This window comes from Geothrix sp. PMB-07 (assembly GCF_030758935.1).
GTDB lineage: Bacteria > Acidobacteriota > Holophagae > Holophagales > Holophagaceae > Geothrix.
In genome coordinates, this window is sequence record NZ_CP132333.1 from 4,167,141 (window position 1) to 4,222,359 (window position 55,219).

The following is a 55,219-nucleotide window of genomic DNA, read 5'->3' on the forward strand; positions in this document are numbered from 1 at the left end:
CTGGCTGAAGGCGATCTGGGCGTGGGACTCGCCACCCTGGGCTGGGGCGAAGGCGGCCGCTTCCTCGACTACCCCAGTCCCGGCGACACACGCCTTCACCGGGAGGCCGCCACCACGTGGCTGCAGCGCCGCGGCTTGACGGCCGAAGCCGAACACCTGCTGATCTGCGCGGGGGCCCAGCACGCCATGGACACGGCCCTGAGCCTGCTGGGCGAGCACCGGGATCTGGCCTGCGAATCCCTCGTCTACCCCGGGCTGAAGGCCCTGGCCCGCCAGAACCGGCGGCGCCTGCATCCCATGGCCATGGACCGGGAGGGCGTGCTGCCCACGGCCCTGCAGGCCGCCGCCAAGGCGGGCCTGCGCGTGGCGGTGCTCTCCCCCACCTTGAACAATCCCACCACCGCCACCATGAGCCTGGCCCGACGGGAGCGCCTCGTGGCCATCGCCCGGAAACACGACCTGCTTCTGGTGGAAGAGGATGTCTACGGCCTGCTGCCGGAGGATGCGCCACCACCGCTGGCAGCCCTGGCACCCGAGCGGGTGCTCTACGTGACGGGCCTCTCCAAGACCGTGGCCGCCGGCCTGCGCCTGGGCTACTTGCTGCTGCCGCCTTCTCTGCGCACCCGCGCCCGGGACGCGGAGCACCACACGACCTGGTACGTCTCGCCCCTGAGCATGGCCCTGGGCGCCGCCTGGATCGAGGATGGCACCGCCTGGCGCCGCCTCCTCACCCAGCGCAAGGAGCTCGCCGCCCGCCATCGGCTTTGCTCCCAGGGCCTGCGCAGCCTCGCCTGGCGCGGCGAAGCCCACTGCCCGCACCTCTGGCTGCCCACGCCGCCCGGTGGCCAGGAGCGCTTCAAACGGCGCGCCCTGGAAGCGGGCGTGGTGGTGGTCTCCGCGGATGTCTTCGCCGCCACCCGCGCCGTGCAACAGCCCGGCATCCGCGTCTCCATCGGCGCCGCGCCAGACCGAGCCACCCTCGCCCAAGGGTTGGCGCGCCTGGAGGGCCTGGTCGAGGGACTGTCCAACGCCTCTGACCGCTGATCAGTCCGTCTTGGCGATGAGTCCGTACAGATCGGGCCTTCGGTCCCGGAAGAACCCGAAGGAGGCGCGGTTGCGGCGGATCTCGTCGAGGTCGAAGGCGGCATGGATCACGCCGCTGTCCGTGCGGCCCAATTCCGCCACCTTCTCGCCGCGATGGTCCGAGATGAAGGAGTGGCCGTAGAAGGTTTGATCCCCTTCGGTGCCGATGCGGTTCGAGGCAATCACGGGCACCACGTTGGACACGGCGTGCCCGATCATGGCCCGCTGCCAAAGGTCCTTGGTGTCCAGCTCCGGGTTTTCCGGCTCGGTGCCGATGGCCGTGGGGTAGAGCAGGATCTCGGCCCCCATGAGCATCATGGCCCGGGCGCATTCCGGGTACCACTGGTCCCAGCAGATACCCACGCCGATCCGGCCGAAGCGCGTGTCCCAGACCTTGAAGCCCGTGTTGCCGGGCCGGAAGTAGAACTTCTCCTCGTAGCCGGGCCCATCGGGAATGTGGCTCTTGCGGTAGACGCCCATCAGGGAACCGTCGGCATCCACCATGGCCAGGCTGTTGTAGTGGTGGTGCCCGTCCCGCTCATAGAAGGAGACCGGGATCACCACGCCCAGTTCCTTCGCCAGCTTCTGGAAGCGCGCGATCGTGGGATGCCCCTCGACGGGCCGCGCCCAATCGAAGAAGGCATCCTTTTCTTCACGGCAGAAGTAGTAACCCTCGAACAACTCCGAAGGCAGGATCACCTGGGCGCCCTGGGCCGCGGCCTCGCGGACGAGGGCCTCCACGCGGGCCACGTTTTCCTCGAGGCTGGCCGTGAAGGCGCACTGGGTCGCGGCGACTCGGATGGTGCGGGATTCGGCGCTCACAGAACCTCCGGCTGCTGTTGGGTGATGCAGTGGAAGGCGCCACCCCCGCTGAGGATGGCGCGGGCCGAGCGGCCCACCACGCGGCGGCCAGGGAAAAGCGGCGTCAGGGCAGCCACAGCGGCTTCATCGTATTCGGTGCCGTAGGTGGGAACGACCACCGTCTGGTTGCCGATGTAGAAGTTCACGTAGCTGGCGGGCATGGCTTCGCCGTCCTCATTCTCCAGCCGGCCGGGCGAGGGGATGCGCACCACCTGGAGCTTCCGTCCCCGGGCATCGGTCATGGCGGCCAGATCCACGGCCAAGCGCTCCAGGGTGGCGGCGTTGGGATCCTGCGGGTCCTTTGCCTCCATGCACACCACCACACCTGGAGCCACGAAGCGGGCCAGGGTGTCGATGTGGCCGTCGGTGTGATCGTTGAGGAGGCCCTCGTCGAGCCAGAGCACCTTCTCGGCGCCCAGGCCTTCCCCAAGCGCGGCCTCGATCTGGGCCTGGTCCATGTCCGCATTGCGGTTGGGGTTCAGCAGGCACTGGCGGGTGGTGAGCACGGTGCCCTCGCCATCCACCTCCACCGAGCCGCCTTCCAAAATCCAATCGTGGTCGATGAGGTGTGCGCCGCTGCGGCCCGCCACACGGGTGGCCACATGGTCATCGCCTGGCAGTTCATACTTGCCGCCCCAGCCGTTGAAGCGGAAGCAGGCCGCGTGCAGGCGGCCCGCCTCATCCTTCACAAAAATGGGCGCCGTATCCCGCAGCCAGATGTCGCCCACGGGCACCGGATGGAAACGCACCTGGGCCAGCACCGGCGCCAGGGCCGCCCGGGCCTGGGCTTCGGCGGCCTCGTCTGCCACAAGCAGCTCCAGGTGTTCTCCGCCGCCTTCGGCGATGGCCAGGCACAGGGCGGCGAACTCCGCCTGGGCCGGTGCCAGGTTCTCCTGCCAGAGGTGACCGTGGCTGGGCCAAGCCAGCCAGCAGGCGCTGTGGCGGTCCCACTCGGCGGGTTGATGGATGGCGGGATGACTCATATCGGCACAGGTTCCAGCAAGGAGAACCCCGGCATGGGGCCCACCCTCCAGTTCATCAAAACCCAGTGCCCCCGTCGAGGGGAATGGCTGCTCCCACAGGAAGTCGCCGGGAATTTCGGCACCATACCACGTATGATGGGGTATCCATCCGGAGCCACCATGCCCACCTCCCGTTTTCTGCGGGCCTCTGCCTTCATCGTCGCGGCCCTGGTGGCGGCGCCCACTGCCCTTGAGGCCCAGCTCAGCCCGGCCATGGAGAAGGCGGTCGCGGCCGTCCGCAGCCACTACACCAAGCGCGAAGTGCTCATCCCCATGCGCGACGGTGTGAAGCTCTTCACGGCCATCTACACCCCGAAGGACACCAGCAAGACCTACCCCTTCCTTTTGAACCGGACGCCCTACAGCGTCTGGCCCTACGGCGAGGATGCCTACCCCCCGGAGTTGGGCCCTTCGGCGCGCTTCCAGGAAGTGGGCTTCATTTTTGTTTTCCAGGATGTGCGGGGCAAGATGATGTCCGAGGGCGAGTTCGTGAACATGCGGCCCCAGCGCGCCGTGAGCGGCGCCGTCATCGACGAGAGCACGGACACATACGACACCCTGGAATGGCTGGTCAAACATGTGCCCGGGAACAACGGCCGCGCGGGGCAGATGGGCATCAGCTATCCCGGCTTCTACTCCGCCGTGGGCATGCTCTCGGGCCATCCGGCTCTGAAGGCTGTGTCACCTCAGGCGCCCATTGTGGATTGGTTCCAGGGGGACGACTTCCACCGCAACGGCGCCCTCTGGCTGCCCCACGCCTTCAACTTCATGACCTCCTTCGGTCAGCCCAGGCCCAAGCCCACCCAAGCCTGGCCCGAAGGCTTGAACCACGGAACCTCCGACGGGTACGAATGGTTCATGCGCCTGGGCTCCACCGGCGCCACCCGCCAGTACACGAAGAACGTGCCCTTCTGGAACGAGATGCTGGATCATCCCAACTACGATGCCTTCTGGCAGGCCCGGAACCTGCGGCCCCAGATTAAGGATGTGAAACCCGCCGTGCTCACCGTGGGGGGCTGGTTCGATGCCGAAAACCTCTATGGCGCCCTGCAGGTGCATCAAACCGTGAACCGCCAGAGCCCCGGCACAGACAACCGGCTGGTCATGGGCCCCTGGTTCCACGGCGGCTGGGAACGCAGCAAGGGCGACCATCTCGGCCCCGTGCAATTCGGCGCCAACACCTCCGACTGGTTCCAGACCGACGTGCTGCTGCCCTTCTTCAACCACCACCTGAAAGATGCCAAGGCCCCCGACCTCGCCAAGGCCACGGTCTTCGAGACTGGCGCCAACCGCTGGCACAAGCTGGATGCCTGGCCGCCCCGGCAGGCCCGGGAGAAGAAGCTCTACCTCCTGCCCGCAGGCAAACTCGGCTTCGAGCCGCCCGCGGCAGCAGCCGAGCCTGACATGTTCATCTCCGACCCCGCCAAAGCCGTGCCCTTCATCGAGAACGTGGCCATCGGCATGACCCGCGAGTACATGAGCGCCGATCAGCGCTTCGCCGGGCGCCGCCCCGACGTGCTCGTCTACCAGACGGAAGCCCTCGCGGAAGATCTCACCTTCGCGGGTCCGCTTCATCCCGAATTGTTCGTGGCCACCACGGGCACCGATGCGGATTGGGTGGTGAAGCTGGTCGATGTCTATCCCGACGACTTCAAGAATTCCGATTTCAAGGCGGGCAACTCACCCTGGGACCGCCAGCCCAACCCCATGGGGGGCTACCAGCAGCTGGTGCGGGGCGAGGTCATGCGCGGCAAGTTCCGCAACAGCCTCGAGAAACCCGAACCCTTCACGCCCGGCCAGCCCGCCCGCGTCGCGTGGTCCATGAATGACGTCTTCCACACCTTCAAGAAGGGCCACCGCGTCATGGTGCAGCTCCAGAGCACCTGGTTCCCGCTGATGGACCGCAATCCCCAGACCTTCATGGACATCAACCAGGCCAAGCCCGAGGACTACCACAAGGCCACACACAGCGTCTTCCACGACGCCGAGCGGCCGAGCAACCTGGGCGTGGGCGTGGTTTCGGAAAAGCTGTAGGATTCACAACCCTGGATAAACGGATGCCAAAACAGGTTTCCCGAGCATTGTTCATGGCCCCGTGCTTTTATCTGCCTTCATCCTGTGCTGAAGACCAGTCGACGATCCAACTGCGCGCCGAAGTAGAGGAGGGATACCGCATAGCCCACAGCACAGGGCAGGATTACCCAGGGAGCCGCCCGGAAAACCGCAGTGCCAGCCCCGAACATGACCAGAACCTGAAGGAATCCTGACCATCCGCGCGCGCCACTCAGGAAGCGCCAGGGAGGTTGGGCCTGGGGATCCAGCACACTCGGTGCGTGACCGAAACCCAAGAGCACCAGACCCGCTGCTAGCCCTGACAGCAGATTGAGCGGCAGCGTCAACAGGAGCAGAAGCATCAGAAATGCCACATCCTTGGCCGCGAGTATCTGCCAGCCCTTTATTGGGAGCAACGCGTAACGCTTCCAACCAGCCCCAGCATCAAAGCCGAAGAGACGCTGGGCATAGGTGCTGAAAGAGAGCGCCACAAGCAACGACATCCCATGCAAGGCCGCAGGATCCGGTCGGGAGGCCAGAAGCCGGTACAGGGCGCCACTGAGGCCTAGCGCCACTCCCAGGTAGAGATCGAGCGTTTGGAGCATCTCGCGAAGGTTCTTCTGCACCAGTTCACCCAAGGGGCCGGGAAGATTCGGGATCCAATCCGGCATAACCCGCCATCGACTCAAACCAAGATGGCGAGGCCAGAAGATGGCGATTCCGTTGGATAGAACCATAACCAAAAGGAGGGTTGCCGAGACACGCCCGTAGCGCCAGCCACCCCACAGAGGCAGCAGCAGGATGACCCAAACCACCGGGCTCATCAGGATGGGGAGCACCCTGAGCCGCATTGTCTCCGACCTTTTGAGAGGCAACAAAAGAAGGCGCTCCCGGGGAAGACTCCAGAGCGGGTTGAGGCTCAGCGGAAAAACAATCACCATCCCCACCAGCAAGAGCAGGAACACCGAGCTGCGCGGGTTCGTCCCGAGGAGGAGCATGGTGAAGAGGAAGAAATGATTCCCCGTGACCGAGGCTGTCCGCCTCAGCTCCCGTCCAACAATGGTAGCCATTGGCCCTAGGAGGACCGCGATCCGAGCCACGGCAGGTCCTCCAGCGGCGGGGTCTCCACGAGGCTGAAATACATCTCCCCAAGGGTTGAAGGGAGTTCCTCTTTGGGTGAGTTCCAGGCGATCTGTCCATTCCGAATCAGGATGCAGTGCGTGGCCAGCCGCTCAGCCATGGAGAGAATGTGGGAGGTGAAGAGGATCGTCACCCCCCGCTGGGACAGCATGAGGAATAGCTCTCGGATCACCTCGGCCGCCACCGGCTCTACCCCTTCAAAAGGCTCATCGAGCAACAGAATCCGAGGATTGTGGAGAAGTGCCAAGGCCAGTGCGGTTTTCTTTCTCATGCCGTGGGAACAATGGCTCGCGTAGGTGGTTCGGCCCGCTTCCAGGCCCAGAAGGTGCACCAGTTGATCTGCCCGAGTCTGGGTTTCCTCACGGCTGAGACCGTAAATGGGACCACAGAGCTGGAGATGTTCTTCCACCGTCAGCTGATCGAAGAGGCCCAACCCCTCAGGTAGGACGCCGATCTGCTGCTTCAGCGGCGAGAAATCCTCCTCATAGCGAACAGTGACACCCGCCAAGGTCACCGTACCGGAGTTGGGCCGCAGCAGCCCGGAGAGCATGTTGAGCGTGGTGGATTTCCCCGCGCCATTGGGCCCCAGAAGGGCACAGATGCTCCCAGTGGGAAGGGAGAAGCTGATGCCATCCACCACGGTTCTTGAGCCAAACCGGCGGCTGAGGCCCGAAGAAGCGATCATGCGCCTGCCGCCTTCCATCCCTCCAGCACCCGAAACCGGCTGCCCATCATGTTGGGGAGGGTGAGCTGCAGCAGGTTTTCGGTGCGCGCTTTTCGCTCGGCTTCGGGCAGGCCCATCCACTCGCCGCCCCAGCGGTCCAGGGGCGCGTGGGTGCGGATCCATTTGCTCAGCGCCACGTGGCCCAGCTCCGACAGGCCCTCGGCTTCGAGCAGCCGGGAGAGGCGGGTGAAATCGACATCGGCTGTCAGATCGGCCTCACCCAGGTCCTCGTGCCATTTCCCATCCACGCCGTGGGCCTTGAAGCGGCGCAGATCGGCCCCCTTGGCCAGCAGCCGGTCTGCAGATTCGCCATAGTCCACGGCCAAGAAGAGACCCGCTTGCAGCGGCGTGGTCAGCGCTTGAACCAGGCTGGGCAGGCCTTCGCACCACACGCTGCCGTCTCGGAGTTCCAACCCATCGGTCTGGCTGGCGAACCAGGCCCCGGCCTCACCAGGGTCAGCGACCTGCCATTCCGGTCCGGTCACCGTCAGCACTTCACGGGTCCAGCACTCGCCGTCCCAGCGCCAGGGTTGGGCGGGCAGGGCATCGAAGAGCTCATTGCTGAAGATGGCGCCGGTGAAGGGTTCCAGCACTTCCGATTCGGCGGCGAACCGCGCGCGATGGGCCGAGAGGAAGGGGGCCAGGGCCCTTTCCGCAGCCTCTCTCGCCGCCGGGTTGTCGTCGCGATGCACATAGACCAGGGCTTCGGCAAAGGGCCCCGATACGGCGCTCAGCACATCGCGGCCCAGCCAACCGCGACCTGCTCCGGGCTCCAGCGCCGTGAACTGGGCGGGCCGGTCCAGCCGCTCCCAGGCCGCTTCCAGACGCAGCGCCAGCGTCTGGCCCAACAGGGGGCCAAGATCCAGGGCCGTGTAGTAGTCCTTGCCCTCGAAGCCCCAGGGGCCCTCTTGGCGCCGATAATAGCCGTGCTCCGGATGATAGAGGCCCAGGGCCATCACCTCCGAAGCGGGAACAGGCCCCTGGGCCAGGCGGGATTGCAGCAGATCGTTGAGCGGATTCACTTCTTCTCCAAGGGCCACTTCTCCAGCAACACCGGCAGCAACCACTGGGTGAGCAGCAGGGCCAGGGCCACACCGCCCAGGCAAGCCAGGCCCAGGCCCCGCAGGCCGCGGTAGCCACTGAAGACCATGCCGCCGAATCCAGCGAGGGTGGTACCTGCGCATACGGCGTTCACACGGGCCACCCGCTGCGGAGCATCCTTCTCGCCGCGGGCGCGGTGCAGCAGATTGAAGGCCGTATCCACGCTCACCCCCAAGGCGATGGGGATGGCCATGAGGGAGAGGAAGGTGAGGGGTTCCCCTCCCCACCCCAGGGCACCAAAGACACCGGCCTGACTGGCCAGCAGCGGGACCAAGGCCAGCACCGCGAATCGCAGACTGCGACCGAAGGCTGCGATCACCAGAAAGATACCCGCCAGCGCCAGAAGCACCGCCTGTTGCACCGCCTCCTTGGCGATGCCCTTCACCACCCGGAAGAGGGGCTGGGTCCCCACGAAGCGCCCACCTGCGGCCTCTACCACGGGGGTGAGACGGTTGAGCGACGCCTCGTCCAAGCGCAGAGGAACACTGAGCGCCGGGGCCAGCGGTGGCGGTTTCCGATGCTGATGGAACCCATCCCAAAGATTCCATGGATGCCGCTCTTCTCTGGGCGCCGCCCGCGGCAGCATGGCCTGCAGGGCCGCCACGGGTTGCGTCGGGTCTGAGGCCGCCTCCGCCAAAGCCGTGAGGGGGCCTTCAAGCCCGGCAGGGTCCAGTCCGGCCTTGGAGGCGGCCTCCAGCACCTGACGCCGCCAGGTTTCCGAACCCAGGGCATGGCGCAGCTCGGGATCGAGGCTCTTCCAGTCGGGCACGGGCAGTCCCGCCTCCCGCAGAATGGGGCTCAGCTTGTTCCAGCGGGCCGGCAGGCGGTCCGGGTCTTCCAGCGGAATTTGCAGGGCCAGGGGCTGCAGGCTGGCGCCCAGGGTGCGCGTCAGACGCTCCTGCAGGGTGAGGGCTGGATTGCCCTGGGCCCGGAAGCGGCGCAGATCCTCTTCCCAGCGGGTGCGAGGCGCTCCCACCAGGGCAACCATCAGCACGGCCAGCGCAGCCCAGGGCGCCCAGCGCCTGCGGGGTTTTCCTGGCAGCGATGGGCCCGGGGCGAAGGTGCCCCGGCCGCGGTCCAGGGTGAGCAGAAGGGGCGGCAGCACCAGGAAGGTTGCCGCCAGGCAGGCCAGCAGTCCCAGCCCCGTGGTGAGCCCCAGGTCGCGGATGCCGGGGAAGGGCGCGAAAGCCAGTGCGAGGAAGGCCATGGAGGTGGCCAGGGCGCCTGCCACCACGCCTGGGCCTGTGCCCAGCATGGCCGCTCTCAGAGCCCGGGGCTTGGTGTGGCCAGCCCGGCGGTCATCCCGGTAGCGGCTGAAGAGGAGGATGCCCACATCGTCGCCCACGCCCAGGAGCACCGCGCCGAAACCCGCGGCCATGAGGTTCACCCGGCCCAGCACCCAGCCGGTGAGGCCCAGGGCCCAGACCATGCCCACCAGCAGCGGCACCATGACGAAGCCGTAGCCCGCCAGGGTGCGGAAGCCCAACCAGTAGACGAGGCCGATGAGGAGGAAGCTCAGGGCGAGGCTCAGTACCACTTCCACCGTGAGGCGATGGGATTCCCAAGCCGTGATGGCGTGGGCGCCCGTCACTTGCAGTGGGAAGGCCCGACCTTCCTTGAGATCTTCGATGGGCGCGAGCGCGGCTTCCGTGTCGCGGAGGCTGGCGCTTACCGGCAGAGGACCCTTCGCCCCCCGGCCCAACCAGGTCAAGACGCGGGTGGTGGCCTTGGCATCGGTGGCCGGAAAGCCTGCCACCAGGGGCAGCATCACGAAGCGACCATCCTTGGTCTCGAAGTATCCGGTGCGCACCTTCAGGGTGAAGGCCCTGCCGAGGGCCGTGGCCTTGGCCATGCCCTCGCCATCCTGGGGCGCCAGGTCGCGCAGGCCCAGGGGATCCAACCGCGCGAGGGCCGCGGGCAGCGGCTCTGGCGAGGACAGGGCCTTGGCGGTGGCCTGGAGGCGGCGCTGCAGCGCCGCGAGATCCGTGAGGGGCGCGAGACGGTCCCCCAGCCAGGCAGGCGCCATGGTGTAGAGGGTCTCCGTGGTGAGGCGGCTCACGGCGGCATCGCCTTCCGCGATGGCGCCCACCGCCAGCAAGGCGGGCCAGGGACTCACGCCGCCCGGGCCCGGCACGGGAATGGGATCGGACAACCGTCCTTCCGCAGCGAGGCCATTGAGGGGGAGGTTGCCCTCCGTGAGGAGGCGGTCCACCAGACCCTCGGCCCAGGCGCGACGAACTTCCAAATCGGCTTCGCCGCCTTCCGCCACCAGCCAGATCAGCTCCTGCTGGCCCACGCCCGCCTCCAGATTCGCGCGGACGGCGGGATGTTCCGAGGGCAGCAGGCTCATGAGGTCCAGAGCCCGCTCCACACGCAGGGTGCCCCAGCCCAGCAGCAGCGTGAGGCCTGCCACGCATAGCCACAACCCCCTCGACCGGCTGAGGTGAAGACGCAGCAGGACGCGCAGCAGGGCTTTCATCGCCTCTGGGGATCCAGGCGGTCGATCCAGAACTGGAGGGCCGGCACCATCTCTACGCGCTCGGCGCCTCGCAGGCGCTCGAAGAGGCTGGCATCCTCTAGCCGCACCAGGGGATGGTTCTCGCGCCGATCCATGGCCTCAGGCGGATGCGAGGCCGTAAGAATCGTCGGCAACTCCTCGCTGTAGCGATGATCCAGCAGCTGGGCCAGGGCCGCGGCGATGCGGATGTCGGAATCCATGCGGTCCCAGTCATCCAGCACGAGCAAGGGAAGCTCCTGCAGAGGCTCAACCAGATCGCGCACGCTTTGGAAGGCGGCGTTCTGGAAGCTGCGCACGTCGTAGTAGGTGTCCTTGATGGCTTGGCTGAGGCTGCGGACGGACACGAAGCGGCCGCGCTTGCCCGTTTGTTCGGACCAGGCCCGCAGCGCTGCGGCGGCCAGGGTGCTGCGGCCGCTCTGGGCAGGGCCATGGATCCACCACAGCTCCCAGCCGTGCCGGAATTTGTGTTTGCCCGCGGTGGCCCACTGCGAAAGGCCCTCGGCTCCGAGCGGGCGGATGCCATGCTCAGGCCGCTTGCGCAGGGCCTGCAGCAGCTTCACCAGCTGATCGCGGCCCTCCAATTCGCCCACTTCTTCCGGGGGGCGGGTGAGCAGCTCCTCGAGATCCGGCACGCGATCCAGCAGGGCGCGCACGCCGCTGGCCTGGGCGTTGTTCCACCATTTCCAGAAGCGGGTGAAATCCGCCTCGCGGTAGCGCGTGGGCAGGCCCAAGGTCTCAGCATCCGGCGCCACATCGGCGGTGCAGCCGCAGACGAGCACGGGCTTCTGAGGATCCGGGTCAAAGACCAGGCCCTTGCCGTGGCAACGCGGGCAATCGGGGCGACCCTTCATGGCCCATCGCCTCCACGCAGGAAGCCTCCCAGCACTTCACGGCGGCGCTCACGGATGCGCGCGAAGGCCCGCTCCTCGAGTTGGCGCACGCGCTCGCGGGAGATGGGCGGGTCGAAGCGCTTACCGATTTGCTCCAGCGTCAGCGGATCTTCACCGCCAATGCCGAAGTGCAGCGTGATGATGGTGCGCTCCTTCTCGCTGAGCGAGGCCAGGCTGGCGTCGATCTGCTCGAGGAAGGCCTCCTGGTCCAGCGTGTGCATGGCGGAGGGCTCCACCTCCTGCTCGAGGCTGTCGCCCACGGTGAGATCGGAATCGCCCAGGCCCTGCTCGGTGGAGACGGTGGATGTGGTCTGCTGCAGCAGCTGATAGCGCTCCACATCCTCGATGCTCAGACCAGCGGCCTCTGCGATCTCCTGCAGCAGCGGCACTCGGCCCAGGGATTGGCTGAGCTTCTGCGTGACCCGGTTGAGGTGCACCAGGTGGCCTGCGACCTTCTGGGGCAGACGGATCTTGTTTCCGTGCTCAGCCAGCGCATGGAAGATGGCCTGCCGCACCCACCAGGAGGCGTAAGTGAGAAACTTGTTGAGGCGCTCGGGATCAAAGCGCTTGGCCGCTTCGATGAGGCCGAGGTTGCCCTCGCTGATGAGATCCAGCAGATCCAGGCCCATGCCTTCGAACTTGCGAGCCTCCTTCACCACGAAGCGGAGGTTCCCCTCCACAAGACGGCGCAGCCCCTCGGGGTTGCGATCGTTCTGCCACATGCGGCCATAGAACCGCTCTTCATCGGCCGTCAGCAGGGGCAGATGGCGGATGGAGTCGAAGTACTTGTCGAGCGAGCGCTCTTCGAGATGCCGGAGGGGCACGGTTCACCTAATGGGAGACACCAGCATAGCAAGCGATTCCGCCTGCTTGCGAAGCCTCACGTCAGGAGCGCTTCCGCAGCCCATGGGGTGTCAGTTTCACCAGGCCCGTGGCCGACGTGGGCCTTGGTATGTCCTTCACACCCGCCGCCTCCAGGGCATGGGCCAGACGCTCCAGATCCTCCTGCAGGTGGTTGAGGCGGTCGCGCATGCCCAGCACCACTTCCACCCCGGCCAGGTTCACGCCCAGGTCCCGGGTGAGGTTGAGAATGAACTCCAGGCGCTCCAGGTCCTCATCGCTGTAAAGGCGGGTCTTGCCTTCGGTGCGGCTGGGAGTCAGCAGGCCCTCCCGCTCATACAGACGCAGGGTCTGGGGATGCACGCCATAGCGCATCGACACCACGCCGATCATGTAGGCACCCAGGCGAGGATCTTTAGCCATGGCTCGCACTCCGCTGCTTGCGCACATCCGCGTCGTTCAGTTCCGCCAGTTCCCGCAGCAGCTCCTTGCTGCGCTCGTCCTGGATGGTGGGGGTGACCACGGCCACCTCCGCGATGAGATCTCCCCGCTGGGTGCTGCGGGGTACGGGCATGCCCTGGCCTTTCAGCCGCAACCGCGCCCCGGTCTGGGTGCCCGGAGGCACCTTGATGGTCTGCTGGCCTTCGGGCGTCGGCACGTCCACCTTGGCCCCGAGGGCCGCCTCCGAAAAGCTGATGGGCAGTCGCACGTAGAGATTGGGTCCCTTGCGCTCGAAGCGGCCATCCGGCTCCATGCTGATCTGCAGGAAGAGATCCCCGGGCCCACCGCCTCGCCGGCCCGCCTCGCCCTTGCCCGCCACGCGCAGTTTGGCGCCATCCTCCACGCCCGCGGGGATGGAGATGGTCACCGTTTCCTGGCGCGAGTGGCGACCGGCGCCCCCGCAATCGGGACAGGCCGGAGCCTTGGAGCCTCGGCCCTGACAGTCGGGGCAGGTGCGACCGAAGGAAAGAAATCCCGATCCGCCGCCGATCTTGCCCTTGCCCTGGCAGGTTCGGCACAGCTCCTGTTTGCGGTTGGACTCCCCCGTGCCGTGACAGGTGAGACAGGGCTCAGAGCGGTTCACACGGAGGTTGAGGCGCGTACCCTCAAAGGCCTCCCTGAAGCCCAGCCGCACGGAGTGAAGCAGGTCTTCGCCACGCATGGGGCCGGTGCGGGCCTGTCGACCCCCGAAGCCCGCGAAGATGTCCTCGAAGGAAAAGGCCCCTTCCTGGTGGAAGCCAGGAGGCACCTGGGCGCCCGGGCCATTGGGATCGCCGTAGGTGTCGTAGTTCTTCCGCTTTTCGGGATCCGACAGCACATCATTGGCTTCGGCCAGCTTCTTGAACTCGGCCTCCGCCTTCGCGTCGCCCGGGTTCAGGTCGGGGTGATGCTTGCGCGCCAGCTTGCGATACGCCTTCTTGATGTCCTCTTCCGAGGCCGATTTGGGCACGCCCAGGATCTTGTAATAGTCGGGGTGGGACATGGCTTTAGTGTAGGACACTCAGATTTCATACAGGTAGAAAAATGGGGAGCCTCTTGGCTCCCCATTTTTTGACGGGACCTAGCTCACCACTTCGGCGTCGATCACGGTGTCGTCGGCCTTCTTCTCGCCACCGGGGTGGGCGCCGGGCGCGCCAGGCGTGCCGCCATCCGCTGGGGGCTCCTGCTTGTAGAGGCTTTCGGCGAGCTTGTGGCTCTTGGCCGTGAGGGTCTCCAGCGCCTTCTTGATGCGCTCCTTCTCCAGGCTTGCGAGCGCGGCCTTGGCTTCGACCACGGCCTCCTCGGCCTCCTTCTTGTCGGCCTCGGGCAGTTTGTCGCCGTTGTCCTTCAGGAGCTTCTCCACCTGGTAGACCATCTGATCGAGGTGGTTCTTCTCTTCCAGCATGGCCTTCCGGTCTTCGTCCTCGGCCTTGTGCGCCTCGGCGTCACGCACCTTGGCTTCGATCTCCTCCTTGGAGAGGCCCGTGCTGCCCGTCAGCGTGATGCTGGCGTCCTTGCCGGTGCCCTTGTCCTTGGCGGTGACGTGCACGATGCCGTTGGCGTCGATGTCGAAGGTCACTTCGATCTGGGGCATGCCGCGCGGCGCGGGCGCGATGTTGCCGAGGTGGAACTGGCCCAGCAGCTTGTTGCCCTCCACCACGGGGCGCTCGCCCTGGAACACCTCGATGTCCACGCCGGGCTGGTTGTCCACGGCCGTGGTGTAGATCTCACTGCGCTTGGTGGGAATGGTGGTGTTGCGGGGGATGATGACGCTCATCTGGCCGCCATTGGCGTTGATGCCGAGGCTCAGCGGAGTGACGTCGAGAAGCAGCACGCCCTTGACGTCACCGGCCAGCACGCCCGCCTGAACGGCGGCGCCGATGGCCACGACTTCATCGGGGTTGACGCTGTGGTTGGGCTCCTTGCCGAAGATCTGCTTCACCATCTCCAGCACCTTGGGGATGCGCGTGGAGCCGCCGACCATCACCACTTCATCGATTTCATGGTGAGCGATCTTGGCGTCCTTCACCGCGTTCTCGCAGGGCACCTTGAGCTTCTGCAGCACGGGTTCGATCATCAGCTCGAACTTGGCGCGGCTCAGGGACTGGTTGATGTGCTTGGGGCCGCTGGCATCCGCCGTGATGTAGGGCAGGCTGATGTCCGTCTGGGTGGTGCTGGACAGCTCGATCTTGGCTTTCTCGGCGGCTTCCTTCAGACGCTGCATGGCATCGGCCTGCTTGCGCAGATCGATGCCTTCGGCCTTCTGGAATTCATCGGCCAGCCAATCGATGATGGCCTGGTCCACGTTGTCGCCGCCCAGGTGGGTGTCGCCATTGGTGGACTTCACTTCGACCACGCCTTCGCTCACTTCGAGGATGGAGATGTCGAAGGTGCCGCCGCCGAAGTCGAAGACGGCGATGGTGCCATCCTTCTTCTTGTCGAGGCCGTAGGCCAGGGCCGCCGCCGTGGGCTCGTTGACGATGCGTTTCACGTCGAGGCCTGCGATGGCACCCGCGTCCTTGGTGGCCTGGCGCTGGGCGTCGTTGAAGTAGGCGGGCACGGTGATGACGGCCTCGGTGACTTTCTCGCCCAAGTAGGCCTCGGCGGCCTCCTTCATCTTGGATAACACGACGGCGCTGATCTCCTCGGGGCTCAGCTTCTTGCCGATAACATCCACCACGCAGCCGCCCTTGTCGGCGCGCTCCACGGTGTAGGGCACCAGCTTCTGCTCCCGGTCGGAATCCGCGAAGGGCAGGCCCATGAAACGTTTGATGGAGTAGATGGTGCTCTTGGGCTGGGCCACGGCCTGACGCTTGGCCGGGGCGCCCACGAGACGTTCGGTGGTCTTGGGGTTGAAGCCCACCACGGACGGGGTGGTGTTCGCGCCCTCGGGATTGGGGATCACCTTGGGGACGCCGCCTTCCATCACGGCAACGCAGCTGTTGGTGGTACCGAGGTCGATGCCAATGATCTTGCCCATGTCGTTCCTCCTTGAAGCCAGGTGGGTTCAAATCCTTCTCTGGAACTCCCAGCATAGAGGGTATGGAAGCATTGTCAATAAGATCTTCAAAATTAGACTCATATTTTCTTCTTCGTTGACCATCCAGCGCTCTTGGATATCCTGGCACCCATGACGCTTCGCCCCTGCCCCCTCTGCCGGAAGCCCACCCCCTGGGAGGGCAATCCCTACAAGCCCTTCTGCTCCGAACGCTGCCAAACCCACGACCTGGGCGCCTGGTCCAGCGAGAGCTACCGCGTTCCCGAGAAACCCCAGGAAGAGGATGGCGAAGGCTGGAGCGGCGAAGGCGAAGAGGGCTGATCAGCCCGGATTCGAGGTCGAACCAAGGGCCCTTTCGCGAATGGCCTCCAGGCTCCCCGGGATGGGGTGCAGGTCCTGGGCCCGGCCCGCGTGCATGACCTGGCCAGGCACATCATGGCCCAGCAGCTCCGGCAGCGACCGGGCCGCGGCCAGCAATCGGGGAAGGTCCACGTCCATGGGGTGGCCGAGCGCCTGCAGCATGTGCACCAGATCCTCGGTGCAGACATTCCCGGTGGCCCCAGGGGCATAGGGGCAACCGCCGATGCCCCCCAGTGAGGCATCAAACCGGTCGACACCCGCCTCGATACCCGCGAGCGCGTTCACCAGGCCCATGCCTCGGGTGTTGTGCAGGTGCAAAGTCAGTTGCGCCTGCGGAAAGCGCGCACGGAAAGCGCCGCAGAGCTGCCTCACGCGGTCGGGATGGGCCATGCCGGTGGTGTCGCAAAGGGAAATCCCCTCCACGCCCCGGTTCAAGAAGCGCTCGGCGAAGCCGAGGACCACGGCTTCGGGAATGGGGCCTTCCATGGGACAGCCGAAACAGGTGGAGAGGGAGACATTCAGCGTCACGCCCGTGGCTTTGGCCAGATCCACCACCTCGAAGAGCCGCGCCACGGACTGTTCGCGGGTCATGCGCAGATTCAGCAGGTTGTGGGTTTCGCTGGTGGAGATGGTGAGGTTGAGCTCATCCGTCCCCGCAGCAATGGCGCGCTCCGCGCCCTTCAGGTTGGGCACCAGCGAAGTGTAGACCACGCCCGGCTGACGCTTGATGCCGCGCAGCACTTCGTCCGCATCGGCCAGGGCCAGGATGGCCTTGGGCGAGGTGAAGGAAGTCACCTCGATCTTCGAGAGACCGCAAAGGCTCAGGGCATCGATGAGCCGGATCTTGTCCGCGGTGGGAATGAAGCGCGGCTCGCTCTGGAAGCCATCCCGCGTGCCCACCTCCTGGATGTGGATCCGGGGTTTCACGTTGGATGACTGGGCCATGAACCCTCCTCACTTCCCCTGATGGACCTTCTTCACCATGTAGCGGGGACGGTCCCGCACTTCCTGGTAGATGCGGCCGATGTACTCGCCCAGCAGGCCGAAGGCGATGAACTGGCAGCCTACGAAGAAAAAGAGGATGGCAAAGAGCGTGAACACGCCCTGAGCCGTGCCCTCGGGGTGCATGAAGCGGTAGACCACCAGGCCCAGGAACAGCAGAAAGCCGAAGGCCGCGGTGATCACGCCGAACACACTGAGGGCCTGCAGGGGCAGAAGGCTGAAGCTGGTGAGCAGGTCGAACTGGAGGTTGATGAGCTTCCAGAGGCCGTACTTGCTCTCCCCGGCGGCGCGCTCGGCGTGGGCCACAGGCACTTCGGCAATGCGCTTGGCGAAGCTGTTGGCCAGGGCCGGAATGAAGCTCGAGCGCTCCTTGCACAGCAGCATGGCGTTTACCACGTCGCGGCTGTAGGCGCGCAGCATGCAGCCGTAGTCGTGCATCTGCACGCCCGTGGTGCGCCGGGTGATGGCGTTCACGATCTTGCTGGGCATGGTGCGGAAGAAGCTGTCGTTGTTCTGGCGGCCCTGGCGCCAGCCCCCCACAGCGTCGTAGCCCTCCTCCACCTTGGCGACCAGCTTGGGGATCTCCTCGGGCGGGTTCTGCAGATCGGCGTCCATGGTGACCACGATCTGTCCCCGGGCCTCGGCAAAAGCCCCGAAAATGGCGCTGTGCTGACCATAGTTCCGGTTGAACTCCACCACCTTCACCCGGGGTTCGGCCTTGGCGATCTCGACGAGCATGGCCAGGCTCCGGTCCCGACTGCCGTCATCGGTGAAGACGATCTCCCAGGACTTGTCCGGATCCGTGAAGGACTCAGCCATCACCTTGGACAGACGTTCCCACAGCGAAGGAATGTTCTCCTGCTCGTTGTAAATGGGGATGACGATGCTGAGGTAGGGATTGGAATGGACGTCCATGAGCGCTCCGGAGGGTCCATTCTAGTAGGATCAAAGCCTGCGCATTGGAGTCAGTCATGGCCGAGCCCAAGATCCTGCTGGTGGAAGACGAGCTCAGTCTGGCCGAAGGCATCAAGCTCAACCTCGAGTTGGAAGGCCTTTCCTGCACCTGGATTCCCCGCGGCGATCAGGCTTTGAAGCAGATCCTGGCCGAAACCTACGACCTGGTCATCCTCGACGTCATGCTGCCCGGCATGGACGGGTTTACGATCTGCGAAAAGGTGCGCGAGGCCAAAAACTTCACGCCCATCCTCTTCCTCACCGCCAAGAACACGGATGATGACCGCGTTCACGGCTTCGAGACCGGCGCCGACGATTACCTGGGCAAGCCCTTCCAGGTGCGCGAACTCCTGCTTCGGGTGCGCGCCATCCTGCGGCGCGAATCCTGGTACAAGAGCCGCGAGATCAGTAGCCGCCAGGTCTATGGCGCCTACTGGGTGGACTTCGACAACTTCTGCGGTGAGGGCCCCAGCGGCCCCTTCCAGCTGGGCGTCAAGGAATCCATGATCCTCAAGCTGCTCATGGAGCGGCCCGGCCAGGTGGTGAGCCGCACCGACATCCTGGACAAGGTGTGGGGCGAGGACGCCTATCCCACCAGCCGCACGGTGGACAATTTCATCGTCCGCATTCGCCGCGTCATGGAGGATGATCCCCACCATCCGCGGTGGGTCCACACCATCCGCAGCGTGGGCTACCAGTTCGATCCCGAAGGCAAGCAGCGTAAGGGTGAAGAATGAAAAAGGGGGCGCCAAGGCGCCCCCTTTTTTGCAGAATTTCCTCTACTTGACGTCGTAGTCCCTACTGCGACCGAGCTTCTGGAAGAGGGCCGCCTGATCCGCGAGGCTGGCCGGGGCGGGGCCCTGCTTCACATCGGCGAGCACCGCGCGCTTGTCTTCCCCCTTGCTGAACTTGCTGTCGCCGAGCACCGGTTCGAAGGTGGGCAGGGGGACCAGCTCAGGGGCAGGGCCTTCCGGCGCCTTGGAGCCCACAATGTCGGCAGCCTTGGTCAGGAGGGTGGCGCCACCACTCAGGCGGCGCACATCCAGCCAGCCGAAACCCGGGTCGCGCAGCAGCTCAAGGTCATCCTTTTCCAACCAGGCCGACAGGTCGTTCAGGGCCTTGACCTGGACGGGATCCGGCAGACGGCGGGTCTTCTTCTCACCCTTCACCTCCACCTCCTGAGTCGTGTTTTCAACCCAGGCCTGGGCCCGTTTCACCCACAGGGCCGTGATGGCCTTCTGGCCCGCGAAGCCCTCGGGTGCCTTGGGGCCTTTCACGGCCTTGGCCTTCTTTTTCCCCTTGGCCGGTGTTTCAGGTTCGGCCCAGCTGGGCGCGGTGGCATCCACCTTGGCATCCAGGAGCAGGCCCTTGATCTTGGCCAGGCGGGGCTCCAGACCCTTGGGCCCGGTTTTCGCTGCGGCACGGGCCGCGGTTTGCAGATCCTTCCAGGTGCTTTCGAGCAGGAGCTTCTTGCCCTCGGCATCGTAGAGGCCGTGGTTGGCGTTGAATTTGGCCAGGTAGGCCTCGACGGGGGCCAGGGCGGCAGAGGCCTTTTCAGGAATGTCCAGCTTGGCCTTCACCAGCGCTTCCAACGCCTCGCGCACTTCCAGGGCCCGGGGGTGGCTGCGGTAGTAGCCCAGCTCATGGGCGGAAAGCGCGGCGCGATGCAGCGTGTAAGCCAGTTTCCGCTGGGTGGGACGAAGCTGATCGAAGGCCTTCGGTTCGGCGGCCTTGGGCTCGGTCGCCTGAGGTGCCACCGGGGGCTCCTGGACCGCCTCAGCGGGTTTGGTTTCGGGGGCCGGAACCTGAACCGGCGTGGCCGGGGGTTCCTGCGGGGGCGTCTGGGCCAAAAGGCCCGAGGCCACGATCAGGGCCATGACCCAGTGTCGCTGCATAGATGACTCCTCGGTGAAGGTGCTATGGAATGCCCCAGTATGCAGCAGGGGACAAACTCACGCCTCGACCGGAGTCTCTAGGAGCCGCTCGAGACTTTGCTTGAGTTGCTTTAGATCAAAAGGCTTACCCAGGTAGGGCACCTGGCTGGCCTCCAGGAACTCCCGCGTCTTCACATCAAAGGAATCGCCCGTGGTGTAGAGGATGCGCCGGGTCATGGCCGGGCGCTGGGCCTTCAGCCAGTCGAAGAGATCCACGCCTGAAAGGCCGGGCATGCGGATGTCGGACACGATGACGTCGAAGCTGCCAACCTCCAGCTTCTGGATGGCCTCGTCGCCGCGGGGGCTGGATTCCACCTCCATACCCCAGGCGCTCAGGGCGTCCACCAGGCACTCCAGCAGGAAGCTTTCGTCATCGACCACCAGGGCCCTGGTGCCCTTCAGCCCCGGCGGGGGAGCGGGTGCCGCTGCGGGTTCCTTCACCGCCACGAGGGGAAGCTCCAGCAGGAAGGCGTTGCCCAGGCCTTCCTGGCTGCGGGTGCTGATGCGGCCCCCGTGCTGGCGCGCGATGATGTCGGCGATGGGCAGGCCTAGGGCCTCCGTGGTGGTGGCCTGAGCGGGGTCAAACAGCTCCGCCTGCCGTGCTTCACCCACGGCCGGGCCCGTATCCTGGACCACCACCTGCAGGGTTTCACCAGAGACCCGGGTGGCAACCCGCAGCCGCTTGATGGGGCTCAGCGCCATGGCCTGCAAGCCGTTCAGGAGGAGGTTGGTGAGAGCCTGGACAAGAAGCCCCGGATCCAGGGCGGTCTGGGGCAGTGCCGGATCCAGGTTCAGCTCCACCGAGGCACCCATGCGCTGCGCCTTCGCATCCACCAGGGCGGTGGCCTCCTGCACCAGGTCGTTCACCCGCACCGGCAGGGGCCTCGGGCTGGGCGGATTCAGAACCGTCTGCAGGGGATGGAGGAGGCTCTGGATGGAGTCCACCGCCTTGACCAGGCGGGCGGCCTGCTCGGCCTGGTGGGGATCCATGGAGGATTCGGCGATGAGCCGCGATTCCAGCAGCACCGGAGTCAGCCGGTTGGCCGCCTCGTGGAAAAGGGAGGGCACCAGACGTCCCAACGCTTCGTGCTTCTGGGAATGGACCAGCTGCTCCTGCAGTTCCTTGTGCTCGGACACATCCCGCACCAGGGCTGAATAGGCCAGCACGCGCTCGTCATTGCCGCGGACCGGCGCATAGGTGATGTTGGCCGGGAAGGTCACGCCCCCCTTGCGCAGCCGGGTGGTGGCCATGTCGCGAACCACCTGGCCGCGCCCCACCTGCTGGGCCACCTGATCCAGCTCCGTCAGCAGGTGGTCCGGCGTCAGCTGAGCCATGTTGCGGCCCACGATTTCCGGGCGCGAATAGCCGAAGATGCGTTCCGCCGCCATGTTCCAAGTCAGGATCTTGCCATCTGGAGCATAGGAGATGACGGCTTCGCCGATGTTCTGCACCAGGCCTTCGAGGTAGCGCCGGGTCTTCAGGTTGTCCTGGTTGGCGCGGTCCAGCTGGGTGTAGAGCTGGCTCAGCTCCTCGTTCTTCTTTTCCAGTGTGTCCTTGACCTGCTTCAGTTCGGAATAGAGCCGCGCCGTTTCCATGTTGGATTTGAGCGCGTCTTCCAGCAGGTCTTGGGCATCGGCCACCTTGCCGGGTGTCAGGTCCGCCACGCTCACATTGCTGTGCCGGAGCACCGTGGATTCCACGGGCGGAACGAGCGGTGCCTCCTGGGGCTGAGGCAGCTCGCGCATGCTTGATCGCACATTGGATTCGATGAGATTCAGCATCTCGTCGAAATCCTTGATCTTCTTGTCGAGGTGGTACTTCTTGAAGGTGTAGCTGACGGTTTCGCGGGTAATGGAAAGGAAGGTGTCCAGCACGCCGGTGCCCCGGTTGGCCACGGATTCGAAGTAGGGCACGCTGCGGAAATTGAGGCGGCGGTTCATGACGCCCACCGCCAGCGCGTCGGGCAGATCCCGCTTGTTGTACTGAATGACAAAGGGGATCTGCTTGATGTTCAGGCGATTCGCGTTGAGGTTGTGGTACAGGTTCGACAGCGAGTCCACGTTGTCCTGCATCTTGGCTTCACTGGAATCCGCCACGAACACCACACCATCGGCGCCGCCCAGCACCACGCGGCGGCTGGCATCGTACTGCACCTGGCCGGGCACCGTGTAGATCTGCAGATGGATGGCGTTGCCATAGATGTAGCCCAGGTTGATGGGCAGCAGGTCGAAGAACAGCGTGCGGTCTTCCTGGGTGTTGACCGAGAACATCTCGCCGCGCTGAGCATCCGAGCACATGGCATGCAGCGACTGCAGATTCGTCGTCTTTCCCGACAGACCTGGTCCGTAGTAGACCAGCTTGAGCAGGATCTCATTGGCACGGGTGTTGAACTGAACCATGGGTTCGCCAGGAAAAATGTGGAGACCAGCCTAACACGGAGGGCCGGGCTGCAAGCCGCCACACCATCTCTACGGCAAGCCCCGTGCTAGCATGACCTTTTTCACCCTTTTGAGGTTTCCAGCGCGATGACCGTTCCTACCGAGGTCGCCATCATCATCTCGGTATGCCCTCTGGGCATACGCGAGGCCGACCACGCGGCATCTGCCCGGAATTGCCCAGCTTTGAGCCCGCGATGACCGTTCCGACCCACGTCGCCATCATCATGGACGGCAACGGCCGTTGGGCTGCTCAGCGGGGGTGGCCCCGCATCAAGGGGCACAAGGCCGGGGTCCTGGCCGTGGAGCGCATTCTGGAGGCCGCGGCAGACGCCGGCGTCCAGCATCTGAGCCTCTACGCCTTCTCCACGGAGAACTGGAAACGGCCAGCCTTGGAAGTGGGGGCCCTCATGGCCCTGCTGCGCATGTACTTGCGCATGTTCCTCCACAAGCTCGCCAAAAAGGGGATCCGGTTCCACCACCTGGGCTCCCCGGAGGGCATGCCCTCGGGAATCCTGGCGGACATGAAAACCCTGGAAGAGGCCACCGCCAAGAACACCGGCATGACCTTCCACCTGGCAGTCAACTACGGCTCCCGGCTCGAACTGGCCCAGGCCGCCCGGCGCTGCGTGGAAGAGAGCCTCCGCCCCGACCAGGTGGATGAAGCCGCCCTGCAGGCCCGGCTTTGGACCGCTGGAGTACCCGATGTGGACCTGCTCATCCGCACCAGCGGTGAGCACCGCATTTCCAACTTCCTGCTCTGGCAGTCCGCCTACGCCGAACTCTACATGACCGACCTCCTCTGGCCCGACTTCGGCCCCGCCGAGCTGAGGGCCGCACTGGAGGATTACGCCCAGCGCGAACGCCGCTTCGGGGGGATCTGATGGAACGCACCACACCCAAGGTGGACACCCGCAACATGACGGTGCGGATCACCACCGCCGCGGTCTTCGGGCTGTTCTTCTTCAGCCTTCTCTGGTTCGGCGACCAGCCTTGGGCCCCGGGGACCTACCTCGCCGTCATGGCCGCGGCCATCCTCATGGGTGTTCGTGAAATGACGCTCATGGCCCGCGTGCGGGGCTTCAACCCTTCGCTGGTGTCCGGCGTCCTGGTGGCCTGGGGCATCATGCTCCACTTCTATTTCGCCACCGGCAACCAGGACCCCCTGCCGCTCTGGCTGGTCTTCACCCTCGGCGGCTTGCTCATCCACTTCGGCGCCCTGTTCTTCGACGCCAAGCTGGAAGACGCCCTTCCGAGCCAGGCCATCACCTGGCTTGGCGCCCTCTACCTGGGTTTCGGCCTGGGCTTCCAGCAGAAGCTCTTCATGCTGCAGGGCACCCTGCCCAAGACCGGCAGCCGCCTCATCCTGTCGCTCTTCATCATCACCTGGTTCGGTGACACAGCCGCCTATTTCGTGGGCAGCTACTTTGGACGCCACAAGCTGGCCCCCAAGGTGAGCCCCAAGAAGAGCTGGGAGGGCGCCTTCGGCAACCTCGGCGGCAACTTGCTGGGCGCTTTCCTCATGAAGGCCACGGTCTGCCCCGAGTGGTCTCTGGTGGACATCTTCGCCCTGGCCCTGCTGCTGGGCACCGTGGGCCAGCTGGGCGATCTCGTGGAAAGCACCTGGAAGCGCAGCGCCGGGGTGAAAGATTCCAACGCAGGCAATGTCTCCATTCCCGGTCACGGCGGCATGTTGGACCGGGTGGACAGCCTGGTGTTCGCGGCCCCGGCCCTCTACGCCTACGTCCACTTCGTGCACGGATTCAACTGAGGTGCGAACCCTCGCCATCCTCGGCTCCACCGGGAGCATTGGCACCTCCACACTGGACGTGGTGCGGGCCCACCCCGAGCGGCTTTCGGTGGTGGCCTTGGCGGCGGGGCGCAACCGGGAGCTGCTGAAGGCCCAGTGCGAAACCTTCCGCCCCCGCTGTGTCTCCGTGGGCACTCGCGAGGATGCGGACTGGCTCCGCTCCAACCTCTCGTACCGCCCTGAGGTTCACTGGGGTGGCGAGGGGCTCTTGGCCTGCGCCCTTCATGCCGAGGCCGATACCGTGGTGGCCGCCATTGTGGGCAGCGCGGGGCTGGCCAGCACCGAAGCGGCTCTGCGCGCTGGTCGGCGGGTATGCGTCGCCAACAAGGAATCCCTGGTAGTGGGCGGGGCCCTCATGCATGAGGCCGCCCTGGCCGGGGGGGGCGAACTGCTCCCCGTGGACAGCGAGCACGCCGCCTTGCATCAGCTGCTGGAGGGTCGCGATCCCGCCACCATCCGGGAAGTGCGCATCACCGCCAGCGGGGGCCCCTTCCGGGACTGGCCTCTGGCCCAGATCCAGACCGCCACCGTCGACCAGGCCCTCAACCACCCCACCTGGAAGATGGGGCCCAAGATCACCATCGACAGCGCCACCCTCATGAACAAGGGGCTGGAGGTCATCGAAGCCTCGGTGCTCTTCGGCCTCTCGGCCGACCAAGTCGCCGTGACCGTGCACCCCCAGAGTCAGGTGCACGCCATGGTGGGCTTCCATGACGGCAGCTACCAGTTGCAGGTCTGCGCCAACGACATGAAGCTGCCCATTCAGTACTGTCTGCTCTATCCCGAGAAGCAGCCCGGCCCCGTGGCGCCCTATCCCTGGGACGCGGCCCGCCAGTGGACCTTCGAGGCCCCGGATCTGGAGCGCTTCCCCTGTCTGGGGCTGGCCTTCCAGGCCCTGCGCGCCGGAGGCACCGCCCCGGCCCTGTTGAATGCCGCCAACGAGGTGGCCGTCGCCGCCTTCCTACAGGGAAGACTGGGCTTCTGGGATATCCAGGCCTGCAACCACGAAACCTTGAGCCGCATTCCTGCCACGCCCCTGGGGTCCTTGGCCCAAGTGCTGGATGCGGATGCGACCGCAAGGCGTCATGCTGAAGGTTGGGTCCACGCCCGGGCCTGACTTTTCGGACATCCATGAACCGCCACCGCCTGCCTCTGACCCTCTGCTTGTCCCTCGTCGCGCTGTTCGCCCTGAAGGTGCCGGGCGCCGGTTTTTGGGGGCCCATCCTCATGCTGGGCGGCCTCGTCTTCCTGCACGAGGGCGGCCACTTTCTCGCCGCCAAGTACATGGGCATGCCCGTGGAAGTCTTCTCCTTGGGCTTCGGCCCGCGCCTGTTCGGCTTCAAGTGGCGGGAGACCGACGTGCGTCTCTCCGCCCTGCCCCTGGGCGGCTACGTAAAACTGGCGGGCTTCAATCCCGAGGACCCCGGTGCCGACGATCCCTATGGTTTCCTTCAGCAGCCCTTCGGCAAGCGCATGCTCTTCTACAGCGGCGGCATCCTCGCCAACCTGGCGACCAGCCTTATCCTGTTCACAGCCGTCCGCGCCGACCAGGCACGCATCATCAAGGCGGAACCCCGGCCAGGGTCGGCCATGGTAGTTGATCAAGTGGCCAAAGGCATGCCTGCTGATGTAGCCGGCCTCCAACCGGGGGACGAATTGCGCCGCGTCGGTCACATCCTTTTCCCCTCCGGCCGGTGGGAAGATGCAGTGGCCTATATCAAGACCCATCCAGCTCAGCCCATCGCCGTTGAAGTACTCAGGGAAGGCAAGTTGCTTTCTTTCTCCGTGACTCCCACCAATGAAAACGGCGTAGGCCGTGTTGGGGTCGGAAGCCTGCCGATGTCTTACGATTTTCAACGAAGGCCCCTCCAAATGGGCGACCTTCTGACCGGTGGACGCATTGCCATTGAAGACTCCTGGCACATGAGTGGCCAAGTGTTCGGTTTTCTCAAGAAACTCGTCACCTTCCAGGCACGGAGCGCCGAGGTGTCGGGACCCATTGGCATCATCAAAGCAGGCAGCCGGGCCGCCAAGTCTGGCTGGCAGGAATTTCTCATCATGTGCGGTGCCATCAGCCTGCAGCTGGGCATCCTCAACGCCCTGCCCATTCCCGCCCTCGACGGTGGCCACATGGCCCTGCTGGTTTTTGAAAAACTGCGGCGGAAGGACCTCACCATCGAGCTCAAAGAGAAGATCCTCACCGGCGGTTTCCTGCTGCTGGCCTCCCTCATGGCCCTGGTGATCGTCATGGACGTGCTTAAGCTCAGGAAGTAGGGGCCTCAGCCCGCGGGAGGAGCACCTGGAAGCAGGTGCCTCGCCCTGGTTCGCTCTCCACCAGGATGATGCCGCGGTTCTGCTTCACCACGCCGTGGACCATGGCCAGCCCCAACCCAGTGCCCCGGCCCTCGCCCTTGGTGGTGAAGAAGGGCTCGAAGATCCTCGCCACCAAATCCGGTGCCATCCCACAGCCACTGTCGGAGATGGTGAGGCAAACGTGGTCGCCTGGCTGGGCATCCACCAGGGCGGCGCAGTCCGTCAAGGTCAGGGTCCGGTTCGAGGTGGCCACCTCGATCTGACCCACACCCGAGACGGCATCCCTGGCATTCACCAACAGGTTGGTCAGCACCTGGTCCAGCTGGGTCGGGTCCATCAGCACTTTCCCCAGGCCCGGAGCCAAGGACCAGCGCAGCTGCACTTCAGATCCCACCAGCCTTTCCAGGACCGCCTGCAATTCCGTGATGGATTGATTCAGGTCCAGCATCCGCGGGTCCACAGGCTGCTGCCGGGCGAAGGCGAGCAGCTGCCGCGTGAGCTCCGCCGAATGCCTGGCCGCTCGAAGGATCTCCTCCAGGTGTTTGCGCTCTGGGTATTCCAGCGGCTTCCCATAAAGGGCCAAATCCGCGTTGGCCAGGATCACGCCCAGCATGTTGTTGTAGTCGTGGGCCACCCCACCGGCGAACCGGCCGACCAGTTCCATCTTCTGCGCCTGCTGCAGCTGGGTTTCCAGACGCGCGCGCTCGCTGACGAGGCGGGTGTGCTCCGTGATGTCCCGGCCAATGCCCAGGACACCGATGAGGACCCCATGACCGTCGTACATGGGGGTTTTCAGGGTTTCCAAGACCACTTCCTGGCCTGTTTCGGCCAGGGTGACCCGCTCCTCGTTCTCCCTGGTGGTTCCCGCATCGATGGCCTTCTGATCCTGGTCGCGGAAGAAATCCGCCAGGGCCTTGTCCACGAAGTCGTAGTCGGTCTTGCCGACAATCTCGATCTCCCGGGCACCGAAAAACCGCTCGAAAGCCCGATTGCAGCCCAGGTAGACCCCTTTGGGATCCTTCAGCCACACCAGGTCCGGAATGGTGTGGATGAGGGCGTTCAGCCTGGCTTCCCGGTTGGCCGTCCGCTCCACCAGCCGTTTCACCATCACGAAAAGCATGGTGGCGGTGACCGCCACGAACACCCATCCTTTCAGGATGCTGAGCACCGTCATGGCAACCGGGTCATGCACCAGGAAGCCCACGGCCCGGTCCGAAAGCAGGATCCAGAGCCCGGAAAACACGGCGTACAAGAGGACGATGCGCAAGGCTCCAGCGGTGCTCGACACCGCAGACTTCGGGTGGATCTGGATCGGTTCAGGCATGGGGTAAATCCCAGGGGCTCAAGACCCATCCTAGCCCCTGGATTGTTTCGTCAGAGCCCGAGCATCTCCTTGATTTTCGGTGTGACGCTGCGGCTGACTTCCAGATCCAGCCCCTCGGCCACCCGCACCGAGGCCCGCCCCCCCTCCAGAGGCTTCAGGCCCAGCACCGCCTCGGGGCGGAGCAGCAGGTGCCGTTGAATGCGGAGCAAAGCAGCCCCGGGAAAGGCCGCCTCCACTTCCGCCAGGGTGGTCCAGGAGGTCCGGTGCCGACTGCCCCCGGCCCAGGCCCAAACCACCTCCTCCTCCACCTCGAAGTGGGTAGTCCGTTTCAGATCCAGGAACACGTGCCCCTCTCCGGCCCGCACCGGGAAGCGCTGGGGGGTCGAGGTGGGCGCCTCGGAGCGGCGGAGGCCGCCCTCCTTCAGGCGGGATAGGGACTTTGCCAGGCGTTCTGCTGACACAGGTTTCAGGATGTAGTCCACCGCCGCCGCCTCGAAAGCGCGAACCGCGTGCTCCGAATAGGCGGTCACGAACACCACGGGCGGGCAATGGCGACAGTCGGCCAGCTCCGCCGCCACCTCCAGGCCGGTGGCGCCTGGCATCTGGATATCCAAGAAGAGGACGTCGACCTCCCTGGGCTCCCGCAGCCAGGCCAGAGTGGAGGGGCCATCCTCCAACTCCGCCTTCACGTCGCAGCCCGCCTCCCGCAACAGCCGTGAAAGCCGAGCCCGGGCCAGGGGCTCGTCATCGGCCAGCGCCACGCGGAGGGTCTTCATCGTCGTGTCTCCAGGTGCTCCAACACCACTTCGGCCACCGTGAGGCTCCCCTCTGGCCGGAGGTGGAAGGTGGCCCCCGCCCCATAGGCCAGCTTCAGCCGGGCTTCCAGGTTGCCAAGGCCCACTCCCTGGCCCGGCAGCAAGCCCAAGCCTTTGCCGGAGTTGGCGACCTGCAACCGCAGGCCGGTCCCTTCGCGATGCAGCCGGATGACCAGTTCGCCTCCGGCCGAGTGAGGCGCAATGCCATGTTTCAGGGCGTTTTCCACCAGGGGTTGCAGCAAGAACGGGGGCGTTTCGACAGAATCCAGGCTTTCATCCCATTCCCAACGCACCTGCAAGCGGGAACCAAACCTCAACCCTTCCACGGCCAGGAATCGCTGCACCAGAGCCCTCTCTTCGCTGAGGGGGGCCTTGGGGCGATCCCCGTGGCGCAGCAGGGCCCGGTACAACTCCGACAGATCCAGCAGCGCCTGCTCCGCGGCCAGAGGATCCATCCGCACCAGTTCGGCCAGGCCATTGAGCGAGTTAAAGAGCACATGGGGGCTCAGCTGCCCACGCAGCAGCACCCACTGGGCCTCTTCCAGTTTCGTCTCCACAGCCGCCTTTTCTTCTTCTGAAATGACCGAGAAGGCGATGATGGCCCCCACGATGGTCATCATGGGCAGACCGCCCAGCAGCGTCATGGAGAGAATGCCCATGAAGGTGGGTGTGATGCCCCGGGGGTACCCCAGTGCCGCCGCCTTCGCGCTGGCACCATGCACCAGAAACCAGCTGATGGCGACCAGCAGCAGAATGAGGAAGGCATTGAAGACGAGCGCCTGGATCAACCCGCGCCAGAAGGGGGCCCGGCCCTGATCGTCTCCACTCCAGCGCCAGGGCAGGGGTGTCAGGAATCCATAGCAGAAGGACATCAGGAAGGGTGTGAGCAGGGAATTCGCCAGCGCCCCCGGCTGCCGCATCTGGTCCGAGGCCGAGACCAGCAGGAACTGGAACGCCGTGAACACGCCGGTGAAGACCAGCACCACCACCCAGGGCGTCCGCTTGCGCAGGCGGGACAGAAGATGCTGCTGGAGGGGGACGAATCGCATGGCTTCCAGCATGCCTCAGTCCGATTCGTACGGACGGATGGCCGCCGGGCGGACGTTTCGGGCCGCTCATTCGGAGTTCCGCACCGGGGATCAGATCAGGGCCGGGAATCCGGGTCAGCGATTCGCCTGGAACGGTCCCCCTCTCGCCGGCACCCAAGAACCAAGCCCGGAGCCCCCATGCGCCCTGTCCTGACCCTAGCCCTCACCCTGGCCGCCAGCCTGGTAGGCACCCTGCCATCCCTTGCCGCCGAAAGGAACCCCATGTCCCTGCACGAAATCACCCTCAACACCCTGGATGGCAAACCCCAGTCCCTGGCCGCCTACAAGGGGAAGGTCGTCCTGGCCGTGAACGTGGCCAGCGAATGCGGCTTCACCCCCCAGTACGCCGGTCTTCAGAAGCTCTACTCCGAACTAAAGGACAAGGGTTTGGTGATCCTGGGCTTCCCCTGCAACCAGTTCGGTGGCCAGGAGCCCGGCACCGCCGCCCAGATCGAGACCTTCTGCCAGAAGAACTACGGCGTGACCTTTCCCTTGTTTGAAAAGCTGGAGGTGAAGGGCCCCCACCAGGCGCCCGTCTACGCCTTCCTCACGGCCAAGAACGGCGAGCCCTCCTGGAACTTCCACAAGTACCTGGTGGGTAAGGATGGTCAGGTGATCCAGGCCTTCAGCAGCAAGGTGGCTCCTGATAGCGCCGAACTAAAGGCCGCCATCGAGGCCGCGCTGAAGTAGCTATTTGGTGGAGACAGCCGCTGCAGGCGGCGCTTGCTGCATTTCCACGTAGAGCGCCTTCACGCCGTTGATGAGGAACTGCATGGCCACCGCGGCCAGGATGAGGCCCATGAGCTTGTTCATGACCTTGGTGCCGATGGCGCCAATGCGCGCAAACACGGCCGGGGCCTTGCGCAGGATGAGGTAGGTCAACCAGATGTTGGCGATGATGGCCATCAGCACCACGCCGTACTCGCGCCAGGTCACGCCCGCGATCATGCCCATCACGGTGGACAGTGTTCCCGGGCCCGCCAACAAAGGGATGCCGAAGGGGATGATGGCGAAATCCTCGGGGTGTTTGAGGCTGGCTTCGGCCTTTTCATCCTCGGTGCTTCGCTCACGAGGATCTTCGCCATAGAGCATGGAGATGGCGCGGTAGAGCACCAGCACGCCCCCCACGAAGCGCATGGCCAGGGCTGTGAAGCCGAAGAAACTGAAGATGAATTGGCCCACCAGCGCGAACACGATCATGGCCGTGCCTGCTGTCAGAGAGGCCTTTCGCGCACTGCGGCGGAGGGCGACGCGATCCATGCCCACCGTGGCGCTGGCGAAGATGGCCGCCGCGCTGATGGGATTCAGCACCGAGAACAGCGACGTGGTCACGCCGAGGGCAAAGGACCAGGAGGGCAGGGGGCCGAGGTGGGGCATGCGCTACTGTAGCGCTAGCATGAAGCCATGCGCGATCCAGAAGCCCTTCGCGAACAACACAAACGGCGCCTGTCCTGGATGCCCTGGCTCTACTTCGCCTTGAAGGTCCGACACCGCGACTGGGCCCAGGCCTGGCAGGCCGAGGTTCAGGCCCAGCTTCTGGCCCAGGAGACGGTGCACCTGGGCGAGGGCTGCTTCATCGCCCCGGAGGCGGCCATCTTCGGAGAGCCTGGCCGCCCTGTGGTTCTCGGCGACCGCTGCGCCATCGCAGCCCAGGCCTTTCTCCATGGCCCCATCACCCTGGGCAGTGATGTGAGCGTCAATGCTGGGGCACGGTTGGACGGAGGTCGCAAGGGCCTCGTCATCGGGGATGGCACCCGCATCGCCAGCGGCGCCGCCCTCTATGCCTTCGATCATGGCCTGAAATCCGATCGCGACATCAAAGATCAGCCTGTGAGATCGCGTGGCATCCGCATTGGGCGAGATGTGTGGATTGGCGCCAACGCGGGCGTGACCGATGGCGTCACCATCGGCGACCACGCCGTGGTGGCCATGGGGGCCGTGGTGGTCAGGGATGTGCCCGAGTGGTCCATCGTGGCGGGCGTACCAGCCGCCGTGGTGGGTGACCGTCGCGACAAGTAAGGCGTCGTCCCCTGCCACAGCGTGGCGGCTGCACGTTGCATTTCGCGAGACGCGGTTGAATGATTGTGTTTGTAAATATTACAGATATTTAATTTATATTATTGGCACAAGACGTGAACAATCCTCTGCACCGGGCAGGCAACCCAGCCCCGGAAGGAGACACCATGCGAAGCTTGGTTCTGTTCGCCCTTGCAACCCTCGCGACCCTTCCACTCTCCGCCCATGGCCGCTGCTGGCAGGGCCCCCGCCGCGTCGTGGTGATCGAAGCCCCCCGCTGCTCCCCCTACCGCCATTGGGACGAGCGGCGGTGGGAGGATCGCTGGGAGCGCCGCGCCTGGCACAGGCACCACGACTGCGATGATGACCGCATCATCCTGCGGCCCCTGCCACGTCCTTTGACCCCGCCCTTTGAAGGCCGAGTGGAGTTTCGGATCCGCTGACCCAGCCATGCGACAGTCATTGTCCAATGATGAGCTTGAAACTGAGAGGGTGGCCCGGGCCGCTCTCTTTTTTTCGCATCAGCCCTTGACAAAAACGAAAATAAAACGAATATTGAGCTCATGGAACGGATGGAGCCCCCATGCTGACCTCTCCTCGCAGTTTCGGTTACAAACTCAGCGACTACTTCATGGAATACGGCCCCATTGAGGCCGACAGCCTGGATGCTGCCAAGGCTCAGATCCGGCGTCGCCTCGGCGTGAACCGGTTGCCCCTGGGCCTGCACATCTGGGACCTGGCGGAACGCCCCCTCACCCGCTGGCGGGTGGATGTCGCCAGCTAACCACGCCTAAACCCGATTGGCTGTCCACCAGGCCTGGCCCTCGGCCACATCCTGCGCAATCTGGGCCCGAAGCTCATCCACCGAACGGAACTTCACTTCGCCCCGGATGCGGTGAAGAAACCGCACATGGAGCCGAGCACCATAGAGGTCGCCCTCAAACCCCGGCAAGTGGGTTTCCACGGTGAGCCGCTGCCCATCAAAGGTGGGCTTTTCTCCTACGTTCGTGAGCCCCAAGTGGCTGCCCCCATGATGGGGCATGGCCACTTCCGTGACATAAACCCCATAGGCTGGCATCTGCTCTTGTTCCCAGGCCAGGTTAGCCGTGGGAAATCCCAGGTGGCGGCCCCGGCGGTCACCCTCCACCACCACGCCCGTGAGGGTGTATGGATGCCCCAGGAAGGCGGCGGCCATGGCCACATCCCCCGCATCCAGGGCCTCGCGGATGCGGGTGCTGGAAAGACGGCCCCCGTCGGGCGCCCGCAGGGCGAGCGTGCGGACAAGGCAGTTGTGGGACGCGCCCCAGGCTTCCAGGGTGCTCACGGTCCCGCTGCGGTCACGGCCAAAGCAGAAGGCCCGGCCCACGTGAATCTCCACTGGCCTGAGGGTCTGCTGGAGGCGGTCCAGGAAGGCTTCGGGGCTCAGTTCGGAAAAGGTCCGGCTGAACGGAATCACCCAGGCCAAGTCCATGGCCTCGGCCTCAAAGGCCGCCAACCGCTGCTCCAGGGTCATGAGCAGCTTCGGCTTCCGCTCCGGGGACACCACCAGGGTCGGGTGGGGATCAAAGGTGACCACCGCCGCGCGCTGTCCCTGGGCCTTGGCCCGCCCGGAGGCAATCTGCAGCAGTTCCCGATGGCCCGCGTGAACGCCATCGAAGGTGCCCAAGGTGACCACGAAAGGGCCCGAGGCCGGAGCCGTCTCAAGATCGTGACGCCAGACTTCCATCATGCTTCTCCGTCCCGCTCTGCTGGCCAGGCCAGGCTGGCCACCACGCTGCCCGCCAGCACTGCGGCGATGATCAGCAGGCTGTACTGAACCGGGATGTGGAACCATTTCGCCACGCACATCTTCACGCCCACGAAGGCCAGCACCACGGCCAGGCCGGTCTTCAGCCGATGGAAGCGGTCCATCATCTTGGCCAGCAGGAAGTAGAGGCTCCTCAATCCCAGAATGGCAAAAATGTTCGACGTGTAGACCACGAAAGGATCGCGGCTCACGGCCAGCACCGCCGGGATGGAATCCACGGCGAACACCAGATCTGTCACCTCGATGGTGATGAGCACCAGCAGCATGGGCGTGGCGAAGCGTTTGCCAGCCCGGACCACCCAGAAATGCTCGTGACCGCCCGTCTCGTCATAGGGCACCAGGCGCCGGAAGGCCCGCACCATGGGGTTCTGCGTCGGATCCGCCTCCTGCTCATCGACCAGCAGCATCTTGAGGCCCGTGTAGACGAGGAAACCGCCGAAGACGTACATCATCCACTCGAAGCGGTTCAGCAGGGCCGTGCCCGCCAGGATCATGGCGGCACGCATGATCAACGCGCCCAGCACACCCCAGAACAGCACCCGGTGCTGATGGCGGAGATCCACTTGGAAGCTGCGGAAGACCAGAACAAACACGAACAGGTTGTCGACACTGAGGGATTTCTCCAGCACGTAGCCCGTGAACCATTCCAGGCCCTTCTGCGTGCCCTCCGCCTGGAAGATCAGGCCATTGAAAATCAGCGCCAGGCTGATCCACACCACGCTCCAGATCCCGGCCTCGCGCATGCTGGGCGCGTGGATCCGCCGGTTGAAGACACCCAGGTCCAGGGCCAGCATGAGAAACACGAAGGCATGGAATCCAACCCAAGCCCACCAGGGCGCGGCTTGGAGCAGGGCATCAACCAAGGGTCCTCCAGATCTTTTAGCTTATCTGGGTTGCCAAGCCCCGGCCCAGCCACACGCCAGAAGGGGCCCCGAAGGGCCCCTTCTCATCCTCGGAATCACAGGCCTACTTGGTGGTCTGGGCGTCGTGTTTCTGTATGCGGATGCGGCGGCTTTCCTTGTTCTGTTCCCGCTCAATCTTGGCCGCTTCCTTCTTGGTGATCTTGCCGTCGGCCTCGGCCTTGACGATGTCCTTGTCGACCTTGGCTTCCTGACGCTCCAGGCGGGCCGTCTCCTTGGGCGTCAGCGAACCGCTGGCTACGCCCTGGGCAATGCGCTTCTGCTGGCGATCCGCACGCTTTTCGGCGCGGGCCTCGCGCTTGGGCGTGGCGGTTTGCGTGCCCGGCTCCGGGGTCTGGGCGAAGAGGGAGGCGCCCACCAGTGTGATCCCGAAGGCGGCGAGGGCGAGGCGGCGGAGGTTCATGGTGATTCCTTTCGGGTGAGGGGCAACGGCCCCAGAGGCTTTCAGGTCATAACCCATGCCAACTGAGTATCTGTCTTGACCCCAATCCTTCTGAATTGGTTGAGACGGGTTGCTGAGGAACCTTGCCTCAGAGAGGTCGCTGCCTGTTGCAGCCTGCCTCGCCACGGCCCCGAGAATCCCACATCATGTCCCCATGAGCCTGCCCCGCCTGTTCATGGACGCCCTGCCGACGGCTGAAAACACGCTGGTCCATCTCGGTCCCGAAGCGTCCCGCCACCTGAAGGCCCTGCGCCTGAAACCTGGGGCGGCCTTGGAACTGGTACTGGGCGAAGAAATCTGGACTGCAGACCTGGCGGAGTTGGACCGGGGTCGCGCCACAGCCAGACTCGTTTCCCCTCTGCAGGAAGAGCGCGAACCCCCCATGGCCCTGGAGGCCTGCTTGCCCCTGCCCGCCCAGCTCAGCCTTTTCGATGAGTGGCTGCCACCCCTCGTGGAACTGGGCGCCACCCTCATCCAGCCCGTCATCTACCAGCGCAGCGAGTACGACGCCGCCAAAACCCTGGCCCGCATGGAACGCTGGTCGCGTCTCATCCAATCCGCCTGTGAGCAGAGCCACCGCAGCCGCCTGCCCGAACTGCGTGCCCCCATCCCTTTCGAGCAACTGCTGGGCTGGCCGTCTTCGCAGAAGTGGGTGGCCTATGAACTCGCTACCGGATTGGCCAATCCGGACTTTTGTCACGAATCCCTGGCCTTCACCAGCGGGCCCGAGGGTGGCATCACCCCCGGTGAATTCGCGGCCCTGGAAAAAGCCGGCTGGAAACCCGTGAGCCTGGGACGAAGCATTCTTCGCGCCGTCACGGCCCCAGTGGCTCTGCTGGGGGCCATCCAGTTTCAGATCGGCCGTCTGCACTCCAAGGAAGACTGATCCCGCTCCATGAAAACATCCCGCTCTTCCCGGCACTCCTGCCGGGCTTACCGAAGTTCAGATCTGGCCGTTCAGAGCCGATGGCTTAACGGTGAGCTTTCAGTCTTTGGCAGCCCCGCGCATCAGGAGTCAACCCATGAGTTTCAGAACCGCTTTCTCCGCCCTCGTCCTTCTGGCAGTGCCCCTTTGTGCCGGCGATTTCGACGCCCTCGCCAAGAGCCTCCGCCAAACCTGGCCCAACTGCACCACCGTGATGGTGGTGTGTGACGTCGCGAACAGCAAGGGCACCGTGGAAGCCGCCAGCAGCGCCTTCAGCGGCGTGAAGGTGATGGTGGTGGATGTCAAAGGCCCGCAGGATATCGGAAGGGCCGCTGGAGCCGTCACCACCCGCCACCCCGACGCCGTATTGTTGCTGCCCAGCGACAAGGTGGTCAGTGACGGGAGCAGTGCGGCCTCTTTTCTCATCCAGCGCCTGGGCGCGGCCAAAATTCCAGTCATCTGCACCTCTGAGGCCGGTGTCCGCCAGGGTGCGGTGTTCGCCACCGGGCCCAGCACCGGGGGGAAGGTCTTTGCCAATGCCAAGGCCGCAGGGGTCGCGGGCGTGAGTGTACCCGCCGGTGCCACCAACATCTGATCTCCTCCAAGGCCCCGTCTTGCGAGGTATGCTGAGGGCTCCCTCCGAGGAGCCTTCATGCGTTTCCTGCTTCCAGCCCTGGCGGCCACCAGCCTGATGGCTCAAACCGCGAATCCCGGTGCCCAGGTGCAGGAAGGTCCGCTTCGGGCCCACCTGGCATTCCTCGCCGACGATCTGCTGGAAGGTCGAGGCACAGGTCAGCGCGGGGCCGAACTGACCGCGCGCTACCTGGAAACCCAGCTGCAGATGCTGGGGTTGAAACCAGCCCAGGACAGCTCCTATCGCCAGCCGGTATCCCTCCTGGGCCTGCGCACCCAGGTGGATCGCAGCGCCCTCAGCTTTCAGAGCGGAAGCGCCTGCCTCACGCCCAAGTTCGGGTCGGAAATCGTCTTCGGCGCGGGCCAGGCCAAGGCGGAACAGGTATTTGAGGCCCCCGTGGTCTTCCTGGGCTTCGGCATCGACGCCCCGGAGTACCGCTGGAACGACTACAAGGACGTGGACCTGCGGGGCAAGATCCTGCTTGTGATGGTGAATGAACCCGCCCCCACGACGGACGAACCGGGCCTTTTCGATGGTCCCAATCTCAGCGCCTACGGGCGCTGGACCACCAAGTTCGAGATGGCCGCCAAACATGGCGCCGCGGGTGTGCTGCTCATCCACACCACACCTTCGGCCACCTATGGCTGGAGCGTGGTGCGGCCCAGCTGGGAGGCGGAGCGCTTCTCGTTGGCCAAGGGCCCCGCCGGGACAGGGCTCCAAGGCTGGATGACCGAGGAGACTGCCAGGGCATTGGTCAAGCAGGGTGGCCAAGATCTGGACGCACTCCGCGCCAAGGCCCAGACCCGTGATTTCCACCCCGTGCCTCTAAATCTCACCCTCAAGGGCCAGCTTCACAGCGCTGTTCGCATCGTCGATCAGTTCAACGTGGCGGGCGTGGTGCCAGGCTCGGACCCTGCTCTCAAGGATGAGCTGGTGGTCTATAGCGCCCACTGGGATCACCTGGGCAAGGGCGGCGACCTGGCTCTGGATAGCCACCCGAATCCAGAACCCGGGCACGAGAAAGACACCATCTACAACGGCGCCGTGGACAATGCCTCCGGCTGCGCGGCCCTGTTGGCCATGGCCCAGGCGGCGCGGCACACGCCTGCGAAACGCAGCCAGATGTTCCTCTTCGTCTGCGCCGAAGAGCAGGGCCTGCTGGGCTCGAAGGCCTACGCGGCCAATCCCCTCTGGCCGCTGGCCAAGACAGTCGCCGACCTGAACCTGGATAGTCTCAACTTCGTGGCCCCCACCCGAGACATGGGCCTGCCCTTCAGCGAACGCAGCACCCTCGGCGACCTGGGTCGCGCCGTGGCCAAAGCCTCGGGCCTCAGCATCGGCCCCAGTCATCCCGATACCGGCGGCGGCTACTTCCGCTCGGATCACTACAGCTTCGTTCAGGCAGGCGTGCCCGCCCTCTCCGTGGGTGGCGGCCGCGACTACATCGGGGCCGATCTCGCGGCCCTCAAGGCCAAGGCCTCCGCCTACGGCAAGCGCTATCACCAGGTCACCGATGAGTACGATCCCACCTGGGACCTGCAGGGCATGGTGCAGCAGGCCCAGTTCACCTTTGACTTGGGCCAAGCGGTGGCCAATGCCGCCACCAGGCCAGCCTTCAAACCCGTGAAGTAGGGGCTCAGGCAAACCCCATCGAAAGCATTTTTGACTGTTTTTTCTTGATCACAGCAAGCATTGCCTGGACCATCCTGGGATTCACCCATTCAGGGCCGCCCCTGTCGGCCTGGTTTTCCCGAGGCTCACATGTCGAAGCACATCGTGTTCTGCGCGGATGGCACCTGGAACAATCCGAACGAGGACGAGAACCACGATCAGACAGCGGATCCCACCAACGTTTATAAGCTCTTCGTAGGCCTCGATGGGGCCCTCAGCCCCACCTCACTCCTCCTCGCCGATGAACAGGAAAAGACCCTGGTGGAAGACGGCGCCACCGTGCAGGTGGCCAAGTACCTCCACGGCGTGGGTGATTCCCGCAACGCCATCCTGCGCCTCATGGGCGGCGCCTTTGGTGCAGGCCTCATCTCCCGCATTGTCCGCGGCTACACCTTCATCTCCCGGAACTACCAGCCGGGCGACCGGATCAGCATCCTGGGCTTCAGCCGCGGCGCGTACACCGCCCGGGCCTTGGCGGGCCTCATCGCCTCGCAGGGCGTGCTGCGCCCCGGCCTCACCAAGGATAAGGAACAGGCCTATCGCTCCGGTGCCCAGGCCTGGTACCGCTACCGGCAGGCGGCCCTTAGCAACCCCTTCAGCCTGACCCGACTGGCCGAGATCGTGTCGGATCTCCCGGCCTTCCTTTCCATCGGGTCCCTCAAGGACAGCGACCTCGTGCCCGTGGATACCCTGCAGGCCGTGGGTGTGTGGGATACGGTGGGCGCCATGGGCATCCCCGTCTATGCCTCCGGCGGCGCGCGGCAGGATGCCTTCCGCTTCGCCGACACCAAGCTCAGCCCGAAAGTGCTCAATGGCTTCCATGCCGTGGCTCTGGATGAGCGCCGCATCGACTTCTCGCCCACCCTTTGGGATGCGGACACCCGCATCGTTCAGGTGCTATTTCCAGGGGCTCATGCAGATGTGGGCGGCGGTTATCCCACCGTCCATCAGGAAAGCGGCCTGTCGGATGGAGCCCTGAAGTGGATGGCCCTGCAGCTGGGGCAGGTGGGGCTGCGCTACACGGCCGGATGGCTGGATGCCATCCAGCCCAATGCGGCCGGTACCGCTCACCAGCCCTGGAGCCACATGCCCTGGACCTTGCCCGGCGTGGCATTGGGCCCTCGCCGTTTCCCCAGCGGACTGACTGTGGACGCCTCCGTCCTTCAGCGGCGCGGTTCTGGGCCGGTGGTGGCCGAACCCGGGACGACCGCCTCGCCTTATGCGCCGGGCAACCTTCCCGCCTAAAGGTTAGGTCACCTCACGGGTGGGCTGGAGCGATGCCTTCGCCGCCTCCATGCGGGTGAGCGCAGCCGGTCCTTTGCGCAGGGCCAGGGCCACGGTGAGCACGTCGATGATGGCCAGATGCACCAGACGCGACACCATCGGCGCATAGACCTCGGGGTTCTCCTGGACATCCGCGGGCAGGACGATGTCGGCGAGGGCCGCCAGGGGCGAATCGGTGCGCGTGAGGGCAATGACCTTGGCGCCGGAGCGCCGGGCCAGAGTGGCCACTTCGAGCAGGGACTTGATGCGGCCGGAATTGGAAATGATCAGAACCACGGCATCCGCGGGCAGCAGCACCGCGGCCACGCGCTGCATGTGGGTGTCGGTGCAGGCGATGGTGGGCGTGCCCAGTCGGAAGAGCTTCATCTGGGCATCCTGGGCGGTCACACCGGAATTCCCCAGCCCATAGCATTCGATGCGACTGGCCCGGTCGAGCGCCTCCACCGCCTGTTCCAGCGTGTCCGGTGAAAGGGCTTGGCGCCCCTGAGTCAATCCGGCCACCGCGTGATCGAAAACCTTTCCGATGAGTTGGCCGAGGCCATCACCGGGGGACAGGCTGGCATGGACAAAGGGAATGCCCGCTCCCAGATCCCCTGCCAGCTTGAGCTTGAAGTCGGGCAGCCCCGCGCATTGCAGGCGCCGGCAGAAACGGATCACCGTGGGCTGGCTCACCTCGCACCAGATGGCGATTTGCGTAATGGGCGCGGAGATCACCTCCACCGGCTTGTTCAACACCAACTCGGCGACCCGCCGCTCCGAGGGCGGCAAGTCGGAAAGCAGGGTCTGGATGCGGGAAAGGAGGGAGAGCGTCATGGGACACCTCCGGCACTGCGCTCAGCCGCTGTTGGCTTTGGCCTGGCTGGGAGATCGGGTCGCTGCCCATGAATGGTCACGGCGCCCAGAATACCGAAACCGGCACCGCTGTCTGCCGCAGGATGGCCCGTACCGGCAGATCCTCCACGCGTCCCTCGCCAAGGGCCCGCTCCAGAACCAGGCGTTTCTCCTCACCCGCGATCATCAGCACCACATCACGGGCGTCCAGAAGCGCCCGCAGGGACAGGCTCAGTCGGGCATGCGCCGCATGCGGTGGATGCACGGCCAGGGCGGCAGCTTCGGTGGTCAGCCCCGAGCCCAATTCGGATGAACCGGGAAACAGCGAGGCCATGTGGCCATCCTCACCCATGCCCAGAATCACCTGGCTGAAGGGATGCGCGAGGGCCCCGAGGGACGTGCAGACCGCAGGCACGGCGGCTTCTGGCGTGTCATCACCGGTCCAGAGGGGCACAAAGCGGGCAATAGCCGCCCGGCCCTGCAGCAGATGCCTGCGCACCAGGGCCTCGTTGCTGTCGGTCTGATCGGGCGCCACCCAGCGCTCATCGGTGAGCGTCACCACCACGCGCTCCCAGGTCAGGGCCTGCGTCGACAGCGCCTGCAACAATGGCACGGGGCTTCGCCCCCCTGACACCACCAGCACCGCCTGTCCCCCTTGGGCCAGATCCTCTTTCAAGCGCCGCGCCACGTGCTGCGCCACCGCTGCCACAAGCGTTGCGCCGTTGGAGCATTCCCGGAGGCTTGGCACCGCTAGTACTCCTCGTTCCAGGCGAGCCCATCCCGTGAGAGCAGCGCGCTGGAGGCTGCCGGCCCCCAGCTGCCGGCGGTGTAGTTTCTCGGCCGATCCTCGCTGGCCTCCCACTGGTCGAGGATGGGCTCCACCCAGCGCCAGGCGGCCTCCTGCTCGTCCCGCCGCACAAAGAGCGTGAGCTTGCCGCGGATGGCATCCATCAGCAGCCGCTCGTAGGCTTCCAGGCGGCGATCCCGGAAGGATTCGGCGAAATCCAGGTTGAGGTTCACGGGCTGCAATGCCATGGCCTCACCCGGCTGCTTGGCCACCAGGTAGAGCCGCATGCTCTCGTCGGGCTGCATGCGGATGATCAGTCGGTTGGCGCGGCCCCCATGGGCAGACTCACCGAAGATGGGATGCGGAACGGGACGGAAGTTGATGACGATCTCCGCCAGCTTGTCGGGCATGCGCTTGCCCGTGCGCAGAAAGAACGGCACCCCTGCCCAGCGCCAGGTGTCGATCTCCGCCTTCACGGCCACAAAGGTTTCCGTGCGGCTGTCCGCGTCCACACCGGACTCCTCCACGTAAGCTGCCACCGGCATGCCCGCCGCGGCCCCGGCCTGGTACTGGCCCCGCACGGTTTTGGTGGCGACGTCGGCCGCGGTGAAGGGCTTGAGGGAGCGCAGCACTTTCAGTTTTTCGTCGCGCACCGCATCGGGATCGCTCCCCGTGGGCGGCTCCATTGCCACGATGCAGAGCAGCTGCAGCAGGTGGTTCTGCAGCATGTCGCGCAAGGCTCCGGTACGGTCGTAGAAATCGCCCCGGCCTTCCATGCCGAGCTGTTCAGCCACCGTGATCTGCACGTCCTGCACCCACTCCCGGCGCCACAGAGGCTCGAACAGCACGTTGCCGAAACGCAGGGCCAACAGGTTCTGCACAGGCTCCTTGCCCAGGTAGTGATCGATGCGGAAGATCTGCCGCTCGGCAAAGTGTTCGCCGATGGCGTCGTTGATGGTCCTGGAGGAATCGAGGTCGTGACCAAGGGGTTTTTCCACCACCACCCGCGAGCGCGTGGAGATGAGACCCGCGGCGCCAAGGTTGGCCGACATGGTGGCGAAAAATTCCGGTGCCGTGGAGTAGTAGAAGACCCGGATGCGCTCTGGATGCACACCCAAGGCTGCGGCGAGGGGCCCGTAGGATTCGGGTTTCCGCACATCCATGGGGAAGTAGTCCACCCGCGCGGCAAAGGCATTCCAGGTTTCGGCATCGTAGGCCTCGCCCAGGAAGGGCCGACAGGTGGCCTCAGCCAGCGCCAGGAACTCCGCCTTGGACATTTCCCTGCGGGCTGCCGCGAGGATGCGCGAAGCCGGGTTCACCCGGCCTGTCTTCACCTGCTGGTACAAAGCGGGAAGCAGCTTGCGCATGGCCAAATCGCCAGTGCCTCCAAACAGCACCATGTCGAAATCGGGCAGGCTTTTCATCCGCACTCCGCTGTAGAAATATTACGACAAATGGGCTGGATTTCGTCCTGCGAAGTAATAAAATTACATATGTAGCGGCTACGGTCGGACCCTCGAAGGAACATCTCATGGCTTTGAATCCCCATGTGGCAGCCCTGACTGATCGCATCCGGCAGCGCAGCCACGTCAGCCGGAACGCCTACCTGGCGCAGATCCGGGAGGCCGCTTCCGCCACACCTCACCGCTGCCTGGTCTCCTGCGCGAACCTGGCGCACAGCTTCGCGGCCTCGGGGGCGGACAAGGCGGCCCTTCGTGAAGGCCGCCAGCCCAACATCGGAATCGTGACCGCCTACAACGACATGCTCTCCGCCCACCAGCCGCTGGAGGCCTATCCCGCCTGGATCCGTCAGGCGGCCCGTGCCGCGGGCGCCACGGCCCAGGTGGCCGGGGGCGTGCCCGCCATGTGCGATGGCATCACCCAGGGCCAGCCCGGCATGGAGCTGTCGCTCTTCTCCCGTGATGTGATCGCCATGAGCACGGCGGTGGCCCTTTCCCACAGCGTCTTCGACGCGGCGCTCTGCCTCGGGGTGTGCGACAAGATCGTCCCCGGCCTGCTCATCGGGGCCCTTCAGTTCGGCCATTTGCCAGTGCTCTTCGTGCCCGGCGGGCCCATGGTGACGGGCATCTCCAACGAGGAGAAGGCCCGCGTGCGCCAGCGCGCCGCCGCCGGTGAAGCGGACCGCGCGGAGCTGCTGGAGTCGGAGGCCAAGGCCTATTCGGCGCCTGGCACTTGTACCTTCTACGGCACCGCCAACAGCAACCAGATGCTCATGGAAATCATGGGCCTGCACCTGCCCGGCACCGCCTTCGTGCCCGCGGGCAGCCCTCTCCGTGAGGCCCTCACGCGCCGCTCGGCGGCCCGCGCCGTGGAGCTGGTCGCAGGTGGCTCCGAATACACGCCGCTGGGCCTGGTCATCGATGAGCGGGCCATCGTGAACGGCATGGTGGGCCTGCTGGCGACCGGTGGCTCCACCAACCACACCCTGCACCTGGTGGCCATCGCCCGAGCTGCGGGCATCCACATCGACTGGAGCGATTTCGACACGCTCTCGGCCCAGGTGCCCCTGCTGGCCAGGGTGTACCCCAATGGCGAAGCCGATGTGAATGCCTTCCACAAGGCGGGCGGCATGGGCTTCCTCATCCGCGAACTGCTCAACGCCGGTCTCCTCCATGACGACGTCCTCACGGTTGCCGGGCCGGGCCTGCGCCCCTACACCCAGGCGCCGGAGCTGGAACCCAAGACCAAGGCCCTGGTGTGGCGCGAAGCCCCCGCCCAGAGCCGCGACGAGGAGATCCTGCGGCCCTTCCTGCGGCCTTTCTCCCACAACGGGGGCCTGCGCCTGCTCACAGGCAACCTGGGTCGCTCGGTCATCAAGGTCTCATCGGTGAAGCCCGAGTACCGCCACATCCTGGCCCAGGCCCGGGTCTTCGACAGCCAGGAGGCCCTGCAAGCCGCCTACCAGGCGGGCAGCCTGAACCGGAACGTGGTGGTGGTGGTGCGTTTCCAGGGGCCCCGCGCCAACGGCATGCCTGAGCTGCACCAGCTCACGCCCCCCCTGGCGAACCTGCTGGACCGCGGCTACCGCGTGGCACTGATCACAGACGGCCGCATGTCCGGCGCCTCCGGCAAGGTGCCCGCCGCCATCCATGCCTCGCCCGAGGCCTTGGCGGGTGGGCCTCTGGCCAAGATCCAAGATGGCGATCTCATCGAACTGGATGCAGAGCGGGGCACCCTGGAAGTGCGGGTCGATCCCGCCGAATGGGCCCTGCGCCCCCTGGCGCAACCGCCCAGCACCGGCCATGATCGGGGCCTGGGCCGGGAGCTCTTCGGGCTTTTCCGGGCCCACGCCACCACCGCCGAAGCCGGAGCCACCTCCTTCGGGCCCAGCTTTGATCGGACGCTGCCATGAAGCTCGAACACATGCTCCAGGCCTCTCCGGTGCTGCCCGTCATCGCCCTGGAGCGTCTGGACCAGGCCCTGCCCCTGGCAGAGGCCCTGCTCGAAGGTGGCTTGTCCGCCCTGGAGATCACCCTCCGCACGCCGGTCGGCCTGGACGCCATCCGCCTCATCAGCCACCGCTTTCCCGGGGCCCGGGTGGGCGCCGGCACCGTGACCACGCCCGAAGCCCTGCGCCAGGTGGAAGAGGCTGGCGCCGCCTTTGCCGTGAGCCCCGGCCTCACCCCCGCCCTCATCGCCGCGGCGCGGGAAAGTTCCATTCCGCTGCTGCCAGGGGTCATGAGCCCTTCAGAGGTGATGGCCACCGTGGAGGCGGGATTCCGCCTCCTCAAACTCTTTCCCGCCGAGCAGGTCGGTGGCGTCGGCATGCTCAAGGCTCTGGCGGGCCCATTTCCGGGCCTGCGCTTCTGTCCCACCGGTGGCGTGACTCCAGAAAGCGCTCCCGCTTATTTATCCCTGCCCAACGTCATTTGCGTGGGCGGATCCTGGCTGACACCCAAGGCTTCACTGGACGCAGGCGACTGGAAGGTCATCATGGATCTGGCCCGTCGGGCCGCGGCCCTCGCCCACTGAACGACCTTTTTTTAGGAGAACCACATGGCGATCAAAGTTGGCATCAATGGCTTCGGCCGCATCGGACGCATGGTGTTCCGCGCCGCCGTCCAGAACTTCCAGGACATCGAGATCGTGGGCATCAACGATCTGCTCGAGCCCGACTACCTGGCCTACATGCTGCAGTACGACTCGGTGCATGGCCGTTTCAAGGGCACCATCGCCGTGGAGGGCAACACCCTCATCGTCAACGGCAAGAAGATCCGCCTCACGGCCGTGAAGGATCCCGCCGAGCTGAAGTGGAACGAGATCGGCGTGGATGTGGTCATCGAGTGCACGGGCCTCTTCCTCACCCAGGAGACCTGTCAGAAGCACATCGCCGCCGGCGCCAAGAAGGTCATTCAGAGCGCCCCCAGCAAGGACGACACGCCCATGTTCGTCTTCGGCGTGAACGACAAGACCTACGCCGGGCAGACCATCATCAGCAACGCCTCCTGCACCACCAACTGCCTGGCCCCCGTGGCCAAGGTGCTGAATGACGCCTTCGGCATCAAGCGCGGCCTCATGACCACCGTGCATGCCGCCACCGCCACCCAGAAGACCGTGGACGGCCCCAGCAACAAGGATTGGCGCGGCGGCCGCGGCATCCTCGAGAACATCATCCCCAGCAGCACCGGCGCGGCCAAGGCCGTGGGCAAGGTCATCCCCGAGCTGAACAAGAAGCTCACGGGCATGGCCTTCCGCGTGCCCACCAGCGACGTCAGCGTGGTCGATCTCACCGTCGAGCTGAACAAGGAAACCACCTACGAAGCCATCTGCGCCGCCATGAAGGCCGCTTCGGAAGGCCCGATGAAGGGCATCCTTGGCTACACCGACCAGAAGGTGGTCTCCACCGACTTCCGCGGCGAGAGCTGCACCAGCGTCTTCGACGCCGAGGCCGGCATGGCCCTCGACGGCACCTTCGTGAAGGTGGTGTCGTGGTACGACAACGAGTGGGGCTATTCCAGCAAGGTGCTGGAAATGGTGCGCGTCATCTCCAAGTAGGCAGCCTCTACCGTCAACCGGTCCAAGACCGACCAGCACCGAGGGCGCAGAGGAAAAAGACATCCTCCGCGCCCTCGGTGATTTCCGGCCCTTTGTTTTCAGGGAAGCTCTTGTCCTGATCCCGGTTACCGTTTCATGTCGTGACTTGTATTGCCCGTGACTCAAACCGATTCGAGGTGGTTCCTCCGTGATTGCCTGCGCCGATTCCCCCGTCCTGGTCGCCGATGTGGGCGGCACCAACCTCAACCTGGCCCTGCTGGCGCCCGAGGGTGACCGCTTTCGCCTTCTCCACAAGGCCCGCTTCAGCACCCAGGAGGAGCGCACCCTGCTCGACCCCATCCGCTCCTTCCTGGAGGCAAACACGGCGGTGCGCCCCACCCAGGCCTGCTTTTCAGGAGCAGGTCCCGTGCTTGACCGGCGCATCCACCTCACCAATGCCCCCTGGGACATCGATGGCCCCGCGTTGGAGCGCGACCTCCACATGCCCGTTCATCTGGTCAATGATTTCATCGCCCTGTCCTGCGGTGTCGTTCAGTTGGACCTGACCGATCCCTCCCAGGTCACCCCGCTGCCCCACGGCGATGGCAGCCTGCCCGTGGCAGATCCGCATGGCCTGGCCTTGGTGGTGGGCGCGGGCACCGGGCTGGGCGTGGGCTTCATCATCCGCACGCCCCAGGGGCCCCGTGCCTTTCCCAGCGAGGGCGGACACATCGGCCTGCCCGTTTTCGACGAGGATTCCCTGGCCCTATGGAAGCACCTGCAGAAGGGCCTGCCCGGGCCCCCGGGGGCCGAAATGGCTGTTTCGGGCATGGGCCTGGCGCTCCTCTTCCGCTTCCTTCTGGATTCCCATCGCGCGCCCTGGACACCAGCCGCCAGCGCCATCCTGGCCCTTCCCAATACTGATCAGCCCGCGGCCATTTCCGCGCAGGCTGCCACGGACGCCGCCTGCGCAAGGGCCATGGCCCTCTTCGTGGACCTCTACGCCCGCGTGTGTGCCGATCTCTGCGCCGTTTTCATGCCCACGGGCGGGTTGTTTCTCGCGGGCGGCATCGCCTCGAAGAACACATCACATTTCCTCGGTGGCCGCTTCATGGCCCGCTTCGAGCGCAACTACCGCGCCCATCTGGACCTGCTCACCCGCTCCACGCCGGTGTTCCTGGTGCACGACTACGACCTGAGCCTCTATGGCGCGGCTTACGCTCCAGATTGCGCCCCGAACGGTGTGCCCTGAGCTAGGCGCGCGTAACCGCGAAGCCTTGGAAGCCCTCGCCCTCCCAGTGCAGGGGGTTCGGCCGGAAGACGGGGGAATGGCCCTCGCTCCCTTCCCCGGGCGTGCCCAGGCGCCCAGGCCACACCGGGGCGGGCTGCAGGTCGGGTCTGGCCTCGGCCAGCCACTCTCGGTGGGCCTCGCACTCTTCGGGCAGCCAGGAGCACACGGCATAGATCAGCAGCCCACCGGGCGCCAGCCGTTCAGCCGCGGCCGTGAGGAGACGGCGCTGCAGGCCGGTCAGGCGAGGCAGGTCTTCGTGCTGTAGCCAAGGCCATTCGGGATGCTTCTGCAGGGTGCCGCTGCCGCTGCAGGGCGCATCCAGCAAGATCAAGTCAAAGTCGCTCTCGGCGCGCTCCAGCCATTCGGCGGCGTCGGCGTGGATCACCCGGGCCCGGAGGCCGCGCTGCTCAAGGGTCTGGCGCAGGCGTGCCGCGCGCCGGGGATGCACCTCCAGGGCGACCAGATCCGCTTCAGGATGCCGCAGCGCCAGGGTGGTGGCCTTGCCGCCGGGAGCGGCGCAGGCATCGAGAATGCGCGTGACGGGCCGCTCCCATTGGTAGGCCAGCAGGGCCTGGGAGCTGCGATCCTGCACCATGCCGGCGGCGGATTCCAGCCAGGGCCGGGGGAAGGGGGCGCCGTCCTCCAGGCAGAGACACCCAGGCACCTCAGGCAAGGGCACCAGTCCTTCGGGGACTTCGCCCTTCAGCAATCGGAAGTCCGGCCGTGGCGGCCGTTGCAGCCGGGCCCAGAGCGCTTCCAGATCACCCTCGACATGCTTCCCGGCGCCATGGGGTGCCAGGGCCGCCCTCAGGGCACGCTCGGCGGCGGAACTGCGATCCAGGGCCGCGGGCAGGGCTTCCAGTTCCGCGGCGAGGGCCGTGCGATCCTTGGCGGCCTTGCGGAGGATGGCGTTCACCAAGCCCTTGTGGGGAACGAAGCCCAGATCGCGATTTCCCGCCAGCTCCACGGCCTCGTTTACAGCGGCGTGATCACTGACACCGGGCAGCCAGGCCAACTGGGCCAGGCCCATGGCCAGGGTCACTCGGGTACCCAGGGGCACGCCGCGATCAGGATCTTTCAGCTTGGGTTTCACCCAGGCCTGCAGGCGGCCCCAGCGGCGCAAACACAGGCCGAGCAGAGCCTGAGCCAGATGGGCATCCTCTCCCAGCTCACGATCCCAGATGTCGGGCACGCGGCCGCCTTCCCCAAAGACTTCATGCAGGGCATGGGCGACATGGATGCGGGCAGGCGTGGGCATGGAATTCCAATCACTCGAGAAAGAAGGAACCGCGAAAAGCGTGATGGGTGCTTCCACAGCTGACCCGGCCACCTAGCTAGAGCTTAGCGGGTCCGAACAGACCGGGCGTTGCGGGTGGGAGTCAGATCCCCGCAAAGAAGGTTGCGATATCTCGCGCAAGCCGCTCGGGCTCCTCGGCGGAGCCAAAGTGCCCACCGCTCGGCATGGCGGACCACCGGCGCACGTCGTAAAGCCGCTCGACCCATTCCCGGGGCGGGCTGCCCTCTGATACGAAGTTGTGGTCAAAGTTGGCGAATCCCGTGGGCACCCGCACCCGTTCCCCGGGCCGGAGATCCACCCCATGCCAGCGGTTGTCGAAATAATCACGCATGGAGGGGGTGATGGTCTCCGTGGCCCAGTAAAGCGTGAGCATCGTGAGGAGGAAATCCCGGGAAACACGCCCTTCGAGATCTCCGCCCGAGTCACTCCAGGCCCGCCATTTTTCGAGAATCCAGGCCGCGAGTCCGGCGGGTGAATCGTTCAGGGCGTAGCCCAATGTTTGGGGTTTCGTGGACTGGATGGCGGAGTAGCCCCGCTCGGCCTCCTCCCATCGGCGCACCTCAGCCACATAGGCGCTTTCGGTTTCGGTCCATGGCCGGGTCGCTTCACCCGTGGGCGGCCAGAGCTCCATGGTGGTCAGGTGGATGCCAATCAAGGGCGCCGCATTCTTGAGGGCCATGAAGGTGGTCACACCCGCGCCAAAATCGCCTCCTCCCGCGCCATACCGTTCATACCCCAGGCCCTGCATGAGCTGGTGCCACAGGTGAGCCACGGTCTGGTAGGTGACGCGGGCGGGCCGCTCCGAGAAACCGTACCCAGGCAGCGAGGGAATGACGAGGTCGAAGGCGGGGCCGTCGATTCCGTGGGCCTTCGGGTTGGTCAAGAGAGGCACCAGCGGAAGCAGCTCCAGAAACGAACTGGGCCAACCATGGGTCAGGATCAAGGGAATGCCGTTCCCCTCCCGCGCGCGCTCATGCACGAAGTGAATTTGAACGCCTTCAAGCTCCGCGCGAAAGTGCCTGAAGGTGTTCAACCGGCGCTCCTGCAAGCGCCAGTCGAAACCATCGGCCCAGTAGCCAAGCAGACGCTTCAGGAAATCGAGGTCCGTCCCCTGTTCCCAGGCTACTCCCGGGGCCCGATCAGGCCAGCGCGTACGAAGGATGCGCGCCCTGAGATCAGACAGAACCTCATCCGCCACGTGGACTGCAAAAGGTCTGATCGGCATCGGCCCGTGATTTTGGCTCATGCGGCTACAGCTCTTTGAGGATCTCCGCCTTCTTGGCTTCGTAATCCTTCTTGTCCAGCAGGCCCTTCTTGTAGAGCTCCTGCAGCTTCTGGAGGCGCTCCTCAGGCCCCGTCTTGGCAGGGGCGGCTTCGGGTCTGGGCTGGGGCTTCGACTCCGGTGGTGGAGCTGTGGCGCTGCGGCTTTCAGCGCGCCGCAGCGCCTCCTGCAGGTCGATGGCCTCTCGGCACTCGCGCAGGGCCGTCTGGAAGATGCTGGCGTCGGGCTGCATGTCCAGGGCCGCGCGCAGGTAGGGCAGGGCCTCCTCGTAGCGCCCCAGGATGAAGTGGATGATGCCGACGTTGTACTGGGCGCGGGGGTAGTACTTGGGCTTCTGGCCCTTGTCCCGCTTGGACTGATCGAGGCCATCCAGGGCCAAGTCCATGGCCCCGCGCACGTCTCCGGATTTGAGGCGCTGATGGGCCTTATCCATGCCGAAGGTTTCGTCGTCGAAGAAGGTGAGCTTGCGCACCTCACTCCAGGAGAGCAGCATGCGCAGCACCTTTATCTTGGCGGTCTCGAAGGCCAGGCGGCGCACATCGGAATCCCGCGGGTAGGCGGGAAACCCCTCGTACGAGGTGTTGCTGAGGCTGGGCGTATCCTCCAGGCGCTGGGCACCGAACACCTTGCCCGTGCTGAGATCCACCACCTGCACGGTGGCGCTGAAATCGAGGCTGGTGATGCTGGTGCGCTTGTGGCGGATCACCTCCTGCTTCGTCTTGTAGTCGGTGCTGCGCTCTTCCTTGGTGGACTGATTCCGGCTCAGATCTGAGCGGTTCACGTTCACGATCACCAGCACACTGGGGCCCAGGAGCTTGCCGAGTTTGGCGATGGTGGCGGGCTCCACGTAGCCGCTGGCGCCCAGTTCCTGCTCCTTGAGCACCGCATCGAGGTGGGCCCGGTCCACCACCTCCACCTGGCGGCTCTGCACCAGGTCGGCGGTGAGGGCATCGGCCAGCTCGCGGGAGTTGATGTCCCTGGAGGGCGCGAAGGCCAGCCGCTCCACCTTGAGGCCCAGGCCCGGCGGATGCACGAGGGTGACTTCGACCTTGGGATTGGCCAATTCGCTCCAGAACTGGGCTTGGACCGGCAGGGCGAGCAGGGCCAGGGAGGCGGGCAGCAACGTGCGCATGAAAGCTCCGGAAAGGCTGATCCAGGCTAGCACGTGCGGGCTGTGGCATTCTGGCTACAGAACCCGAGGAGCCCCCATGGCCCACAGCTACCCCCTCACCCTGACCTGGACCGGCAATACCCTGGATGGCACTTACAACCGCAACGCCACGGTCAGCAACCCTGGCAAGCACCCCCTCTCCGTGAGCAGCGCGCCGGAGTACATGGGCGATCCCACCCGCTGGAACCCCGAAGATCTCCTGGGCTCGGCCCTCTCCACCTGCCACATGCTCACTTTCCTGGCCCTCTGCGCCAAGGCCAAGGTGGAGGTGGTGGGCTACGAGGACCACGCCGAGGCCATTCTCGACACCGTGGAGAAAGTCACCCGCGTCACCCAGATCCACCTCCGGCCGGTCATCCGCGTCACCCGCGGCACCAGCATGGCCAAGGTGGTTGAGCTGTTCGAGAAGGCCCACAAGTACTGCTTCGTGGCCAACTCCATCACCTGCGAAGCGGTCATGAACCCCCGGGTGGTCGAGGTCTAGGGGCGGGAGCCAAATGCGCTGTCCCTTCTGCGGGCACCTCGAGGACAAGGTGGTGGACTCCCGCGAGTCCCGCGAGGGTGACTCCATCCGCCGCCGCCGCGAATGCCTGTCCTGCGCCCGCCGCTTCACCAGCTATGAGCGGGTGGAGGAAGTGCCCCTGGTCATCCTCAAGAAGGACGGCCGCCGCGAGCCCTTCGACCGCCAGAAGCTCATGAAGGGCCTGCTGCTGGCCTGCCAGAAACGGCCCGTCTCCCTGGCCCGCATCGAAGAGTTGGTGGGCGATCTGCAGGCCCGCCTCATGGAGCGGCCCGACCGCGAGATCCGCAGCCGCGATCTGGGCGAACTGATCATGGATGAACTCAAGGGCCTCGACCAGGTGGCCTACGTGCGTTTCGCCAGCGTGTACCGCGATTTCAAGGATCTGCCCGATTTCGTGAAGGCCTTCGAAGGACTGGTGCACAAGGAGGCGGCCACAGGGCGCCTCGCGACTGCGCCCGCTCCCGCGCCCGCCCCTGAACCCATCAAACCCGTGCCTCAGGCCCTCTTTCCCGGCGAAGCCGAGGCTCCGGTCCTGAGAACCCGCAAGAAGTAGGGGTATTCTGTTAGGTCGAGGTTTTCCCGTGGCCGATGATGTTCTCCTGCCCCCCCAGCCCGACGAAATGCCGAAGCTGCCTGAAGAGCTTCCGGTGCTGCCGCTGCGCGATGTGGTGGTGTACCCCTATGTGATCCTCCCGCTCAGCATCAGCCGGGAGAAGTCCATCCGCGCCGTGGACACGGCCCTGGTGGAGAACCGCATGATCCTGCTGCTTTCCCAGAAGCAGACGGAGATGGACAACCCGCGACCCGAAGACCTCTACCAGGTGGGCACCGCGGCCCTCATCATGCGCGTACTGAAGCTGCCGGATGGCCGCATCCGTGCGCTGGTCCAAGGCCTGCAGCGGGTCCGCGTGGAGTACTTCACCGAAACCGAGAACCTCTTCAAAGCCCGGGTCGAGCCCCTGGCCGAACCCGAGCTAAAGTCGCCCGACCTCGAATCCGACGCCCTCCTGCGCAGCGTGAAGCAGACCCTGGAAAAGGCCGTGGCTCTGGGCAAGACGTTGCCGCAGGAAGTGCTGGTCATCGCCGGCAACCTGGACAACCCTGGCCGCCTGGCGGACCTGGTGGCCTCCAACCTCGACCTCAAGCTGCAGCAGACGCAAGAGGTGCTGGAGATCGCCCACCCAGGTCTGCGGCTGAAGCGCGTGAACGAGCTGCTGCAGCGGGAGATCCAGCTGCTGGAAGTGCAGCAGAAGATCACCATGGAAGCCCGCGGGGAGATGGACAAGAGCCAGCGGGAGTACTACCTCCGCCAGCAGCTCAAGGCCATCCAGCAGGAGTTGGGTGAGGGCTCGGAGCTGGGCGAAGAGGTGGCCGCTTTCCGCGACAAGCTCTCGAAGATGAAGGTGCCCGACGAGCCTCTGGTGGAGATCGAGCGCAACCTCAAGAAGCTGGAGCGCATGCACCCGGATTCCAGCGAAACGGCCGTGACGCGCACGTACCTGGAGTGGATGACCGAGCTGCCCTGGGGCAGCACCACCGAGGACAATCTCGATCTGAAGCAGGCCAAGACCGTGCTGGACGAGGATCACTTCGGCCTGGCCAAGATCAAGGACCGCATCCTGGAATTCCTGGCCGTTCGCAAGCTCAAGCCCGATCTCCGCGGCACCATCCTCTGCTTCGTGGGGCCTCCGGGTGTGGGCAAGACATCGCTCGGAAAATCCATCGCCCGGGCCCTGGGCCGCAAGTACTCGCGGATTTCTCTCGGCGGTGTGCACGATGAGAGCGAGATCCGAGGCCACCGTCGCACCTACGTCGGCGCCATGCCTGGCCGCATCGTGCAGGCCCTGCACCAGGTGAAGAGCATGAACCCCGTGATCATGCTCGACGAGGTGGACAAGATCGGCCGCGACATGCGCGGCGATCCCAGCGCGGCCTTGCTGGAGGTGCTCGATCCCGAGCAGAACCACACCTTCCGCGACCACTACCTGAACGTGCCCCTGGACCTCAGCCAGGTGCTCTTCCTGGCCAACGCCAACGAGCTGGACCCCATCCACCCGGCCTTCAAGGACCGCATGGAGATCATCCACCTCAGCAGCTACACGCTGGAAGAGAAGCTGGGCATCGCTGAGCAGCACCTGGTGCCCAAGCAGCTGGAGAAGCACGGCATCACCAAGAAGCAGTTGGCCATCTCGCGCAAGGCCCTGAAAGCCATCATCACGGGCTACACGCGAGAGGCAGGGCTGCGCCAGCTGGAGCGCGAAATCGGGGCCGTCTGCCGCAAGGTGGCCCGCCGGGTGGCGGAGAACAGCCTCAAGAAGAAGCTCAATCTGGATGACGCCAGTCTCCATGAGCTGCTGGGCCCCGTGAAGCTGCTGCAGGACGAACGCCTGAAAGCCCCCCGTGTGGGCGTGGTGACGGGTCTGGCCTGGACTTCCGTGGGCGGCGACGTGTTGTTCGTCGAAGCCCTGAAGATGCCCGGCAAGGGCCAGCTGATCCTCACGGGCCAGCTGGGCGATGTCATGAAAGAGAGCGCTCAGGCGGCCCTCAGCTACATCCGCAGCCGCGGCGAGGCGTTCCAGATCGATCCCGAGGTCTTCCAGAAGCAGGACCTCCACATCCACTTCCCCGAAGGCGCCATCCCCAAGGATGGCCCCAGTGCTGGGCTGGCCATCGCCACGGTGCTGCTCTCGGTGCTCAAGGACATCCCCGTGCGGAACACCTTCGCCATGACCGGTGAAATCGACCTGCGCGGTGAGGCCCTGGCCATCGGCGGCCTCAAGGAGAAGTCCCTGGCGGCCCTGCGCCTGGGCATCAAGGAAATCCTCATTCCCTTCGCCAACCAGAAGGATCTCGAGGAGATCGACCCCGAGCTCCGCAAACAGTTGCGCTTCCATCCTGTGAAGCACGTAGAGGAGGTCTTCGAGCACGCGCTGTTGGGCTGGACCCGCCCGGAAGCAGCCAAGGGACCCATCAAAGGTCGAACCAAGCGTTGAACCGGCCAGAAACCATCTAAACATTGTTTTTAAACAATTAAGTCAAACCTGAACCTTGCGCGCATGGATACCCCGGCCTACCTTTTGGGAAGGAGGTTGCCATGCTGACCGAGGTCATCACCCTCCTCATCCAGCTGCCACCCCTGGCCTTTGGCCCTGCCTTGCCACCCGGGCCCTTCAACATGCCGAAGGCCCTGGTCTGCGACATCCACGATCTGGGCCGCATCCACCCGGCGAAGGCTTCCTCCCTTGAGCCCCTGCAAGGGCCATCCCGCCTGAAACCCCGAGCGTTCAGGCCAGATCCGCACCCCTTCCTGGTCAACAAGCCGGTGGATGCATTGCTCTTCCTCGCAGTGGCCTACGCGGGCCGCGCCACCTGGGATGAAACACCCTGGTCAGCCAGGACTTGGCAGGCCACGGGCGCGGTTGCACCCGTAGTCGCGCCGCCTGGGGTTCCCCCCGTGCAAGGCAGCGAACCCCGGTAGTTCCACGTGGAACACTACTTAGCCTTCAGGGTGTGGAGGTACTTCCCCACCAATTCGGCTTCCTGTTCGGTGCCCGCAAAGGGCGGCATCCGGTCCAGGTAGGGATTCATGCCGGGGTCC

53 protein-coding genes (2 of these 53 only partly in view) are annotated in these 55,219 nt (G+C 65.3%); 24 read left to right on the forward strand and 29 right to left on the reverse strand.

Annotated features, from left to right (window positions below; translation table 11 throughout):
• Positions 1–1,044 carry the 3' portion of a PLP-dependent aminotransferase family protein gene (locus tag Q9293_RS18255; protein ID WP_306248985.1) on the forward strand. 327 nt of this gene lie to the left of the window's left edge, so only the last 1,044 of its 1,371 coding nucleotides appear in the window; the start codon falls outside the window, past its left edge; its stop codon occupies positions 1,042–1,044.
• Here Q9293_RS18255 and aguB read toward each other — a convergent pair whose 3' ends face one another.
• Both aguB and Q9293_RS18265 read right to left on the reverse strand, forming a co-directional pair.
• On the reverse strand, positions 1,045–1,905 hold the full coding sequence (gene aguB, locus Q9293_RS18260; protein ID WP_306248987.1) for an N-carbamoylputrescine amidase: 861 nt from the start codon (positions 1,903–1,905) through the stop codon (positions 1,045–1,047). It abuts the gene before it with no gap.
• Entirely contained in the window at positions 1,902–2,927 is a 1,026-nt protein-coding gene (locus tag Q9293_RS18265; protein ID WP_306248988.1) for an agmatine/peptidylarginine deiminase, read from the reverse strand. The genes aguB and Q9293_RS18265 overlap by 4 nt, the downstream gene beginning before the upstream one ends.
• A gap of 159 nt (positions 2,928–3,086) precedes the next feature.
• Here Q9293_RS18265 and Q9293_RS18270 point away from each other — a divergent pair, with 159 nt between their 5' ends.
• On the forward strand, positions 3,087–5,000 hold the full coding sequence (locus Q9293_RS18270; RefSeq protein WP_306248990.1) for a CocE/NonD family hydrolase: 1,914 nt from the start codon (positions 3,087–3,089) through the stop codon (positions 4,998–5,000).
• Between the two features lie 77 nt (positions 5,001–5,077).
• Here Q9293_RS18270 and Q9293_RS18275 read toward each other — a convergent pair whose 3' ends face one another.
• The 9 genes from Q9293_RS18275 to dnaK all read right to left on the reverse strand — a co-directional run bounded on the left by Q9293_RS18275 (position 5,078) and on the right by dnaK (position 15,691).
• Positions 5,078–6,088, reverse strand: coding sequence for a hypothetical protein (locus Q9293_RS18275; protein ID WP_306248991.1), 1,011 nt, complete (start codon positions 6,086–6,088; stop codon positions 5,078–5,080).
• Positions 6,089–6,093: 5 nt separating this feature from the next.
• Positions 6,094–6,843, reverse strand: coding sequence for an ABC transporter ATP-binding protein (locus Q9293_RS18280; RefSeq protein ID WP_306248993.1), 750 nt, complete (start codon positions 6,841–6,843; stop codon positions 6,094–6,096).
• Entirely contained in the window at positions 6,840–7,904 is a 1,065-nt protein-coding gene (locus tag Q9293_RS18285) for an SAM-dependent methyltransferase (protein WP_306248995.1), read from the reverse strand. The genes Q9293_RS18280 and Q9293_RS18285 overlap by 4 nt, the downstream gene beginning before the upstream one ends.
• Complete coding sequence (locus Q9293_RS18290; protein WP_306248998.1) at positions 7,901–10,462, reverse strand: MMPL family transporter; 2,562 nt, start codon at positions 10,460–10,462, stop codon at positions 7,901–7,903. Before Q9293_RS18290 ends, Q9293_RS18285 begins: the two co-directional genes overlap by 4 nt.
• Positions 10,459–11,352, reverse strand: a complete 894-nt coding sequence (locus Q9293_RS18295; protein WP_306249000.1) for a hypothetical protein — start codon at positions 11,350–11,352, stop codon at positions 10,459–10,461. Before Q9293_RS18295 ends, Q9293_RS18290 begins: the two co-directional genes overlap by 4 nt.
• Complete coding sequence (locus Q9293_RS18300) at positions 11,349–12,215, reverse strand: RNA polymerase sigma factor RpoD/SigA (RefSeq protein WP_306249003.1); 867 nt, start codon at positions 12,213–12,215, stop codon at positions 11,349–11,351. The genes Q9293_RS18295 and Q9293_RS18300 overlap by 4 nt, the downstream gene beginning before the upstream one ends.
• Before the next feature lie 61 nt (positions 12,216–12,276).
• Positions 12,277–12,654: a helix-turn-helix transcriptional regulator gene (locus tag Q9293_RS18305; protein WP_306249004.1), complete on the reverse strand. Its 378-nt coding sequence runs from the start codon at positions 12,652–12,654 to the stop codon at positions 12,277–12,279.
• Complete coding sequence (locus Q9293_RS18310) at positions 12,647–13,732, reverse strand: J domain-containing protein (RefSeq protein ID WP_306249006.1); 1,086 nt, start codon at positions 13,730–13,732, stop codon at positions 12,647–12,649. Before Q9293_RS18310 ends, Q9293_RS18305 begins: the two co-directional genes overlap by 8 nt.
• Positions 13,733–13,792: 60 nt before the next feature.
• A complete protein-coding gene (gene dnaK, locus Q9293_RS18315; RefSeq protein ID WP_306249009.1) occupies positions 13,793–15,691 on the reverse strand; it encodes a molecular chaperone DnaK in 1,899 nt (632 codons plus the stop codon).
• Positions 15,692–15,841: 150 nt separating this feature from the next.
• On the opposite strand from dnaK, the gene Q9293_RS18320 reads away from it, so the two are divergent.
• Positions 15,842–16,030: a DNA gyrase inhibitor YacG gene (locus tag Q9293_RS18320; RefSeq protein ID WP_306249011.1), complete on the forward strand. Its 189-nt coding sequence runs from the start codon at positions 15,842–15,844 to the stop codon at positions 16,028–16,030.
• Here the strand turns inward: Q9293_RS18320 and Q9293_RS18325 are convergent, their stop codons facing one another.
• Together Q9293_RS18325 and Q9293_RS18330 are read right to left on the reverse strand one after the other, a co-directional pair.
• Positions 16,031–17,014 carry a hydroxymethylglutaryl-CoA lyase gene (locus tag Q9293_RS18325; protein ID WP_306249013.1) on the reverse strand — a complete coding sequence of 328 codons (984 nt, stop codon included), beginning with the start codon at positions 17,012–17,014 and terminating at the stop codon, positions 16,031–16,033.
• Between the two features lie 9 nt (positions 17,015–17,023).
• A complete protein-coding gene (locus Q9293_RS18330; RefSeq protein ID WP_306249015.1) occupies positions 17,024–17,986 on the reverse strand; it encodes a glycosyltransferase in 963 nt (320 codons plus the stop codon).
• 56 nt (positions 17,987–18,042) lie between these two features.
• Here Q9293_RS18330 and Q9293_RS18335 point away from each other — a divergent pair, with 56 nt between their 5' ends.
• Positions 18,043–18,762, forward strand: coding sequence for a response regulator transcription factor (locus tag Q9293_RS18335; protein ID WP_306249017.1), 720 nt, complete (start codon positions 18,043–18,045; stop codon positions 18,760–18,762).
• Between the two features lie 42 nt (positions 18,763–18,804).
• Here the strand turns inward: Q9293_RS18335 and Q9293_RS18340 are convergent, their stop codons facing one another.
• Positions 18,805–19,920: a hypothetical protein gene (locus Q9293_RS18340; protein ID WP_306249019.1), complete on the reverse strand. Its 1,116-nt coding sequence runs from the start codon at positions 19,918–19,920 to the stop codon at positions 18,805–18,807.
• Positions 19,921–19,977: 57 nt separating this feature from the next.
• Positions 19,978–22,359, reverse strand: a complete 2,382-nt coding sequence (locus Q9293_RS18345) for a PAS domain S-box protein (RefSeq protein WP_306249021.1) — start codon at positions 22,357–22,359, stop codon at positions 19,978–19,980.
• Positions 22,360–22,592: 233 nt separating this feature from the next.
• On the opposite strand from Q9293_RS18345, the gene uppS reads away from it, so the two are divergent.
• From uppS to Q9293_RS18365, 4 genes are read left to right on the forward strand one after another with little or no spacing between them, the layout of a single operon-like run.
• Positions 22,593–23,279: a polyprenyl diphosphate synthase gene (gene uppS / locus Q9293_RS18350; protein WP_306249023.1), complete on the forward strand. Its 687-nt coding sequence runs from the start codon at positions 22,593–22,595 to the stop codon at positions 23,277–23,279.
• Positions 23,279–24,166, forward strand: coding sequence for a phosphatidate cytidylyltransferase (locus Q9293_RS18355; protein ID WP_306249025.1), 888 nt, complete (start codon positions 23,279–23,281; stop codon positions 24,164–24,166). Before uppS ends, Q9293_RS18355 begins: the two co-directional genes overlap by 1 nt.
• A 1-nt stretch (position 24,167) precedes the next feature.
• A complete protein-coding gene (gene dxr, locus Q9293_RS18360) occupies positions 24,168–25,322 on the forward strand; it encodes a 1-deoxy-D-xylulose-5-phosphate reductoisomerase (protein WP_306249027.1) in 1,155 nt (384 codons plus the stop codon).
• Between the two features lie 14 nt (positions 25,323–25,336).
• Entirely contained in the window at positions 25,337–26,479 is a 1,143-nt protein-coding gene (locus Q9293_RS18365; protein ID WP_306249029.1) for an RIP metalloprotease, read from the forward strand.
• Here the strand turns inward: Q9293_RS18365 and Q9293_RS18370 are convergent.
• From Q9293_RS18370 to Q9293_RS18380, 3 genes are read right to left on the reverse strand one after another with little or no spacing between them, the layout of a single operon-like run.
• Positions 26,469–27,842, reverse strand: coding sequence for a nitrogen regulation protein NR(II) (locus Q9293_RS18370; protein ID WP_306249030.1), 1,374 nt, complete (start codon positions 27,840–27,842; stop codon positions 26,469–26,471). The two genes, Q9293_RS18365 and Q9293_RS18370, sit on opposite strands and share 11 nt — an antisense overlap.
• A gap of 50 nt (positions 27,843–27,892) precedes the next feature.
• The gene (locus Q9293_RS18375; RefSeq protein WP_306249031.1) at positions 27,893–28,618 is read right to left on the reverse strand and encodes a LytTR family DNA-binding domain-containing protein; all 726 of its coding nucleotides are present in this window, start codon (positions 28,616–28,618) and stop codon (positions 27,893–27,895) included.
• Positions 28,615–29,706, reverse strand: a complete 1,092-nt coding sequence (locus Q9293_RS18380; RefSeq protein ID WP_306249032.1) for a sensor histidine kinase — start codon at positions 29,704–29,706, stop codon at positions 28,615–28,617. Before Q9293_RS18380 ends, Q9293_RS18375 begins: the two co-directional genes overlap by 4 nt.
• 177 nt (positions 29,707–29,883) lie before the next feature.
• On the opposite strand from Q9293_RS18380, the gene Q9293_RS18385 reads away from it, so the two are divergent.
• Positions 29,884–30,435 carry a glutathione peroxidase gene (locus tag Q9293_RS18385; protein ID WP_306249033.1) on the forward strand — a complete coding sequence of 184 codons (552 nt, stop codon included), beginning with the start codon at positions 29,884–29,886 and terminating at the stop codon, positions 30,433–30,435.
• On the opposite strand, the gene Q9293_RS18390 is transcribed toward Q9293_RS18385, so the two are convergent.
• Positions 30,436–31,122 (reverse strand): MarC family protein, encoded by a 687-nt coding sequence (locus Q9293_RS18390; protein ID WP_306249034.1) that lies wholly within the window; start codon positions 31,120–31,122, stop codon positions 30,436–30,438. It lies immediately after the preceding gene.
• Positions 31,123–31,149: 27 nt separating this feature from the next.
• On the opposite strand from Q9293_RS18390, the gene Q9293_RS18395 reads away from it, so the two are divergent.
• The 3 genes from Q9293_RS18395 to Q9293_RS18405 all read left to right on the forward strand — a co-directional run bounded on the left by Q9293_RS18395 (position 31,150) and on the right by Q9293_RS18405 (position 32,545).
• Positions 31,150–31,764: a DapH/DapD/GlmU-related protein gene (locus Q9293_RS18395; protein ID WP_306249035.1), complete on the forward strand. Its 615-nt coding sequence runs from the start codon at positions 31,150–31,152 to the stop codon at positions 31,762–31,764.
• Positions 31,765–31,928: 164 nt separating this feature from the next.
• Positions 31,929–32,204, forward strand: coding sequence for a hypothetical protein (locus Q9293_RS18400; RefSeq protein WP_306249036.1), 276 nt, complete (start codon positions 31,929–31,931; stop codon positions 32,202–32,204).
• Positions 32,205–32,344: 140 nt separating this feature from the next.
• Complete coding sequence (locus Q9293_RS18405; RefSeq protein WP_306249037.1) at positions 32,345–32,545, forward strand: hypothetical protein; 201 nt, start codon at positions 32,345–32,347, stop codon at positions 32,543–32,545.
• Between the two features lie 6 nt (positions 32,546–32,551).
• On the opposite strand, the gene Q9293_RS18410 is transcribed toward Q9293_RS18405, so the two are convergent.
• From Q9293_RS18410 to Q9293_RS18420, 3 genes are all read right to left on the reverse strand, one after another.
• Positions 32,552–33,490 (reverse strand): bifunctional riboflavin kinase/FAD synthetase, encoded by a 939-nt coding sequence (locus tag Q9293_RS18410; protein WP_306249038.1) that lies wholly within the window; start codon positions 33,488–33,490, stop codon positions 32,552–32,554.
• Positions 33,487–34,431 (reverse strand): TerC family protein, encoded by a 945-nt coding sequence (locus Q9293_RS18415; protein ID WP_306249039.1) that lies wholly within the window; start codon positions 34,429–34,431, stop codon positions 33,487–33,489. Before Q9293_RS18415 ends, Q9293_RS18410 begins: the two co-directional genes overlap by 4 nt.
• Positions 34,432–34,534: 103 nt before the next feature.
• Positions 34,535–34,891: a hypothetical protein gene (locus tag Q9293_RS18420; protein WP_306249040.1), complete on the reverse strand. Its 357-nt coding sequence runs from the start codon at positions 34,889–34,891 to the stop codon at positions 34,535–34,537.
• A gap of 193 nt (positions 34,892–35,084) precedes the next feature.
• On the opposite strand from Q9293_RS18420, the gene Q9293_RS18425 reads away from it, so the two are divergent.
• The 4 genes from Q9293_RS18425 to Q9293_RS18440 all read left to right on the forward strand — a co-directional run bounded on the left by Q9293_RS18425 (position 35,085) and on the right by Q9293_RS18440 (position 39,405).
• Positions 35,085–35,816 carry a 16S rRNA (uracil(1498)-N(3))-methyltransferase gene (locus Q9293_RS18425; protein WP_306249041.1) on the forward strand — a complete coding sequence of 244 codons (732 nt, stop codon included), beginning with the start codon at positions 35,085–35,087 and terminating at the stop codon, positions 35,814–35,816.
• A 136-nt stretch (positions 35,817–35,952) separates the two neighbouring features.
• Positions 35,953–36,450, forward strand: a complete 498-nt coding sequence (locus Q9293_RS18430) for a hypothetical protein (RefSeq protein WP_306249042.1) — start codon at positions 35,953–35,955, stop codon at positions 36,448–36,450.
• Between the two features lie 57 nt (positions 36,451–36,507).
• Entirely contained in the window at positions 36,508–38,121 is a 1,614-nt protein-coding gene (locus Q9293_RS18435; protein WP_306249043.1) for a M28 family peptidase, read from the forward strand.
• Between the two features lie 129 nt (positions 38,122–38,250).
• Positions 38,251–39,405: a DUF2235 domain-containing protein gene (locus Q9293_RS18440; RefSeq protein WP_306249044.1), complete on the forward strand. Its 1,155-nt coding sequence runs from the start codon at positions 38,251–38,253 to the stop codon at positions 39,403–39,405.
• Positions 39,406–39,408: 3 nt separating this feature from the next.
• Here the strand turns inward: Q9293_RS18440 and Q9293_RS18445 are convergent, their stop codons facing one another.
• From Q9293_RS18445 to zwf, 3 genes are all read right to left on the reverse strand, one after another.
• Positions 39,409–40,257 carry a MurR/RpiR family transcriptional regulator gene (locus Q9293_RS18445; protein ID WP_306249045.1) on the reverse strand — a complete coding sequence of 283 codons (849 nt, stop codon included), beginning with the start codon at positions 40,255–40,257 and terminating at the stop codon, positions 39,409–39,411.
• 76 nt (positions 40,258–40,333) lie between these two features.
• Positions 40,334–41,023, reverse strand: a complete 690-nt coding sequence (gene pgl / locus Q9293_RS18450) for a 6-phosphogluconolactonase (RefSeq protein ID WP_306249046.1) — start codon at positions 41,021–41,023, stop codon at positions 40,334–40,336.
• Positions 41,024–41,025: 2 nt separating this feature from the next.
• A complete protein-coding gene (gene zwf, locus Q9293_RS18455; protein WP_306249048.1) occupies positions 41,026–42,486 on the reverse strand; it encodes a glucose-6-phosphate dehydrogenase in 1,461 nt (486 codons plus the stop codon).
• 107 nt (positions 42,487–42,593) lie between these two features.
• Between zwf and edd the strand changes: the two genes are divergently transcribed.
• The 4 genes from edd (at position 42,594) to Q9293_RS18475 (ending at position 47,309) form a co-directional block, all read left to right on the forward strand.
• Positions 42,594–44,435: a phosphogluconate dehydratase gene (edd, locus tag Q9293_RS18460; RefSeq protein WP_306249050.1), complete on the forward strand. Its 1,842-nt coding sequence runs from the start codon at positions 42,594–42,596 to the stop codon at positions 44,433–44,435.
• Positions 44,432–45,055 carry a bifunctional 4-hydroxy-2-oxoglutarate aldolase/2-dehydro-3-deoxy-phosphogluconate aldolase gene (locus tag Q9293_RS18465; RefSeq protein ID WP_306249052.1) on the forward strand — a complete coding sequence of 208 codons (624 nt, stop codon included), beginning with the start codon at positions 44,432–44,434 and terminating at the stop codon, positions 45,053–45,055. Before edd ends, Q9293_RS18465 begins: the two co-directional genes overlap by 4 nt.
• A gap of 24 nt (positions 45,056–45,079) precedes the next feature.
• Entirely contained in the window at positions 45,080–46,078 is a 999-nt protein-coding gene (gene gap, locus Q9293_RS18470; protein ID WP_306249054.1) for a type I glyceraldehyde-3-phosphate dehydrogenase, read from the forward strand.
• Positions 46,079–46,265: 187 nt separating this feature from the next.
• Positions 46,266–47,309, forward strand: a complete 1,044-nt coding sequence (locus tag Q9293_RS18475; protein WP_306249056.1) for a glucokinase — start codon at positions 46,266–46,268, stop codon at positions 47,307–47,309.
• Position 47,310: 1 nt separating this feature from the next.
• Here Q9293_RS18475 and Q9293_RS18480 read toward each other — a convergent pair whose 3' ends face one another.
• The 3 genes from Q9293_RS18480 to Q9293_RS18490 all read right to left on the reverse strand — a co-directional run bounded on the left by Q9293_RS18480 (position 47,311) and on the right by Q9293_RS18490 (position 51,059).
• Positions 47,311–48,606, reverse strand: coding sequence for a transcription antitermination factor NusB (locus Q9293_RS18480; protein ID WP_306249058.1), 1,296 nt, complete (start codon positions 48,604–48,606; stop codon positions 47,311–47,313).
• Between the two features lie 121 nt (positions 48,607–48,727).
• Positions 48,728–49,870: an epoxide hydrolase family protein gene (locus tag Q9293_RS18485; RefSeq protein ID WP_372342170.1), complete on the reverse strand. Its 1,143-nt coding sequence runs from the start codon at positions 49,868–49,870 to the stop codon at positions 48,728–48,730.
• Positions 49,871–49,895: 25 nt separating this feature from the next.
• Positions 49,896–51,059, reverse strand: coding sequence for a CsgG/HfaB family protein (locus Q9293_RS18490; protein WP_306249061.1), 1,164 nt, complete (start codon positions 51,057–51,059; stop codon positions 49,896–49,898).
• 76 nt (positions 51,060–51,135) lie between these two features.
• Here Q9293_RS18490 and Q9293_RS18495 point away from each other — a divergent pair, with 76 nt between their 5' ends.
• From Q9293_RS18495 to Q9293_RS18510, 4 genes are all read left to right on the forward strand, one after another.
• The gene (locus Q9293_RS18495; protein ID WP_306249062.1) at positions 51,136–51,582 is read left to right on the forward strand and encodes an OsmC family protein; all 447 of its coding nucleotides are present in this window, start codon (positions 51,136–51,138) and stop codon (positions 51,580–51,582) included.
• A 13-nt stretch (positions 51,583–51,595) separates the two neighbouring features.
• Entirely contained in the window at positions 51,596–52,174 is a 579-nt protein-coding gene (gene nrdR / locus Q9293_RS18500) for a transcriptional regulator NrdR (protein WP_306249064.1), read from the forward strand.
• A gap of 28 nt (positions 52,175–52,202) precedes the next feature.
• Positions 52,203–54,614 carry an endopeptidase La gene (gene lon, locus Q9293_RS18505; RefSeq protein ID WP_306249066.1) on the forward strand — a complete coding sequence of 804 codons (2,412 nt, stop codon included), beginning with the start codon at positions 52,203–52,205 and terminating at the stop codon, positions 54,612–54,614.
• A 101-nt stretch (positions 54,615–54,715) separates the two neighbouring features.
• The gene (locus Q9293_RS18510; RefSeq protein WP_306249068.1) at positions 54,716–55,099 is read left to right on the forward strand and encodes a hypothetical protein; all 384 of its coding nucleotides are present in this window, start codon (positions 54,716–54,718) and stop codon (positions 55,097–55,099) included.
• 14 nt (positions 55,100–55,113) lie between these two features.
• Here Q9293_RS18510 and Q9293_RS18515 read toward each other — a convergent pair whose 3' ends face one another.
• Positions 55,114–55,219, reverse strand: the 3' end of a protein-coding gene (locus Q9293_RS18515; protein WP_306249070.1) for a hypothetical protein. 1,208 nt of this gene lie beyond the right edge of the window; 106 of the gene's 1,314 nt are visible here — the last part of the coding sequence; its start codon lies beyond the right edge, outside the window; its stop codon occupies positions 55,114–55,116.

What these genes read in the sequence shown, in the direction of transcription:
- Q9293_RS18265 (WP_306248988.1), bottom strand. Translation starts at nt 2,927, where the DNA reads ATGAGTCATCCCGCCATCCATCAACCCGCCGAGTGGGACCGCCACAGC.
- Q9293_RS18270 (WP_306248990.1), top strand. Translation starts at nt 3,087, where the DNA reads ATGCCCACCTCCCGTTTTCTGCGGGCCTCTGCCTTCATCGTCGCGGCC.
- Q9293_RS18275 (WP_306248991.1), bottom strand. Translation starts at nt 6,088, where the DNA reads ATGGCTACCATTGTTGGACGGGAGCTGAGGCGGACAGCCTCGGTCACG.
- Q9293_RS18280 (WP_306248993.1), bottom strand. Translation starts at nt 6,843, where the DNA reads ATGATCGCTTCTTCGGGCCTCAGCCGCCGGTTTGGCTCAAGAACCGTG.
- Q9293_RS18290 (WP_306248998.1), bottom strand. Translation starts at nt 10,462, where the DNA reads ATGAAAGCCCTGCTGCGCGTCCTGCTGCGTCTTCACCTCAGCCGGTCG.
- Q9293_RS18295 (WP_306249000.1), bottom strand. Translation starts at nt 11,352, where the DNA reads ATGAAGGGTCGCCCCGATTGCCCGCGTTGCCACGGCAAGGGCCTGGTC.
- Q9293_RS18305 (WP_306249004.1), bottom strand. Translation starts at nt 12,654, where the DNA reads ATGGCTAAAGATCCTCGCCTGGGTGCCTACATGATCGGCGTGGTGTCG.
- dnaK (WP_306249009.1), bottom strand. Translation starts at nt 15,691, where the DNA reads ATGGGCAAGATCATTGGCATCGACCTCGGTACCACCAACAGCTGCGTT.
- Q9293_RS18320 (WP_306249011.1), top strand. Translation starts at nt 15,842, where the DNA reads ATGACGCTTCGCCCCTGCCCCCTCTGCCGGAAGCCCACCCCCTGGGAG.
- Q9293_RS18325 (WP_306249013.1), bottom strand. Translation starts at nt 17,014, where the DNA reads ATGGCCCAGTCATCCAACGTGAAACCCCGGATCCACATCCAGGAGGTG.
- Q9293_RS18330 (WP_306249015.1), bottom strand. Translation starts at nt 17,986, where the DNA reads ATGGACGTCCATTCCAATCCCTACCTCAGCATCGTCATCCCCATTTAC.
- Q9293_RS18335 (WP_306249017.1), top strand. Translation starts at nt 18,043, where the DNA reads ATGGCCGAGCCCAAGATCCTGCTGGTGGAAGACGAGCTCAGTCTGGCC.
- Q9293_RS18340 (WP_306249019.1), bottom strand. Translation starts at nt 19,920, where the DNA reads ATGCAGCGACACTGGGTCATGGCCCTGATCGTGGCCTCGGGCCTTTTG.
- Q9293_RS18345 (WP_306249021.1), bottom strand. Translation starts at nt 22,359, where the DNA reads ATGGTTCAGTTCAACACCCGTGCCAATGAGATCCTGCTCAAGCTGGTC.
- uppS (WP_306249023.1), top strand. Translation starts at nt 22,593, where the DNA reads ATGACCGTTCCGACCCACGTCGCCATCATCATGGACGGCAACGGCCGT.
- Q9293_RS18355 (WP_306249025.1), top strand. Translation starts at nt 23,279, where the DNA reads ATGGAACGCACCACACCCAAGGTGGACACCCGCAACATGACGGTGCGG.
- Q9293_RS18365 (WP_306249029.1), top strand. Translation starts at nt 25,337, where the DNA reads ATGAACCGCCACCGCCTGCCTCTGACCCTCTGCTTGTCCCTCGTCGCG.
- Q9293_RS18370 (WP_306249030.1), bottom strand. Translation starts at nt 27,842, where the DNA reads ATGCCTGAACCGATCCAGATCCACCCGAAGTCTGCGGTGTCGAGCACC.
- Q9293_RS18375 (WP_306249031.1), bottom strand. Translation starts at nt 28,618, where the DNA reads ATGAAGACCCTCCGCGTGGCGCTGGCCGATGACGAGCCCCTGGCCCGG.
- Q9293_RS18380 (WP_306249032.1), bottom strand. Translation starts at nt 29,706, where the DNA reads ATGCGATTCGTCCCCCTCCAGCAGCATCTTCTGTCCCGCCTGCGCAAG.
- Q9293_RS18385 (WP_306249033.1), top strand. Translation starts at nt 29,884, where the DNA reads ATGCGCCCTGTCCTGACCCTAGCCCTCACCCTGGCCGCCAGCCTGGTA.
- Q9293_RS18390 (WP_306249034.1), bottom strand. Translation starts at nt 31,122, where the DNA reads ATGCCCCACCTCGGCCCCCTGCCCTCCTGGTCCTTTGCCCTCGGCGTG.
- Q9293_RS18395 (WP_306249035.1), top strand. Translation starts at nt 31,150, where the DNA reads ATGCGCGATCCAGAAGCCCTTCGCGAACAACACAAACGGCGCCTGTCC.
- Q9293_RS18400 (WP_306249036.1), top strand. Translation starts at nt 31,929, where the DNA reads ATGCGAAGCTTGGTTCTGTTCGCCCTTGCAACCCTCGCGACCCTTCCA.
- Q9293_RS18405 (WP_306249037.1), top strand. Translation starts at nt 32,345, where the DNA reads ATGCTGACCTCTCCTCGCAGTTTCGGTTACAAACTCAGCGACTACTTC.
- Q9293_RS18410 (WP_306249038.1), bottom strand. Translation starts at nt 33,490, where the DNA reads ATGATGGAAGTCTGGCGTCACGATCTTGAGACGGCTCCGGCCTCGGGC.
- Q9293_RS18420 (WP_306249040.1), bottom strand. Translation starts at nt 34,891, where the DNA reads ATGAACCTCCGCCGCCTCGCCCTCGCCGCCTTCGGGATCACACTGGTG.
- Q9293_RS18425 (WP_306249041.1), top strand. Translation starts at nt 35,085, where the DNA reads ATGAGCCTGCCCCGCCTGTTCATGGACGCCCTGCCGACGGCTGAAAAC.
- Q9293_RS18430 (WP_306249042.1), top strand. Translation starts at nt 35,953, where the DNA reads ATGAGTTTCAGAACCGCTTTCTCCGCCCTCGTCCTTCTGGCAGTGCCC.
- Q9293_RS18435 (WP_306249043.1), top strand. Translation starts at nt 36,508, where the DNA reads ATGCGTTTCCTGCTTCCAGCCCTGGCGGCCACCAGCCTGATGGCTCAA.
- Q9293_RS18440 (WP_306249044.1), top strand. Translation starts at nt 38,251, where the DNA reads ATGTCGAAGCACATCGTGTTCTGCGCGGATGGCACCTGGAACAATCCG.
- Q9293_RS18445 (WP_306249045.1), bottom strand. Translation starts at nt 40,257, where the DNA reads ATGACGCTCTCCCTCCTTTCCCGCATCCAGACCCTGCTTTCCGACTTG.
- zwf (WP_306249048.1), bottom strand. Translation starts at nt 42,486, where the DNA reads ATGAAAAGCCTGCCCGATTTCGACATGGTGCTGTTTGGAGGCACTGGC.
- edd (WP_306249050.1), top strand. Translation starts at nt 42,594, where the DNA reads ATGGCTTTGAATCCCCATGTGGCAGCCCTGACTGATCGCATCCGGCAG.
- Q9293_RS18465 (WP_306249052.1), top strand. Translation starts at nt 44,432, where the DNA reads ATGAAGCTCGAACACATGCTCCAGGCCTCTCCGGTGCTGCCCGTCATC.
- gap (WP_306249054.1), top strand. Translation starts at nt 45,080, where the DNA reads ATGGCGATCAAAGTTGGCATCAATGGCTTCGGCCGCATCGGACGCATG.
- Q9293_RS18480 (WP_306249058.1), bottom strand. Translation starts at nt 48,606, where the DNA reads ATGCCCACGCCTGCCCGCATCCATGTCGCCCATGCCCTGCATGAAGTC.
- Q9293_RS18485 (WP_372342170.1), bottom strand. Translation starts at nt 49,870, where the DNA reads ATGCCGATCAGACCTTTTGCAGTCCACGTGGCGGATGAGGTTCTGTCT.
- Q9293_RS18490 (WP_306249061.1), bottom strand. Translation starts at nt 51,059, where the DNA reads ATGCGCACGTTGCTGCCCGCCTCCCTGGCCCTGCTCGCCCTGCCGGTC.
- Q9293_RS18495 (WP_306249062.1), top strand. Translation starts at nt 51,136, where the DNA reads ATGGCCCACAGCTACCCCCTCACCCTGACCTGGACCGGCAATACCCTG.
- nrdR (WP_306249064.1), top strand. Translation starts at nt 51,596, where the DNA reads ATGCGCTGTCCCTTCTGCGGGCACCTCGAGGACAAGGTGGTGGACTCC.
- Q9293_RS18510 (WP_306249068.1), top strand. Translation starts at nt 54,716, where the DNA reads ATGCTGACCGAGGTCATCACCCTCCTCATCCAGCTGCCACCCCTGGCC.